General features: G+C 71.4%; 53 protein-coding genes, 1 rRNA gene and 1 pseudogene. 27 read left to right on the top strand and 28 right to left on the bottom strand.

Going from position 1 to position 51,817, the window contains the following annotated elements:
• Window positions 1–197: 197 nt before the first annotated feature.
• Window positions 198–1,448 carry a GNAT family N-acetyltransferase gene (locus AB0M18_RS33180; RefSeq protein ID WP_365764619.1) on the bottom strand — a complete coding sequence of 417 codons (1,251 nt, stop codon included), beginning with the start codon at window positions 1,446–1,448 and terminating at the stop codon, window positions 198–200.
• A gap of 143 nt (window positions 1,449–1,591) precedes the next feature.
• The gene (locus AB0M18_RS33175; protein WP_365764617.1) at window positions 1,592–2,248 is read right to left on the bottom strand and encodes an ABC transporter substrate-binding protein; all 657 of its coding nucleotides are present in this window, start codon (window positions 2,246–2,248) and stop codon (window positions 1,592–1,594) included.
• A gap of 141 nt (window positions 2,249–2,389) precedes the next feature.
• Between AB0M18_RS33175 and dtd the strand changes: the two genes are divergently transcribed.
• Window positions 2,390–2,815 (top strand): D-aminoacyl-tRNA deacylase, encoded by a 426-nt coding sequence (dtd, locus tag AB0M18_RS33170; RefSeq protein WP_365764615.1) that lies wholly within the window; start codon window positions 2,390–2,392, stop codon window positions 2,813–2,815.
• Between the two features lie 8 nt (window positions 2,816–2,823).
• Here the strand turns inward: dtd and AB0M18_RS33165 are convergent, their stop codons facing one another.
• From AB0M18_RS33165 to AB0M18_RS33130, 8 genes and pseudogenes are all read right to left on the bottom strand, one after another.
• Window positions 2,824–3,789 carry a folate-binding protein gene (locus AB0M18_RS33165; protein ID WP_365764613.1) on the bottom strand — a complete coding sequence of 322 codons (966 nt, stop codon included), beginning with the start codon at window positions 3,787–3,789 and terminating at the stop codon, window positions 2,824–2,826.
• Window positions 3,790–3,798: 9 nt separating this feature from the next.
• Window positions 3,799–4,236, bottom strand: a complete 438-nt coding sequence (locus AB0M18_RS33160; protein ID WP_365764611.1) for a transcriptional repressor — start codon at window positions 4,234–4,236, stop codon at window positions 3,799–3,801.
• Between the two features lie 47 nt (window positions 4,237–4,283).
• Complete coding sequence (locus AB0M18_RS33155; RefSeq protein ID WP_365764627.1) at window positions 4,284–4,478, bottom strand: hypothetical protein; 195 nt, start codon at window positions 4,476–4,478, stop codon at window positions 4,284–4,286.
• A gap of 98 nt (window positions 4,479–4,576) precedes the next feature.
• Window positions 4,577–5,548, bottom strand: a pseudogene (locus AB0M18_RS33150) (transposase); the annotation flags it as partial.
• A 296-nt stretch (window positions 5,549–5,844) separates the two neighbouring features.
• On the bottom strand, window positions 5,845–6,417 hold the full coding sequence (locus AB0M18_RS33145) for an FABP family protein (RefSeq protein WP_365764609.1): 573 nt from the start codon (window positions 6,415–6,417) through the stop codon (window positions 5,845–5,847).
• 293 nt (window positions 6,418–6,710) lie between these two features.
• Window positions 6,711–7,580 carry a hypothetical protein gene (locus AB0M18_RS33140; RefSeq protein ID WP_365764607.1) on the bottom strand — a complete coding sequence of 290 codons (870 nt, stop codon included), beginning with the start codon at window positions 7,578–7,580 and terminating at the stop codon, window positions 6,711–6,713.
• Complete coding sequence (locus AB0M18_RS33135) at window positions 7,577–8,413, bottom strand: hypothetical protein (RefSeq protein ID WP_365764605.1); 837 nt, start codon at window positions 8,411–8,413, stop codon at window positions 7,577–7,579. Before AB0M18_RS33135 ends, AB0M18_RS33140 begins: the two co-directional genes overlap by 4 nt.
• 17 nt (window positions 8,414–8,430) lie before the next feature.
• Window positions 8,431–9,177: a hypothetical protein gene (locus AB0M18_RS33130; RefSeq protein WP_365764603.1), complete on the bottom strand. Its 747-nt coding sequence runs from the start codon at window positions 9,175–9,177 to the stop codon at window positions 8,431–8,433.
• 204 nt (window positions 9,178–9,381) lie between these two features.
• Between AB0M18_RS33130 and AB0M18_RS33125 the strand changes: the two genes are divergently transcribed.
• On the top strand, window positions 9,382–9,744 hold the full coding sequence (locus AB0M18_RS33125) for a DsrE family protein (protein WP_365764601.1): 363 nt from the start codon (window positions 9,382–9,384) through the stop codon (window positions 9,742–9,744).
• Between the two features lie 58 nt (window positions 9,745–9,802).
• On the opposite strand, the gene AB0M18_RS33120 is transcribed toward AB0M18_RS33125, so the two are convergent.
• From AB0M18_RS33120 to AB0M18_RS33085, 8 genes are all read right to left on the bottom strand, one after another.
• Complete coding sequence (locus AB0M18_RS33120; RefSeq protein WP_365764625.1) at window positions 9,803–10,066, bottom strand: DUF3099 domain-containing protein; 264 nt, start codon at window positions 10,064–10,066, stop codon at window positions 9,803–9,805.
• Window positions 10,067–10,650: 584 nt separating this feature from the next.
• Window positions 10,651–10,938 carry a DUF1416 domain-containing protein gene (locus AB0M18_RS33115; RefSeq protein WP_265867432.1) on the bottom strand — a complete coding sequence of 96 codons (288 nt, stop codon included), beginning with the start codon at window positions 10,936–10,938 and terminating at the stop codon, window positions 10,651–10,653.
• Between the two features lie 52 nt (window positions 10,939–10,990).
• The gene (locus tag AB0M18_RS33110; RefSeq protein WP_365764598.1) at window positions 10,991–11,836 is read right to left on the bottom strand and encodes a sulfurtransferase; all 846 of its coding nucleotides are present in this window, start codon (window positions 11,834–11,836) and stop codon (window positions 10,991–10,993) included.
• Window positions 11,837–11,989: 153 nt separating this feature from the next.
• Window positions 11,990–12,070 carry an Ms5788A family Cys-rich leader peptide gene (locus AB0M18_RS33105; protein ID WP_352021666.1) on the bottom strand — a complete coding sequence of 27 codons (81 nt, stop codon included), beginning with the start codon at window positions 12,068–12,070 and terminating at the stop codon, window positions 11,990–11,992.
• Between the two features lie 205 nt (window positions 12,071–12,275).
• Window positions 12,276–12,968, bottom strand: coding sequence for a DUF2993 domain-containing protein (locus tag AB0M18_RS33100; RefSeq protein ID WP_365764596.1), 693 nt, complete (start codon window positions 12,966–12,968; stop codon window positions 12,276–12,278).
• Between the two features lie 128 nt (window positions 12,969–13,096).
• Window positions 13,097–14,281, bottom strand: a complete 1,185-nt coding sequence (locus AB0M18_RS33095) for a hypothetical protein (protein ID WP_365764594.1) — start codon at window positions 14,279–14,281, stop codon at window positions 13,097–13,099.
• A gap of 10 nt (window positions 14,282–14,291) precedes the next feature.
• Window positions 14,292–14,546: a MoaD/ThiS family protein gene (locus tag AB0M18_RS33090; protein ID WP_365764592.1), complete on the bottom strand. Its 255-nt coding sequence runs from the start codon at window positions 14,544–14,546 to the stop codon at window positions 14,292–14,294.
• 166 nt (window positions 14,547–14,712) lie between these two features.
• Window positions 14,713–15,573 (bottom strand): alpha/beta fold hydrolase, encoded by an 861-nt coding sequence (locus AB0M18_RS33085; protein WP_365764590.1) that lies wholly within the window; start codon window positions 15,571–15,573, stop codon window positions 14,713–14,715.
• Window positions 15,574–15,760: 187 nt separating this feature from the next.
• On the opposite strand from AB0M18_RS33085, the gene AB0M18_RS33080 reads away from it, so the two are divergent.
• The 5 genes from AB0M18_RS33080 to AB0M18_RS33060 all read left to right on the top strand — a co-directional run bounded on the left by AB0M18_RS33080 (window position 15,761) and on the right by AB0M18_RS33060 (window position 21,054).
• A complete protein-coding gene (locus AB0M18_RS33080; RefSeq protein WP_365764588.1) occupies window positions 15,761–16,594 on the top strand; it encodes a response regulator transcription factor in 834 nt (277 codons plus the stop codon).
• A 61-nt stretch (window positions 16,595–16,655) separates the two neighbouring features.
• Complete coding sequence (locus AB0M18_RS33075; protein WP_365764586.1) at window positions 16,656–17,681, top strand: LacI family DNA-binding transcriptional regulator; 1,026 nt, start codon at window positions 16,656–16,658, stop codon at window positions 17,679–17,681.
• Between the two features lie 123 nt (window positions 17,682–17,804).
• Window positions 17,805–18,830, top strand: coding sequence for a trypsin-like peptidase domain-containing protein (locus AB0M18_RS33070; protein WP_365764584.1), 1,026 nt, complete (start codon window positions 17,805–17,807; stop codon window positions 18,828–18,830).
• 32 nt (window positions 18,831–18,862) lie between these two features.
• Window positions 18,863–19,624, top strand: coding sequence for a response regulator transcription factor (locus AB0M18_RS33065; protein ID WP_365764582.1), 762 nt, complete (start codon window positions 18,863–18,865; stop codon window positions 19,622–19,624).
• Window positions 19,621–21,054 carry a HAMP domain-containing sensor histidine kinase gene (locus AB0M18_RS33060; protein ID WP_365764580.1) on the top strand — a complete coding sequence of 478 codons (1,434 nt, stop codon included), beginning with the start codon at window positions 19,621–19,623 and terminating at the stop codon, window positions 21,052–21,054. The genes AB0M18_RS33065 and AB0M18_RS33060 overlap by 4 nt, the downstream gene beginning before the upstream one ends.
• On the opposite strand, the gene AB0M18_RS33055 is transcribed toward AB0M18_RS33060, so the two are convergent.
• On the bottom strand, window positions 21,019–21,876 hold the full coding sequence (locus AB0M18_RS33055) for a phosphatidylinositol-specific phospholipase C (protein ID WP_365764578.1): 858 nt from the start codon (window positions 21,874–21,876) through the stop codon (window positions 21,019–21,021). The two genes, AB0M18_RS33060 and AB0M18_RS33055, sit on opposite strands and share 36 nt — an antisense overlap.
• Window positions 21,877–22,003: 127 nt before the next feature.
• A complete protein-coding gene (locus AB0M18_RS33050) occupies window positions 22,004–23,848 on the bottom strand; it encodes a bifunctional metallophosphatase/5'-nucleotidase (RefSeq protein WP_365764576.1) in 1,845 nt (614 codons plus the stop codon).
• A 199-nt stretch (window positions 23,849–24,047) separates the two neighbouring features.
• Here AB0M18_RS33050 and mshD point away from each other — a divergent pair, with 199 nt between their 5' ends.
• The 11 genes from mshD to pstB all read left to right on the top strand — a co-directional run bounded on the left by mshD (window position 24,048) and on the right by pstB (window position 35,726).
• Window positions 24,048–24,974 (top strand): mycothiol synthase, encoded by a 927-nt coding sequence (mshD, locus tag AB0M18_RS33045; RefSeq protein ID WP_365764573.1) that lies wholly within the window; start codon window positions 24,048–24,050, stop codon window positions 24,972–24,974.
• A 102-nt stretch (window positions 24,975–25,076) separates the two neighbouring features.
• Entirely contained in the window at window positions 25,077–25,475 is a 399-nt protein-coding gene (locus AB0M18_RS33040; protein ID WP_365764571.1) for a GntR family transcriptional regulator, read from the top strand.
• Window positions 25,472–26,326, top strand: a complete 855-nt coding sequence (locus AB0M18_RS33035) for an ABC transporter ATP-binding protein (RefSeq protein WP_365764569.1) — start codon at window positions 25,472–25,474, stop codon at window positions 26,324–26,326. Before AB0M18_RS33040 ends, AB0M18_RS33035 begins: the two co-directional genes overlap by 4 nt.
• Window positions 26,323–27,303 (top strand): ABC transporter permease, encoded by a 981-nt coding sequence (locus AB0M18_RS33030; protein ID WP_365764567.1) that lies wholly within the window; start codon window positions 26,323–26,325, stop codon window positions 27,301–27,303. The genes AB0M18_RS33035 and AB0M18_RS33030 overlap by 4 nt, the downstream gene beginning before the upstream one ends.
• Window positions 27,304–27,420: 117 nt before the next feature.
• Window positions 27,421–29,880: an RNA degradosome polyphosphate kinase gene (locus AB0M18_RS33025; RefSeq protein ID WP_365764565.1), complete on the top strand. Its 2,460-nt coding sequence runs from the start codon at window positions 27,421–27,423 to the stop codon at window positions 29,878–29,880.
• Between the two features lie 31 nt (window positions 29,881–29,911).
• Window positions 29,912–30,910, top strand: coding sequence for a CHAD domain-containing protein (locus AB0M18_RS33020; RefSeq protein WP_365764623.1), 999 nt, complete (start codon window positions 29,912–29,914; stop codon window positions 30,908–30,910).
• A complete protein-coding gene (locus tag AB0M18_RS33015) occupies window positions 30,907–31,305 on the top strand; it encodes an NUDIX hydrolase (RefSeq protein WP_365764563.1) in 399 nt (132 codons plus the stop codon). The genes AB0M18_RS33020 and AB0M18_RS33015 overlap by 4 nt, the downstream gene beginning before the upstream one ends.
• 292 nt (window positions 31,306–31,597) lie before the next feature.
• The gene (pstS, locus tag AB0M18_RS33010) at window positions 31,598–32,734 is read left to right on the top strand and encodes a phosphate ABC transporter substrate-binding protein PstS (RefSeq protein WP_365764561.1); all 1,137 of its coding nucleotides are present in this window, start codon (window positions 31,598–31,600) and stop codon (window positions 32,732–32,734) included.
• A 145-nt stretch (window positions 32,735–32,879) separates the two neighbouring features.
• Entirely contained in the window at window positions 32,880–33,860 is a 981-nt protein-coding gene (gene pstC, locus AB0M18_RS33005) for a phosphate ABC transporter permease subunit PstC (protein WP_365764559.1), read from the top strand.
• A complete protein-coding gene (gene pstA / locus AB0M18_RS33000) occupies window positions 33,857–34,927 on the top strand; it encodes a phosphate ABC transporter permease PstA (protein WP_365764557.1) in 1,071 nt (356 codons plus the stop codon). The genes pstC and pstA overlap by 4 nt, the downstream gene beginning before the upstream one ends.
• A 22-nt stretch (window positions 34,928–34,949) precedes the next feature.
• Window positions 34,950–35,726: a phosphate ABC transporter ATP-binding protein PstB gene (gene pstB, locus AB0M18_RS32995; protein WP_365764555.1), complete on the top strand. Its 777-nt coding sequence runs from the start codon at window positions 34,950–34,952 to the stop codon at window positions 35,724–35,726.
• Window positions 35,727–35,955: 229 nt separating this feature from the next.
• Here pstB and AB0M18_RS32990 read toward each other — a convergent pair whose 3' ends face one another.
• Both AB0M18_RS32990 and AB0M18_RS32985 read right to left on the bottom strand, forming a co-directional pair.
• The gene (locus tag AB0M18_RS32990) at window positions 35,956–36,954 is read right to left on the bottom strand and encodes an inorganic phosphate transporter (RefSeq protein ID WP_365764553.1); all 999 of its coding nucleotides are present in this window, start codon (window positions 36,952–36,954) and stop codon (window positions 35,956–35,958) included.
• A 6-nt stretch (window positions 36,955–36,960) separates the two neighbouring features.
• The gene (locus AB0M18_RS32985; protein WP_265867459.1) at window positions 36,961–37,581 is read right to left on the bottom strand and encodes a DUF47 family protein; all 621 of its coding nucleotides are present in this window, start codon (window positions 37,579–37,581) and stop codon (window positions 36,961–36,963) included.
• 192 nt (window positions 37,582–37,773) lie between these two features.
• Here AB0M18_RS32985 and AB0M18_RS32980 point away from each other — a divergent pair, with 192 nt between their 5' ends.
• Window positions 37,774–38,127, top strand: a complete 354-nt coding sequence (locus AB0M18_RS32980) for a metal-sensitive transcriptional regulator (RefSeq protein ID WP_365764551.1) — start codon at window positions 37,774–37,776, stop codon at window positions 38,125–38,127.
• A gap of 80 nt (window positions 38,128–38,207) precedes the next feature.
• Here the strand turns inward: AB0M18_RS32980 and AB0M18_RS32975 are convergent, their stop codons facing one another.
• From AB0M18_RS32975 to AB0M18_RS32960, 4 genes are all read right to left on the bottom strand, one after another.
• Window positions 38,208–38,378: a hypothetical protein gene (locus AB0M18_RS32975; protein WP_365764549.1), complete on the bottom strand. Its 171-nt coding sequence runs from the start codon at window positions 38,376–38,378 to the stop codon at window positions 38,208–38,210.
• Between the two features lie 118 nt (window positions 38,379–38,496).
• Window positions 38,497–39,309: a hypothetical protein gene (locus AB0M18_RS32970; RefSeq protein WP_365764547.1), complete on the bottom strand. Its 813-nt coding sequence runs from the start codon at window positions 39,307–39,309 to the stop codon at window positions 38,497–38,499.
• 334 nt (window positions 39,310–39,643) lie between these two features.
• The gene (locus AB0M18_RS32965; protein ID WP_365764545.1) at window positions 39,644–40,354 is read right to left on the bottom strand and encodes a phosphatase PAP2 family protein; all 711 of its coding nucleotides are present in this window, start codon (window positions 40,352–40,354) and stop codon (window positions 39,644–39,646) included.
• 185 nt (window positions 40,355–40,539) lie between these two features.
• Entirely contained in the window at window positions 40,540–41,565 is a 1,026-nt protein-coding gene (locus tag AB0M18_RS32960; RefSeq protein ID WP_365764543.1) for a bifunctional lytic transglycosylase/C40 family peptidase, read from the bottom strand.
• Between the two features lie 356 nt (window positions 41,566–41,921).
• Here AB0M18_RS32960 and AB0M18_RS32955 point away from each other — a divergent pair, with 356 nt between their 5' ends.
• The 6 genes from AB0M18_RS32955 to AB0M18_RS32930 all read left to right on the top strand — a co-directional run bounded on the left by AB0M18_RS32955 (window position 41,922) and on the right by AB0M18_RS32930 (window position 49,068).
• Window positions 41,922–42,230, top strand: coding sequence for a hypothetical protein (locus tag AB0M18_RS32955; protein ID WP_046908545.1), 309 nt, complete (start codon window positions 41,922–41,924; stop codon window positions 42,228–42,230).
• A 118-nt stretch (window positions 42,231–42,348) separates the two neighbouring features.
• Entirely contained in the window at window positions 42,349–43,164 is an 816-nt protein-coding gene (locus AB0M18_RS32950; RefSeq protein ID WP_365764541.1) for a hypothetical protein, read from the top strand.
• 67 nt (window positions 43,165–43,231) lie between these two features.
• Complete coding sequence (locus tag AB0M18_RS32945) at window positions 43,232–44,572, top strand: hypothetical protein (RefSeq protein ID WP_365764621.1); 1,341 nt, start codon at window positions 43,232–43,234, stop codon at window positions 44,570–44,572.
• Window positions 44,569–46,122 (top strand): SCO6880 family protein, encoded by a 1,554-nt coding sequence (locus AB0M18_RS32940; protein WP_365764539.1) that lies wholly within the window; start codon window positions 44,569–44,571, stop codon window positions 46,120–46,122. Before AB0M18_RS32945 ends, AB0M18_RS32940 begins: the two co-directional genes overlap by 4 nt.
• 20 nt (window positions 46,123–46,142) lie before the next feature.
• Window positions 46,143–47,549, top strand: a complete 1,407-nt coding sequence (locus tag AB0M18_RS32935; protein ID WP_365764537.1) for an ATP-binding protein — start codon at window positions 46,143–46,145, stop codon at window positions 47,547–47,549.
• Between the two features lies 1 nt (window position 47,550).
• Window positions 47,551–49,068: a type IV secretory system conjugative DNA transfer family protein gene (locus tag AB0M18_RS32930; protein WP_365764535.1), complete on the top strand. Its 1,518-nt coding sequence runs from the start codon at window positions 47,551–47,553 to the stop codon at window positions 49,066–49,068.
• Window positions 49,069–49,075: 7 nt separating this feature from the next.
• On the opposite strand, the gene AB0M18_RS32925 is transcribed toward AB0M18_RS32930, so the two are convergent.
• Window positions 49,076–49,639, bottom strand: coding sequence for a GNAT family N-acetyltransferase (locus AB0M18_RS32925; protein WP_365764533.1), 564 nt, complete (start codon window positions 49,637–49,639; stop codon window positions 49,076–49,078).
• Between the two features lie 94 nt (window positions 49,640–49,733).
• Here AB0M18_RS32925 and AB0M18_RS32920 point away from each other — a divergent pair, with 94 nt between their 5' ends.
• Both AB0M18_RS32920 and AB0M18_RS32915 read left to right on the top strand, forming a co-directional pair.
• Complete coding sequence (locus AB0M18_RS32920) at window positions 49,734–50,972, top strand: histidine kinase (protein WP_365764531.1); 1,239 nt, start codon at window positions 49,734–49,736, stop codon at window positions 50,970–50,972.
• Window positions 50,969–51,667, top strand: a complete 699-nt coding sequence (locus AB0M18_RS32915; protein WP_365764529.1) for a response regulator transcription factor — start codon at window positions 50,969–50,971, stop codon at window positions 51,665–51,667. The genes AB0M18_RS32920 and AB0M18_RS32915 overlap by 4 nt, the downstream gene beginning before the upstream one ends.
• A 59-nt stretch (window positions 51,668–51,726) precedes the next feature.
• Here the strand turns inward: AB0M18_RS32915 and rrf are convergent.
• Window positions 51,727–51,817 (bottom strand): 5S ribosomal RNA (gene rrf / locus AB0M18_RS32910); the annotation flags it as partial.

The following is a 51,817-nucleotide window of genomic DNA, read 5'->3' as shown; positions in this document are numbered from 1 at the left end:
CCATCGAGGGCAACCGCATGAAAGCCATACCCGGTGTCTCTGGGCCTCTGGACCTTACGACGGCCCGTCCAACCCACGAACAAGGTAGGACCGCATGAGCGCGGTCGGCAGCACCTCCCGGTGGACCACGTCGAGCCGGGACACCGCACGGGTCAGCACCACACGGTCACCCCTCACACGTCTTCACCCGTCCTCGGTCAGAAGATGTCCATGCTCCACGGTCGCCGCGAGGTGCGCAGCAGCAGGTCCGCCCGCGCCGCCGCGCCCGCCGCCGACTCCTCGATCCGGCCGAGCGCGGCCAGCCGTACCGCCGACTCGTCGCCGAGCGCCAGCGTCGCCAACTCGGCCACGTCCAGGACCAGATCGGGTGCGGCGCCGGTCGGGGCGCACGCGCCGCCCTCCGGAGAGGCGTCGAGCCGGAAGCGCCCGTTCGCGTAACCGGCCGCGTCCCTCACCTCCAGGACGAGGGAGCCCTCCGTCGCGTACGTCCGCGGCTCGAACACCTTCGGCACGTCCAGGATCCGCAGCCACAGCATGTCGGCGTGGGTGAGGACCTGCGCGGCGCGCGGGTCCGGGAGGAGCAGCGGAAGGACGTCGTCCGGCGCGCGGTGGCCCGTACGCACCTTGGTGATCCAGTCGACGGAGCAGACGAAGCGCCACAGGGCGCGCTCGGCGGCCGGCGTGACCGCGATCAGATCGCGCACGCTCGCCGTGTTGCCCGGCTGCTTCTGGTCGCTCCACTGGTCGTCGGAGGTGTACGCGACATAGCCCTCGACCTCGCCGGCGGCGGACCGGTAGATCGCGTAGAACGGCTCGGTCCACGGGTGCGCGTGGTACGCGTTACCGGTACCGACGTCCCAGCCGCGCGCCGTGCGGTCGGTGATCCCGGCGCGCTGCGCGGCGAGCCGGCGGTGCAGCTCCGGGCCCTCCTTGCGGATCTCGGCGCCGTCGGAGAGGTCGATGCGCCCGCCGCCGTCCTCCTCCCCCGGCCCGGACCAGCGGCCGTCGAGGCCGGAACGGGTCACGTCGACCAGCCACTCGGTGGTCCAGCTGGCGACGCCGTAGCCGAACCGTCCGTAGATCGGGTACTCGGCCGCGATCAGCGTCGCGCACGCGTCGCCCCGCTCCTTCGCGAGCGCCAGGTCGTCCGCCATCATCCGGCTGAGCAGGCCGCGCCTGCGGTGGGTCGGGGAGACGGTGACCCCGCTGACCGCGTTCGCGGCGAGGTCCGCGCCGCCGACCGTGGACAGCCGCTGATCGAAGGACAGGAAGGTGGCGACCATCCGGCCCCGGTCGAAGGCACCGTAGGTACGGGAGAGGTCGGTGTGCGGCAGCCGGTCGGCGACCTCCTCGTCCGCGACCACCGGCGGGTTGAGGAAGCCGACCCGCCTGGCCACCAGCCACGCGTGGAACTCGGAACCGTCGATCGCGCGCACCTCAAGGCTCATCCTTCGAGGCTATGCGGGCGCGCCCGACCGCCGCACGCGAGTTTCCGTACGCGAGAGTCCGCACGCGTGAGTCCGCACGCGGATTCCTGTACGCGAGTTCCCGTACGCGAGTTCCACGCGCGCGTGCGTCAGGGCAGCACGGCTCACGCCAGCAGGTCGTCGACCTGCGCCTCACCCTCCCGGTAGCGGCGGGCGATCTCCGCGCTGCAGTCGTCGGCGGTCCGCTGGAGCTGCTGCCGGCGGCGCGAGACCTGCTGCTCGTAGCCCGCGAGCCGCCCCATCGCCAGGTGCAGCTCCTCGTCCGTGCGCGCCGTGAGGTCCGACAGCTCGACCTCCGACAGCATCTCGGACGCCAGCCGCCGGTACTCCTCGCTGCGCGGCGTCGACAGCGTCACGTGCCGCGCCGAGCGCGCCACCGCCCCGGGCCGGGACGGCGTGTCCGCGAGGATCTCCGACAGCCGGTCGACGACCGGTGTCTCCGGGTCGGTACGCCGCGCAAGCTCCGCCCGCAAGATGTCGATCCGGCCTTGCAGCATCCGCCGTACGTAGCTGAGGTCGGCCTCGTCACCCTGCGCGTCGCGGCGCAGCGCGCGCAGCTCGGGCAGCCGAAGCCCCCCGAGATCCGGCTGCGGCCCGTCCGGCAGCTCCGGCTCGGCGGTCCGCTGCACGGGCGGTCGCCCGACGGCGCCACCCGGTCCAGGGCCGGGTCCGGGTCCGGTTCCGGGGCCGGAGATGCCTGAGCGGGTGGTGGTCAGCGGTACGGGACCGGACGGCGTGTGCCCGGTGCCAGGTGCACTCATGTGAATCGTCCCCTCGACCGGTGCGGTCGGCCGCACCGCCTGACACGCATGGTGCCACTGCGGACCGGGCGGACGCAGGCGCTCTGCACCCGTTCGGCCCTCCCCGTGTCGGCCGCCGGGCGGATCGGTAGGTTGGTCGGTATGCGAGCAGTGGTGCAGAGGGTCGACGGCGCGAGCGTCGTCGTCGCAGGGGAGACCGTCGGAGAGATCGTCGGCGAGGGGCTGTGCGTCCTGGTCGGGGTGACCCATGACGACACCCCCGAGAAGGCGGCGCAATTGGCCAGAAAACTCTGGTCCGTCCGGGTACTGGACGGCGAGAAGTCCTGCTCCGACGTGAACGCGCCGCTGCTCGTCATCTCGCAGTTCACCCTCTACGGGGACGCCCGCAAGGGTCGCCGCCCCACCTGGAACGCGGCCGCGCCCGGCCCGGTCGCCGAACCCCTCGTCGACGAGGTGGTGGCGCAGCTGCGGCAGCTGGGCGCGCACGTGGAGACGGGCCGGTTCGGAGCGGACATGCGCGTCTCGCTCACGAATCACGGCCCGTTCACGGTGCTGGTGGAGGTGTAGCCGTACGGCTACGGCTCGACGACCGTCTCCTGCGCGGCGGCCGTCGTCCCGGCGATCAGCTCGGCGTCCACCGGCACGTTCCGCTTCACCAGGGCGAGGGCGATCGGCCCGAGCTCGTGGTGCCGGGCCGAGCTGGTGACGAAGCCCAGCTGGCGGCCCTCCTCGCCGTCCGCGGCGAGCCGCACCGGCGTGCCGGGCCCGGGCAGCAGCACCTCGCTGCCGTCCAGGTGCAGGAAGACCAGGCGGCGCGGCGGCTTGCCCAGGTTCTGCACCCGGGCGACCGTCTCCTGGCCGCGGTAGCAGCCCTTCTGCAGGTGCACGGCGCTGCCGATCAGACCGATCTCGTGCGGGATGGTCCGATGGTCGGTCTCGAAGCCGAGCCGCGGCCGGTGCGCCTCGACCCGCAGCGCCTCGTACGCGAGGACACCGGCCGCCGGCCCGTGCGTACCGGCGAAGGCCTCCAGGTCTCCGCGCGGCAGGAACAGGTCGCGGCCGTACGCCGTCTCCCGTACGACCACGCCGTCCGGCACCTCGGCGATCGAACCGGCCGGGAGGTGGACGACGGCGAAGTCCTCGGTTCGGTCGGCGACCTCCACCCGGTAGTAGAACTTCATCGACTCCAGGTACGCGAGAAGCGCGTCCTGCGTGCCCGGCTCGACGTGCGCCCAGACCGTCTCGCCGTCGTCGACGAGGTACAGGGCGTGCTCGATGTGCCCGTTCGCGGAGAGGATCAGCGCCTCGGTGGCCTGACCGGCCGGCAGGTCGCTGACGTGCTGGGTGAGCAGCAGGTGCAGCCAGCCGAGCCGGTCGGAGCCGGTGACGGTGAGGACACCGCGGTGCGAGAGATCGACGAAACCGGTGCCGTCGGCGAGGGTCCGCTGCTCGCGGAACAGGTCGCCGTAGTGCGCGGCGACGCCTTCGTCACGGCCTTCGGCGGGGACGGCGCCGGGCAGGGACAGCAAGGGGCTCTTCATGGGAAAAGCCTACGACTCCGTGGCCGTGGCCTTCTGTACGCACTCCTGGCACCGGCCGAAGATCGCGAAGTGCTTCATGTCGGTCTCGAAACCGAAGGTCTCGCGGAGCTTGCCGGTGAACTCGGCGGCCACCTCCACATCCGCCTCGATGACCTCCGAGCAGTCCCGGCAGACGAGGTGGATGTGGTGGTGCCGGTCGGCGAGGTGGTAGGTCGGCGCGCCGTGCCCCAGATGGGCATGGCTGACGAGCCCGAGCTCCTCCAGGAGCTCCAGGGTCCGGTAGACGGTGGAGATGTTCACGCCGGACGCCGTCTTGCGGACCTCGACGAGGATCTCGTCCGGGGTCGCGTGCTCCAGCGTGTCCACGGCCTCCAGGACAAGCTGACGCTGAGGCGTCAGCCGGTAGCCGCGCTGCCGCAGATCGCTCTTCCAGTCGGTGCTCACCACGCCCCCAGTTTGACATCCTCCGCCCGTGCGCGGGACGGACTCCCTTCTCAGGCCGCGTGCGGCCTGAAGGGTGGTTGACGCTTCGCAGACCGGGTGTCCCCGAGGTCTCCACGTCCTGACACCGCCTGCCCGGCGGCGTGATCGATGTTGCGCCCTGCGTTGGTGTCCGCGTTGGCCTCGAACCCGCACCCGGGGTTCTTGCACACGAAGCGGGCCTGGGTCTCCCGGCTGCCCGGCGTGATGCAGCCGCAGGCCCAGCAGCGGCGGGAGGTGTTCGGGGCGGGGACCCCCTGACCACGACGCCACCACGTTCGGCGGCCTTGTACTCCAGCATCGTCACCGTCCTCCCCCAGGCTTCCGCAGTGATCGCCCGGTTGAGCCCTGCCTTCTGACGGACGTGGGTGCCAGGGGCTTCCACGGTTCCCCGGGCGGACTTGACCATGTGGAGGACGGCCAGGTCTTCCACCCCGATACGCGAGAAGCCCTCGGCGATGCCGGTAGTGGTCTTGTGCTGCCAGTCGACCGCTCGGCGCTTGGCTGTCGCACGGAGCTTGGCGATCTGGTCATACGCACGCGTCAGCCGACGCGAGTTCCGCTCACTGGATGTGCGGGCCCGGCGCCTGCGCTCCGTGGCCTTCTCCAGCCTGCGCAGCCTCTTGGCCTCACCCGCGGTGAGCCAGGGGCCGTGTTCGCGGAAAGTGCCGTCCGACAAAGCGAGGGGCCTGGCGATGCCGCGGTCGATGCCCACGGTCGGACCGCTGTGCGCGGCCGGTTCGGGTACCTCTCGCTGGACGCGGAAGACGACGTACCAGCCGTCGGCCTCCTTCACCAGCCGGGCCCCGGTGAGCCTGTCGCCCTTGCCTGCGTGCCTGCCGACGGGGAGGTCCTTGGTCCAGCGGAACAGTACGTGGCCGATCTTCGGCGCCCACATACGCCCCCAGCGCCTGTTCAACCTGACGACCTGGAGGTCACGGCCCTGCGGGATATCGATGGCCATGCGCGAGCGGAAACGGCCCTTGAAGGCAGGGGCCTTGGCACGGCCCGCCCAGCAGTTCCTCCATGCCTGGAAGTACGTCTTCAGCACGGCCTGCGCCGCCTGAGCAGGCAGGACGCCGAGCCAGGGAAGGTCCTTGCGTCCCTGCCGGATCACCGCATCGGCGGCGGCCAGGCTACGGCGTTCCTTGGAAAGCATCGTCCACCAGTCATGCACGAGATTCCACAGCGCACGGGCCGCATGCCCCTGCGCCTCGGCCGCCGATGCCTGAGCCGGGGTGAGGCAGAGCCGGGCCTTGTGACCACGCTGGCGCTTCATCACCCCTCCCGATCCCACCTTGTGCCCCATCCCGACGAATCGGCGACCGGGCATGCCCGGCTCAACCGCGCCGTGACACTATCCGCCGATTTGGATCGCGGAGCCTCGATGGCAGAGCTCTTCGCATACTGGCTGCAATGCGCATATTCATGCGCATTTCTGTCATCAGTTCGGCAACGAGTGATTGTCGAAACAGCGTTCCACCACCACAGGCGGGCGCATGGAGGGCTTCTCGTGCGGGTACGCCCGAGGGCCCGCCGGCAATGGCCGGCGGGCCCTCGGGAAGAGCGCTTGTCCTACTTGAAGAAGGCGATGCCGTCGTCGGGCATGTCGGGGAGGTTGCGCGCCATCTCGGCGACCTCCTCCGGGGTGACGACCTTCTTGAGCTGCGCCGACATGTAGGGGCGGAGCGGCACCTCGGGGGTGGCCTTCTCGCCGACCCACATCAGGTCGCCCTTGACGTAGCCGTACAGGCGCTTGCCACCGCTGTACGGGCCGGAGGCCGCGGTACGGGCGACGGCGTCGGTCGCGATGTCGATCTGCGGCTTCTGGTCGGCGAGCTCGCCGTACCAGACCTCGACGACGCCCTGGTCGCGGACCATGACGATCTCGACCTGGCGCTCCTTGTCGATGCGCCAGTAGCCGCTCTCGCTCTCCAGCGGGCGGACCTGCTTGCCTTCGGCGTCGAGCACCCAGGTGTGGGAGTGGTACTCGATGAAGTCCCGGCCGTCGTGGCTGAACGTCACGGTCTGGCCGAAGTTGCACTTCTCGGCGCCGGGGAAGTCGGAGACGCCCGCGCCCTCCCACGTGCCCAGCAGGAACGCGAGGGGGACGAGGTCCGGGTTGAGGTCGGACGGGATCTGGATCATGAGCAGCTCAGGCGATCTGTTCTCGTTCGGTTGTCTGCGCTCGGTTTTTTAGCGCTGGCCCTGGTACAGCTTCTTCACGGCGAGACCGGCGAAGGCGAGAACCGCGACGCAGACGAGCGCCAGCAGGGTTTCGAAGAAGACGATCACTTGGTGCTCCTCGGTGAGCGGTGAAGGCGGTACGGGCCGGCCCCCAGCTTAGTGGGCGGGGACCGGCCCCTCTCGGTGAGGTGGGTCTCGTACGCGATCGTTTACGGACCGTGTACGGGATCCCGCACGGGACCCCGTACGGGATCTCAGCCGAGGAGCTGGTTCTGCAGGGTCACCGTCTGCTGGAACGGTACGGCCAGGGCCTCGCCCTTACGGGACTGGACGACGAGCGCGAGCGTGTCGCCGGCCTGGATGTAGGCCCAGCGGGTCTGCTCGGGGCCGTAGGGCTTCTTCTCGGCCGTCGCGTACTGCACCGTGTCCGGCACCCGGGCGTCGTTCCCGAGCGCTTCGGTCCCGACGGACTGTATTCCTTCCAGGGGCGTGGTGGCGGTGGTACCGGCGTTCACCGCATCGTCCTTGAAGTGCTCCGAGAAGCCGACGGACTTGAAGCGCAGCAGGTAGACGGCGCTCTTCGTGCCGTCCGGCATGGTCCACGCCCGGGCGGTGATCTGCCGCAGCGCGGAGTCGTCGATCACCTGCTTCAGCTCGGGGCGCTCGTCCTTGGCATAGAGGGAGACGTACTGGTCGACGCTCACCCACGCGCCGTCGAGCTTCGGGTCGACGGTGGCCCCGGCCGGCGCGGGCAGCAGCAGGGCGCGCAGGTCGGCGTGGTGCACCTCGCCCTCGTTGCCGACGGTGAAGGGGCGCGGGGAGCCCTCGGGCAGCGGCGGCAGGCTCAGCTTCGGGTACGCCCAGCGGCCGTCGCTCTCGGTCGCCAGACCGGGGACGTCGGTGCGCTCCATCGAGGTGATCGCGGCGGCCGTCCCGGCCCCGAGCCCGCCGCACACGACGACGGCGGCGGCCCAGCGCAGCACGCTGCCGAGCACCTTGCGGGAGCGCTTCGGGGTCTCCTGGGCGGTTGCGGCGTCCTGTACGGGGGCGCTTTCCGGCGTGGCGTCCGGAGCGGCCTCCGGCGTGGCGTCCGGAGCGACGTCCGTCGGCTCGGTCACGGTCATACGTACTCCCCCGGGGACTTGATGTGGTCGAGCTGCTTCTTCACGAGCTCGGCGACGGCGGACTTGTCGAAGGGCCGGCTGCCGAAGGCCGTGACGGTCACCGAGTACTCGGAGTCGTACGCGGAACAGACCATCCCGTCGAGGCTCTCCTCCGCGTCCTCGCCCTTCGGCTTCGGCATCGCCCAGCAGACGGCGTTCTTGTGGTCGGCGATCTTCGGCCCCTTGGGGAACTTCAGGAACCCGGCGACCTCGCCGCGCATCTTGTGCATCTCGGCGCCGAACCGCTTGTCCTTCATCCGCACGACCTGCACCTCGACGACGAGGTTGGCGTCGTCGGAGGCGTAGGAGCGGACCGCGATGCCCTGGATGCCGAGCTTCTCGATCCGCTTGTCGAATTCGCGGCGCTTCTTGCCGGACAGGCCCTTGCCGGCCTGCTTGACCAGGGCGACGGCGTCCTTGGCGCTGACCTCGCCGTCGTTGCCGAACTCCTCGACGTCGGGGCCGAGGCCGTACCCCTGGGGCACGGGCAGGAGCAGCTTGCTCAGCGGGGTCGAGGCGCGCCCGTCGGCGGCGTTCGCGGCCGGGTCCTTGGGCGGGGCGGGCGGCTCCTCCCAGGCGATGGTGGGCGCGCTGCGGTCGGCGCCCGCGACGGTGACGCCGGTGAAGGTCGCGCCGGCGCCGACGCCGAGGACGAGGACGCCGGTGAGGACGTACGGGAAGAGGCGGCGCGGCGCGCGGGGCGCGGGCGTCTCCGCCGCAGGCTGGTCCTCCGGCACGGTCCGGGTCGCGGCCTCCGGCGCCTCTTCCGACGCGTTCTGGTTCTGCTGTTCCACGGTGGTGGTCTCCTCGCTCACAGGCGCCCCAGCTGCCGCTCGGCCAGCGAGGTGATCTCCTTCTGGCTGACCTTCTTGGTGTCCGTCACGAAGATCTGGACCATGACGTCGCCCCGGTGGAAGAGAGCGCGGGCCTCGTAGAGGTCGAGGTAGCCCTCCTCCTTCTCCACCGGGAGGAGGTAGGTGCGGCCCTCGGCGCTGCCCTTGATCGGCTGGCCGTAGCCGGAGTCCTCATCCATGTAATCCCGCTGCTCTGCCGCGTGGTCGGCGGCCCCCAGGCGGTCGTTGGAGCGGAACTGCACCAGGTTGATCTGGACGGTCTTGTACTCGCCGACCTGCCAGGCGGTGCTGGCGACCCGGCGGATGCCGCCGTCCATGAGGTACTCGAAGGCGCCGGCGGGCGAATCGAAGTCCCCCGCGTACGAGCTGACGCTCAGCCACCGGTCCTCGGGCGCGAACGGCACGTCCTTCGCGCCGGCCGGCTTGGGCAGCAGCAGCTTGCGCAGGTCGCCCTCGGTCTTGAGTCCGCGGTCGTCGGCGACGGCGAGCGCGGGCGGCTCCTGGCCCTTGGCGGCGGGCTTGGCCGGGTAGGCGAGGCCGACCTGGTTGAGCGGCGGCAGCGGGGTGGGCTCGCGCTCGGCCTGGACGCCGTAGCCGACGGCGACACCGCCGACGATGCCGAGTACGGCGGCGGCCGCGAGCAGAGCGAGCGTGCGCCCGCCGCGGCGGCGACGCGGCGGTGTGTCGTCGGCCGGAACCGGCACGATTGCGGGTTCTGCGGATGCGACGACCGGGCCGGGGGCAGGTGTCGGCTCGGCCTCCGGAGCGTTTCGAGCGGATTCCACCGCTTCTGTGGCTTCCAAAAGAGTCCCCCCACGAGACTAGAAGCGCGGGTTCCGTTACCCGTGCGCCTAGCTGACACGTGAGTGATGCATGAGGTTGCCGGGAACCGCATTACAGTTCGGTATATGGCGAAGAAGCTCGTGATCAAGGTGACCGCCGGGGCGGATGCCCCCGAACGCTGCTCCCAGGCCTTCACCGTGGCCGCCGTCGCCGTCGCGAGCGGCGTCGAGGTCTCCCTCTGGCTGACCGGTGAGTCCTCCTGGTTCGCCCTCCCGGGTCGTGCGGCCGAGTTCGAGCTCCCGCACGCGGCGCCGCTCCCCGACCTGATCGACTCGATCCTGGCGGCCGGCCGCATCACCCTCTGCACCCAGTGCGCCGCCCGCCGCGAGATCACCGAGGACGCCGTCCTGAAGGGCGTCCGCATCGCCGGCGCCCAGGTCTTCGTCCAGGAGGCGATGTCGGACGACACCCAGGCCCTCGTGTACTAGTTCTCGACGCGCCGGACTCCGTCCGCCGAGCGTGGTCGGCCGGGGCCGGACCGCCCCCTCACCGGCCCCGCTTGCCCTTGCCGTCGAGCTCGTCCCACCACTCATCGGACTGCTTGTCGCCCGTCGGGTCGTCCCACCAGCGGTCCTCCGGGCCGCGCCGGTTCGCGATCATCGCGGCGACCGGTGGGATGACCATGGCGACCACGCACATGGCGATGGCGGCGGGGACCGAAAAGAGCCGCACGACGGCCCAGGCGCCCACGAAAAGCACCAGGCAGACGCCCATCATCCAGAAGTAGACGCGCCGTCGCCGTGCGTACACACCTTCAGCGTACGACCGGGACCCGCCCCCGGACAGCGCGCGGCCGCTACTCCGGCGGCCGACGCCGAACTCCGCACACAGCTCGTCGAGGAGGTGCGCGCCCAATGGCCGGACCCCGGCGAAGACCTGGGCGAGCGCGGTGTCGAGCAGATGGTGGCGTTCCTCGCCACCAGCGCGCGTATGGCCGAGCCCCTGACCCCGTCGCTGCGGGTGGACGCGTTCTGGCATCGCTTCCTTCTGCACACCGTTCCGTACGCCAGGTTCTGTGGCGCCCTCGGCGTGACGTTCATCCACCACGGACCCGAGCCCGCCACGAAGGCGGACCCGGCGGGGGGCCGGGCGGCCATGGAGCGGACGAAGGCGGCCATCCGAGTGCTCCTGAGAGAGCCCGGGCGTCCCACGGCCCCGGGCCGACCACGTCGCCGGACGGAGTCCGGCGCAGCGCCTCGAAGCCCGTGAGGCGCCCCGGCGCCGAGCGGTGCGAGGGGCGCGTCGGGAAATGAGACCGAAGGGCCGTGCCTCAAGTCCCGGAAAGCGTCCAACCCCCAGGAGGCACGGCCCTTCGGCCGGTCAAGCGTGCGGCATCACACCGCGATGGCGACCTCGGCCAGGCCGCCGTGCTGGGCCACGACCTGGCGGTCGGCGGTGCCGCCGGGGACCAGGGCGCGGACGGTCCAGGTGCCCTCCGCCGCGTAGAAGCGGAACTGGCCGGTGGCGGAGGTCGGGACCTCGGCCGTGAACTCGCCGGTCGAGTCCAGGAGGCGGACGTAACCGGTGACGGGCTGGCCGTCCTTGGTCACGTAGCCCTGGATGGTGGTCTCACCGGGCTTGATGGTCGAGGCGTCGGGGCCGCCGGGCTGCGCTCCGCACATGTCAGGAATCCTTACGGTCGAAGAGGACGGGCCCTGGGGACCCGGGGAGGTCTTACTTGTTGGCGCCGAGCTCGATCGGCACGCCGACGAGGGAGCCGTACTCGGTCCAGGAGCCGTCGTAGTTCTTGACGTTCTCGACACCGAGCAGCTCGTGCAGGACGAACCAGGTGAGCGCGGAGCGCTCGCCGATGCGGCAGTAGGCGATGGAGTCCTTCGCCAGGTCGACCTGCTCGTCGGCGTAGAGGGCCTTCAGCTCCTCGTCCGACTTGAAGGTGCCGTCGTCGTTGGCGTTCTTCGACCACGGGATGTTGCGGGCGCTCGGCACGTGGCCCGGGCGCTGCGACTGCTCCTGCGGGAGGTGGGCCGGCGCGAGGAGCTTGCCGGAGAACTCGTCGGGCGAGCGCACGTCGACGAGGTTCTGGGTGCCGATCGCGGCCACGACGTCGTCGCGGAAGGCACGGATGGAGGTGTCCTGGGCCTGGGCCTTGTACTCGGTGGCCGGGCGGTTCGGGACCTCGGAGCCGTCGACCAGGTCGCGGGAGTCGAGCTCCCACTTCTTGCGGCCGCCGTCGAGGAGCTTCACGTCCTGGTGGCCGTACAGCTTGAAGTACCAGTAGGCGTACGAGGCGAACCAGTTGTTGTTGCCGCCGTAGAGGACGACGGTCGTGTCGTTGCCGATGCCCTTGGCCGAGAGGAGCTTCTCGAAGCCCTCCTGGTCGATGAAGTCACGGCGGACCGGGTCCTGGAGGTCCTTCGTCCAGTCGATCCGGATGGCGTTCTTGATGTGGTTCTTCTCGTAGGCGGACGTGTCCTCGTCCACCTCGACGAGGGCGACCTGCGGGTTGTCGAGGTTGGCCTCGACCCAGTCGGCATCGACCAGGACGTCGCTGCGAGCCATGCTGTTTCTCCTCCGGGGCAGTGTGCGGCGGTTCGTGCAGGGTGGTGCGGGTACGCGTCGGCTCGCGGTGCGGACGACGGCGTACGGCTGCGCAGGGGTGGCCCCGACATCACGTCGTGGGGCCTGAGGGAAAACGGGAGATGTGCGTCCCGCTCAGACTGAGCGACAGAGCATGGCGGCGACGCGGCACAGGTCTACTGCCCGCCGCTTCGTGAGTTCCGCCTGTCGCTTCATGCCCTCGATCGTAGGGACGGACGGGCGGCCGTGTCACCGGTGTGTCGTATTCTGAGACGCGATCATCCGGAATGCGAGATCCGGAGCGGGTGCGGATCATCCCCGGACGCCCGCCGAGCGCCCGCGCCCCTTCACTTTCTACGGATCGGACGCCGTCGTCTCAGAATGTGATCAGGAGGTGTCCAGCGAGCCAAGAACGAGGGGCTCAGCCGGCGCCGAGCGACACGTCCCGGCCGGTCACCGTCACCACGAGACCGTTCTCCCGGGCCTCGACCCTCGTCAGGCGCATGCCCTTCGGCAGGCCCTCGATCCGGCGGTCGAAGTCGGTGCGGGACCGCACCATGCCCTCCAGGCCCGGGATGCCCTCGCCGGGCACCTCGTCCGCGCGCACCCGGATGGTGTCGCCGTTCACCAGGGTCACCGTGGACAGCACGCTCCTGGTCAGCGTCCGGCCGAGGATCCGCACCCCGCCCGTCACCTTCAGCTTGCCGTCGCCGCCGTACGCCACCTCCGCGTCCCGGCCCGAGGCCGCGGCCAGGTCGGGGTAGGCGATCAGCGCGGTGCCGTCGGCGCTGCCCGCCCGCTCGATCGCGTAGGCGTCGGTCAGCGTCACGTCGTGCAGCGTGGCGGTCATCTCGCCGATCCGCACCGGACGGCCCCCGGCCATCACCTGGACGCCGGTGAAGCGCACGTCGACCTCGTCGAAGCCGCGGCCGGCGGCCTGCGTGAGGAACGGGAAGCCCTTGATGTCGACGTCCGCGGACTCGGGGCGCACCGCGCCGACCCGCACCGCGCCGGCGGCCTCGGACTCCGCGTAGGAGGCGGCGATCCGGTCGGCCCCGACCAGGAGCCCGGCGAGCACCACGGCCACGATCAGCACCATCCGCAGTGCCCGCATGCGTTCCAGCCCCCTGTACGTACCGCCTGAACCGACCTGACCGAACGAGTCCGGCCCCCCGACACAAGATCGACGTGTCGGGGGGCCGGACGGTTCCCCGGAGTCTCGGACTCCGGCCGGTGCGGACGTTACGCGAGCGCCCTGCCGAGCAGATAGACCGCGGGCACGGCGGCGGTCAGCGGCAGCGCCACACCGGCCGTCATGTGCACGAACCGCGAGGGGTAGTCGTAGCTCGCCACCCGCAGTCCGACCAGCGCGCAGACACCGGCGCCCAGGCCGAGCAGCGCGCCGGAGCCGCCGAGACCGGTCAGCCCGCCGGCGGCGATGCCGCCGCCCGCCGCCGCGAGCAGCGCGACGACCACGGAGGCCGGGCCGGGCAGCGGGAGGGCGCGGGCCAGGACGGTGGCGGCCACGGCGACCGCGCCGACGACCACCGCGTCCGGCTCGGCGCCGAGCTGTCCGGCGGCCAGGATCGCCAGGGCCGCCGAGGCGACCGTCGCCATCAGGCCGTACATCCGCTCGTCCGGGTCGGCGTGGCTGCGCAGCTGGAGCACCAGCGTGAGCAGTACCCACACGCCGAGCGTGCCGATGACGGCGGCCGGGGCGTTCTCCCGGCCGGTGATCAGCAGCACCGCGTCGGCGACGATCCCGCCGAGGAAGGCGAGCGCGATGCCCTGCCGGGCCGGCCACATGCCGTTGAGCCGGAACCAGCCGGCCGCGGTGAGGCCCTGGAGCAGCAGCAGCGGGACAAGGAGCGCGTACGGGCCGACGGCCGCGCCGACCGCGAGCAGCACGCCGAGACCGGCGGTGAGCGCGGCCGGCTGCATGCCGGGCTCGATGATCGGCGACCGGCCCTCGGCGCGGGCGCGCTGGGCGTCGGTGATCCGGGAGTTCCCGGAGAGGGTCGGCGGGGAGTAGGCGGGGCCCGGCTCCTCGACCGCCACGGGTGCCTCGGAGGCCGGTGCCGGTGCCTCGTACGACACCGAGGCCTGGGCCTGGGCCGCAGCCTGAGCCTGGGCCGGGGCCTGGCTCTCGTACCCGTACGGCATCTCCGGGGGCAGCGGGTGGCCGCCCGTGGCGGACTGCTGCCCGTACCCCTGCGGCGGGAAATACGGCGTCTCGTACGACACAGACGCCTGAGGCTGGTGCTGGTGCTGGGGCTGGGGCTGGGGCTGGGCCTGCGGCTGCACCACCGGCTGGTACTGCGTGTCCCAGGTCTGGCCCTCCCACGTCTGGGTCACGCTCGGGTCGTACGGTTGACCGCCCTGCGGAGTCCCCTGCGGGTCGTACGGGTACTGCTGATCACTGCTCATGGTGTGCGGTTCACCCTCCTGCGAACGGGGGGAGCACCTCGACCGTGCCGCCCTCGGCCAGCCGTACGGTCTCATGCGCGCGGGTCCCGACCGGGTCGCCGTCGATGAGGAACGAGCAGCGCTGGAGGACCCGGGTCAGCTCGCCGGGGTGCCGCTCGCGGGCGCCGTCCAGCGCCTCCGCGAGGGTCTCGGCGGCGTACGGCTCCTCGGCGACCCCCGCGGCCGCCTTCGCCGCGGCCCAGTAGCGGATGGTTCCCGCTGCCATCACTCTCCTCCAGATTTACTGGTAGCTTGCCATCGCCCCTGCGGGGGTCGGTTCGGGCTGGACCGCAACCTTCGGGTTGGAAGCCCACCACTTCGGCGGTAGGCGGAGTCACAGCGGCACTCCCTTCGTGTGAGTGTGCCGTCGTCCATGATGGGCCATACGCGCGTCAACTTGTGGCGCGCGTTAGCCACTCCCCCAGGCGGTCGAGCAGCTCGTCGCCCGCCGCGTTCTCGGCGTGGCCCATGCCCCGCTCCAGCCACAGTTCGGCCGGGCTGCCGGCCGCCTCGGCGGCCTCGGCGAGCATCCGGGGGTGGTCGAGCGGGAAGTACGGGTCGCGGTCGCCGTGCACGACGAGCAGCGGGGTCGGCGCGATCAGCGGCACCGCCTCGAACGGCGCGAGCGGCACCGGGTCCCACTCCCTGCGGTCGATCCGCGTCCCGAGGCCGTAGCGCCCGACCAGCCGGCCCACCGGCCGGGTGACCACCCAGTGGACGCGCCGCATCGACGGCGTCCCCCGGTAGTACCAGCGGGCCGGGGCACTCACGGCGGCGACCGCGTCCGTGTGCGCGCTGGTGCCGCGCTCCAGTGCGGCGTGCCGCAGCACGACCGAGCCGCCCATGGAGAAGCCGACCGTCGCCACGCGCGCGTGGCCGAGCTCGCGTGCCCAGCGGACGGCGGCGGACAGGTCCAGGACCTCGCGGTCGCCGACGGTGGAACGGCCGCCGGAGCGCCCGTGACCGCGGAAGGAGAACGAGACGACGGCGGCGTGCCGGCGGAAGGCCTGCGCGGCGCGCCTGACCGCGGGCCGGTCGGCCGAGCCGGTGAACCCGTGTGCGACGACGACGGCCGTGCCGCCCCGCGTTACAACCTCCGTATCGGTGACACTGGCGGTGGAGGGTTCGTAAACCGCCTCGATCCGGACACCGTCATCCGTACGCAACACCGTCCGCACGGTGGCGCGGCGAGGGACGGAAGTGAGCGAGGAAACATCCACCATGTGAAATCGGCCCTCTGCCTCGGAACTCATGTGAGCTATTGTGCTTGGCAGAGGATCCGGGCAATGCAGCCCCCGGGTCCTTTTGTGTTTTCCGACCGTTGTTACGGACAGGTGAACAAAAGCTCTCGGGGCGCGAGGGCCGAGGAGGAACCGACGTCATGGACGATCGACCACGTACGAAGCACAACCGACCGACGAACCTGGTAGGTGGCGCGCGATGAGTTCTCTGCTGCTCCTCACCAACGCCCTGCAGCCGTCGACCGAAGTGCTGCCCGCTCTCGGCCTGCTGCTCCACAACGTGCGGGTGGCTCCCGCCGAGGGCCCGGCGCTGGTGGACACCCCCGGTGCCGACGTGATCCTCGTGGACGGGCGCCGCGACCTGCCGCAGGTGCGCTCGCTCTGTCAGCTGCTGCGCTCCACGGGGCCCGGCTGTCCGCTGATCCTGGTCGTCACGGAGGGCGGTCTCGCAGCCGTCACCGCCGACTGGGGCATCGACGACGTGCTGCTCGACACCGCCGGTCCGGCCGAGGTCGAGGCGCGGCTGCGCCTGGCCATGGGCCGGCAGCAGATCGGCGTGGACGACTCCCCCATGGAGATCCGCAACGGCGACCTGTCGGTCGACGAGGCCACCTACAGCGCCAAGCTGAAGGGCCGGGTCCTGGACCTGACCTTCAAGGAGTTCGAGCTCCTGAAGTACCTCGCCCAGCATCCGGGGCGGGTCTTCACCCGGGCGCAGCTCCTCCAGGAGGTGTGGGGGTACGACTACTTCGGCGGCACCCGAACGGTCGATGTGCACGTACGGCGTCTGCGGGCGAAGCTCGGCCCCGAGCACGAGTCGCTGATCGGCACCGTCCGCAACGTCGGCTACCGCTTCGTGACCCCCGAGAAGGCCGACCGTTCGGCGGACCGTCCGGCGGACCGTCCGGCCGACCGTTCGGCGGACCGTCCGGAGGGGCGGCCGGAGGGGCGGCCCGAAGGGCGTGCGGAAGGGCGTGCGGAGGCGCGCGTCAAGGCGGACACGCGGGAACTCACTCCGGTGGAGGACCGTTAACGTGGCGTATGCCACAGGGTGACCTGCCGGTAGGTAGGTCACCCCGCGTAGACTTCCGCGCGTGGCCAAGGTGACGCGGGATGACGTTGCGCGACTTGCGGGTACTTCTACCGCGGTCGTGAGTTACGTGATCAACAACGGACCCCGGCCGGTCGCCCCGGCCACGCGCGAGCGTGTCCTCGCCGCCATCAAGGAACTGGGCTACCGGCCAGACCGGGTGGCCCAGGCCATGGCCTCCCGGCGCACCGACCTCATAGGCATGATCGTGCCGGACGCCCGGCAGCCCTTCTTCGGCGAGATGGCGCACGCGGTCGAGCAGGCCGCCGCCGAGCGCGGAAAGATGGTCCTGGTCGGCAACTCCGACTACCGGACCGAGCGCGAGATCCACTATCTGCGGGCCTTCCTGGGCATGCGGGTGTCCGGTCTGATCCTGGTCAGCCAGGGCATGAGCGAGCAGGCCGCGAGCGAGATCGAGGCCTGGGACGCGAAGGTCGTGCTGCTGCACGAGCGGCCCGAGGCGATCGACGACGTCGCCGTCGTCACCGACGACATCGGCGGCGCGCAGCTCGCCACCCGGCACCTCCTGGAGCACGGGCACCCGTACGTGGCGTGCATGGGCGGCGTGCCGAACACCCCGGCCGTCGGCGACCCGGTCGCCGACCACGTCGAGGGCTGGCGGCGGGCCATGCTGGAGGCCGGCCGCTCGGTCGAGGGCCGGCTCTTCGAGGCCCCGTACAACCGCTACGACGCCTACAAGATCGCACTGGAGATCCTGGCCGGCCCGCAGCGGCCGCCGGCGATCTTCTGCTCGACCGACGACCAGGCGCTCGGCGTGCTGCGGGCCGCCCGCGAGCTGCGCATCGACGTGCCGGGGGAGCTGGCGGTGGCCGGCTTCGACGACGTGAAGGAGGCGGCGCTCGCGGATCCGCCGCTGACCACCGTCTACTCCGACCGCCCGGCGATGGCCCGCGCGGCGGTGGATCTGGTGCTCGACGACTCGCTGCGGGTCGCGGGCTCGCGGCGGGAGCGGGTGAAGCAGTTCCCGTCGGCGCTGATCGTGCGCCGCTCCTGCGGCTGCGAGCACTGACGCGTAGGCCCGGCCGTATCCGACCCGTACGCGCCGAGTCTTTATTTCGGGCATACAGGGTTCTGTCGGGCTTCTCACCCCGTCCTCAGACGGTTCTCATGTACGGCTTCGAGAGTCGTAGCCATGACGGACGACACGCAGCCCCAGCCCCAGCCGCAGCCGCAGCCCCAGCAGTCGTACTACCCGCCGCGGCCCCCGTACGAGCCGTACCCGCCGCACGCGACGTACACCCAGGCCCAGGCCCCCGCCCCCACCGCGCACCGCCGGGCCAGGCGCGGGGTCGGTCTCATGGCGGCCGTGGCCATCGCCGCGGCGGCGGTCGGCGGCGGGACGGCGACCCTGGTCGAGCGCTGGACGGCCGACGCGTCCACCACCGCGTCCGGCGCCGTCAGCGGCACCAACGTCTCGGCGAGCAGCAAGGGGACCGTCGCCGGTGTCGCCCAGGCGGTGTCCCCGTCCATCGTGGAGATCTCGGCGAGCTCGAACTCCGGCAAGTCGACCGGCTCGGGCGTGATCATCACCTCCGACGGCGAGATCGTCACCAACAACCACGTCATCTCCGGCGCCTCGCAGATCAGCGTGCAGCTCAGCGACGGCAAGTCCTACGACGCGAAGGTCGTCGGCACCGACCCCGACAAGGACCTCGCGCTGATCAAGCTGGAGGGCGCCTCCGGACTGAAGGCCGCCACGCTCGGCGACTCGTCCAAGGTGCGGGTCGGCGACGAGGTCGTGGCCATCGGCTCCCCCGAGGGTCTGACCGGCACCGTCACCAGCGGCATCGTCTCGGCGCTCGACCGCGATGTGACGGTCGCCAAGGAGGACGGCGGCCGGGGCGACGGTCAGGGGCAGCAGCAGTACGACCCGCGCCAGGGCTGGCCGTTCGAGTTCGGCGGGCAGCAGTTCAACGGCGACACCGGCTCCTCGAAGACCACGTACAAGGCGCTGCAGACCGACGCCTCGCTCAATCCCGGGAATTCCGGCGGCGCGCTGATCAATATGAACGGCGAGATCATCGGCATCAATTCGGCCATGTATTCGCCCAGCTCTTCGACCGGTTCGACGGCCGGCAGCGTCGGTCTCGGATTCGCGATCCCGGTGAACACGGTCAAGGCCGACCTGGACGCCCTGCGCTCGGGCGGCGACAGCTGAACAGCACCCCGGCCGCATGCGACGCTGACCCCATGACCGGCCAGCAGAACGAAGCACGGAACGATGGACGGAACGACGTCGAACGCATCCTCGTCGTCGACGACGAGCCCGCCGTCCGCGAGGCCCTGCGCCGCAGCCTCGCCTTCGAGGGGTACGGGACCGAGGACGCCGTCGACGGGCTCGACGCGCTCGCCAAACTGGAGTCGTACGACCCCGACCTCGTCGTCCTCGACGTCCAGATGCCCCGCATGGACGGGCTCACGGCCGCCCGCCGGATCCGCGCGTCGGGCTCGACCGTGCCGATCCTGATGCTCACCGCCCGCGACACCGTCGGCGACCGGGTCACCGGCCTCGACGCGGGCGCCGACGACTACCTGGTGAAGCCGTTCGAGCTGGACGAGCTGTTCGCCCGGATCCGCGCCCTGCTGCGGCGCAGCTCGTACGCGGCGCAGCAGGCGGCGGCGTCCACCGGCGCCGTGGCCGAGGACGTGCTCGCCTTCGAGGACCTGCGGATGGACCTGGCCACCCGCGAGGTGACCCGGGGCGGGCGGCCGGTGGAGCTGACCCGTACCGAGTTCACCCTCCTGGAGATGTTCCTGGCGCACCCGCGGCAGGTGCTCACCCGCGAGCAGATCCTCAAGACCGTGTGGGGCTTCGACTTCGAGCCCAGCTCCAACTCCCTGGACGTGTACGTGATGTATCTGCGGCGCAAGACCGAGGCGGGCGGCGAGCCGCGCCTCGTGCACACCGTGCGGGGCGTCGGCTACGTCCTGCGCGGCGGAGGCGCCGAATGACCACCCCCCTCGCCTGGTTCCGGGCCCGGCCGCTGCGCTCCCGGCTCGCGCTGCTCACCGCGCTCGCGGTGGCGGTCGCGGTCGCCGCGGTGTCGCTGGCCTGCTGGTTCGTGACCCGGGCGCAGCTGGAGAACGAGCTGGACTCGGGGCTGCGCGGCACCAAGGTGGACAGCAGCTATCTGACGATGGTGCTCGCCGGCTGCCGGACCGGGCGCCAGGCGCCGCCGCTGCCGCCGTACACGGTGCAGGCGATCCTCGCCGACGGCACGGTGTGCACCTCGGGCAAGGCGCCGATCCCAGCGCAGGCCTCGGACGTGGCGGTGGCGCGCCGGCTGCTCGACGACGCCCTGCACACGACGAAGGACGGCGACGGGCGCGAGATGCGCGTCTACACCTACGCGGACCCGACACGGCCGGACATGGCGGTGTCGCTGGCCCGCCCGCTGTCCGAGATCGACAACTCGATGTCCACGCTGGCCTGGGTGCTGCTCCTGGTCTCCGGGATCGGCGTGGTCGGCGCGGGCGCGGCCGGGCTGTGGGTGGCGCGCACCGGTCTCGCGCCGGTGGACCGGCTGACCGGGGCGGTCGAGCACGTGGCCGCGACCGAGGACCTGACCGTGCGGATCCCGGTGGAGGGCGAGGACGAGATCGCCCGCCTCTCGCGCTCGTTCAACGCGATGACCGCGGCGCTCGCGACCTCCCGGGACCGGCAGGCGCAGCTGATCGCGGACGCCGGGCACGAGCTGCGCACGCCGCTGACCTCGCTCCGTACGAACATCGAGTTGCTCGCGCGCAGCGAGGAGACGGGGCGCGCGCTGCCGCCGGACGACCGGCGGGCCCTGATGGCCTCGGTGAAGGCGCAGATGACGGAGCTGGCGGCGCTGATCGGCGACCTCCAGGAGCTGTCCCGGCCGGAGGCGGCGGCGCTCGGCCCCCTGGAGGTCGTACCGCTGCACACCGTGCTGCGCTCGGCGCTCGACCGGGCCCGGCTGCGTGGTCCGGAGCTGCGCTTCGAGACGGATCTGGCGCCCTGGTACGTACGGGCGGAGCCGGCGGCCTTGGAGCGCGCCCTGGTGAACGTCCTGGACAACGCGGTGAAGTTCTCGCCGCCGCGCGGCACGGTCGAGGTGCGTCTGATGCGCGGCGAGCTGACCGTGCGCGACCACGGCCCCGGCATCCCGCCCGAGGAACTCCCCCACGTCTTCGACCGCTTCTGGCGCTCGCCGTCGGCCCGCAGCCTGCCGGGCTCCGGTCTGGGTCTGTCCATCGTGGCCCGTACGGTCGGGCAGGCGGGCGGCTCGGTCGCGCTGGCCCCGGCGGCCGACGGGGGCGGCGGGACGGTGGCGACGGTGCGGCTGCCGGGGGCGCCGACACCGCCGCCGACGGCTGGGGACTCAGTTGTGGCGGATGAGGGACTCGACGAGGCCTGAGCGGGTGTTGGGGTAGTCCATCGGGACGATCCCGAGGCCCTTCCAGGCGGCGCCCTCGCCGTCGATGAGGGAGTGCACCTGCGGGTTGAGCCGGTCGGCGTTCCAGCGGGGCGGGAGGCCGGCGGCGGTGGAGACGAAGTTGACGTAGAAGGGCCCGGGCCGGGCGGCCGCCTCGCGGAACTGGTCACGGATCTCGGGCCACTTGGCGAAGGGCTCGGCCTGGTAGTCGTCCTGCACGTCGAAGTACCGGCCGTCGGCCCAGCGCAGCCCGGGCAGGCCCGCGTTGTCGGCGAGCAGCACGACCCGGCCGCGGGCCTCGCCGAGGGTGGGCACGCCGTCGCCGATGCGGAACAGCGGGCGCCAGCCGCGGTTGTCGAGGTAGTCGTCGAAGATGGCCCGGAAGGTGGCGTCGGAGTCGGTCGAGTACTCCTGCTTGACCCGCATCAGGACGGTCTCGGAGGGGTGCGCGGCGAGGAAGTTCCAGCAGGCCACGAGCACGTCGCCGAACATCATGTTCTGGTAGAAGGCCCCGTGGTGGATGGCGAACGACCCGCCGGTGACCCGGCAGCGGATGTCCAGGAAGCGGATGCCGCTGTCCAGCTGCTGGGCGATGGTGGTGTTCTGGCACTCGGTCCACAGCCCGCCGTAGCGGGCGCCGGAGTCGTGCGTTCCAGGGATCGTGAGCCGCTGGAGCGGGGTGGGGTCGCCGTGGCCGGCCATCCAGTCCTGGGTCGAGACGGCGGCCGCCCGTGCGGACGGGGCGCCGATCAGGACGGTGGCGGATGCTGCCGCGGCTCCCGCGAGGAAGCGTCGTCGGTCCATGCGCGGAGTATGACGCGTACGCGACAAGAACGACCATAGGCGTGCGGGAACGGAGTCACACACGAAAGGGGCGGCGGACCGGTCGCACCGGCCGCCGCCCCTTCGCTCGAAGCGCCTTACCCGAGGGTCACTTGATGATCGTGATCCGGCCGAGGGCCGGCGGCGCCAGCGGGGCGCTCGCCGAGGAGTGGGCGCCCATGTAGGCGACGAACGCGTCCAGGTCGGAGGCGCCGACCAGCTTGTTCTTGTGCTCCTTCAGCACGGGGAAGCCGTCGCTGCCGGCCGCCAGGAACTCGTTCATCGCGACCCGGTAGGTCTTCGCCGGGTCGATCGCCTCGCCGTTCAGCCTCACCGAGTCGACCACGATCCGGTCCGCGCCGGTCTTGGTCGTGTCCAGGGTGTACGTGAAGCCCTTCGACACCTGCAGGTACTTCGGGGTGGCCAGGTTCACGCCGCTGACCTGCTGCTGCAGCGTGGTGATCAGCTGGGCGCCGGTCAGGTCGACCGCCGTCATCATGTTGGTGAACGGCTGGACGGCGTACGCCTCGGCGTAGGTCACCACGCCGTCACCCTCGCCGCCGGACTGCGCGTAGGTCAGCGGCATGCGGACGCCGCCCGGGTTCATCAGCGCGAGCTGCGCGCCGCCCTTGTCCGCCGGGGCCATGGCCTCCAGCTGCGCGTCGGCGATCAGGTAGCCGGCCGGCCTCTCGATGTCCGTGAACGGCTTCTTGGGGTCCGGGAGCGGGTTCTCGATGTCGGCCGAGATGTGACCCACCGCGCGGTTCGCGACCGGCGCGGACAGCTTCTTGTAGCGGCCGATCAGGTCGGTCATGTCCTTCGCCGGGGTCACGTCACGGGTGACGACGTGGTTCGCGGAGGCCACGGCGGTGCGGACGATGTCCTTCGTACGACGGTCGTAGGTCAGCGTCGTGTCGGTGTAGAGCCGGCCGAAGGAGGCCGCCGAGGTGACGGTGCGCGGCTTGCCGGACGGGTCCGGGATGCTGCACGCGTACGCCTGGTGGGTGTGGCCGGTGACCAGGGCGTCGACCTGCGGGGTGACGTTCTTGGCGATGTCCACGATCGGGCCGGAGATGCCGGCGCCCGCGCCCGGGGTGTCGCAGTCGTAGTTGTACGCGCCGGAGGCCGGCATGCCGCCCTCGTGGAGCAGGGCCACGATCGACTTCACGCCCTTGCGCTCCAGCACCTTGGCGTACTTGTTGATCGTCTCGACCTCGTCGCGGAACTTCAGGCCCTTGACGCCGTCGGCGTTCACGATGTTCGCCGTGTTCTCCAGCGTCACACCGATGAAGCCGATCTTGATGCCGTCGCGCTCCCAGACGAAGTACGGGTCGAGCATCGGACGGCCGGTCTTCTCGTCCGTCACGTTCGCCGCGAGGTACGGGAAGTCCGCGCCGGAGAAGCTCCGGCCCTCCTCGTAGCAGCCCTCGACCGGGTGGCAGCCGCCGTTCTGCAGACGGGCGAGCTCGCGCGCGCCCTCGTCGAACTCGTGGTTGCCGACGGAGGTGACGTCGAGCTTCAGCTTGTTCAGCGCCTCGACGGTCGGCTCGTCGTGGAAGAGGCCGGAGACCAGCGGCGAGGCGCCGATCATGTCACCGGCGGCCGCGGTGATGGAGTAACGATTCCCCTCGCGGGCCTGACGCAGGTGCGTGGCAAGGTACTCGACGCCGCCGACGCCCTCGATGGTCTTGGTGGTGCCGTCCTCGTTCAGGTGCGTGAGGCGGCCGGAGGAGCCGGTCGGCGGCTCCAGATTGCCGTGCAGATCGTTGAAGGACAGGAGCTGTACGTCGACCATCCGCCCCCAGCCCTTGCCGTTGCCGTACCCGGCGTCCTCGGCGCGGTCCTCCGAGGCTCCGGCCGGCATCGCCGCCACGAGCGCGCCGACGGTGGCGAGTCCCGCCCCGAGGGCGAGGATCCGCCGCCCCGCCCTGTTCTTCTTCCGTGTCGCTGCCATTTCTCCCCAGTTCCCTGAACGACTCCGGTCTTGCCCGCGCAGCCTAGGGTCAACGCGCGTAGCGCAACAGGGGGTCACGGGTTACGAGCTGGTTGACTTTGCTCACTCTGCGGGCGAGGGACGGGCCGGGTGCGCCCCACCTGACAGTCTCCGGGTGATCTCCCACGGGGTCGCGGGGCACAGCCGTAGGCTCGGAGGCATGACTTCCGACGCGGCGCCGGCCCTCGAACCCGGACGGCAGATCAAGAGTTACGAAGAGCTGAGCCCCGAGCAGATCAGTGACGTCCTCGACCTCCTCGAGGCCGCCGACCACGCCGACGGCGTGCACGCCGTGTCGGAGCAGGGGCGGCTGTATCTGCGGCACGGGCGGCGGGAGGGCGTGCGGCACTTCCTGCTTACGGTCGGCCCGCATCTGTACGGCTACGCCCAACTGGAGGAGACCGACCCGGTGGAGGCGCCGGCGGCGGAGCTGGTGGTGCACCCGGCGCACCGGGGCCGCGGCCACGGCCGGGCCCTCGGCACCGCGCTGCTCGACGCGTCCGGGAAGCGGCTGCGGGTCTGGGCGCACGGCGGCAAGTCGGCGGCCCGGCACCTGGCGCAGGTGCTCGGGCTGACCCTGTTCCGCGAACTGCGCCAGCTGCGCCGCGCCTTGGTGCCGCTGGAGATTCCGGAGCCGGTGCTGCCCGAGGGCGTGACGGTGCGCACCTTCGTGCCGGGCCAGGACGACACGGCCTGGCTGGCGGTGAACGCGGCCGCGTTCGCGCACCACCCGGAGCAGGGTTCGCTGACCCAGCGGGACCTGGACGACCGGATCGCGGAGCCGTGGTTCGACCCGAAGGGCTTCTTCCTGGCCGAGCGGGAGGGGAAGCTCGTCGGCTTCCACTGGACCAAGGTGCACGCCGAGGAGCAGCTGGGCGAGGTGTACGTGGTGGGCGTGCTGCCGGACGCGCAGGGCGGCGGCCTGGGCAAGGCGCTGACGGCGATCGGCCTGCGGCACCTGGCGGCGGAGACGCTGCCGACGGCGATGCTGTACGTGGACGCGGACAACACGGCGGCGGTGCGGGTGTACGAGGGGCTGGGCTTCCGGACCCACGAGGTGGACCTGATGTACCGCACGGAGTCGTAGGACGCCGTCCGAACACGCCTGAAAGAAGGGGGCGGTTGACACCGCCCCCTTCTTTGCACCACCCTTTCACTACTTGATTAGTGAAAGGGTGGTGGAGCGCACGTGCTCGCCTACCGCATCGACCGCCGCAGCGGGGTCGCCACCTATCTCCAGATCGTCCAGCAGACCAAACAGGCCCTCCGGATGGGCCTGCTCGAACCCGGCGACCGGCTGCCGACCGCCCGCGAGGTCGTCGAGGCCACCGCCGTGAACCCGAACACGGTCCTCAAGGCCTACCGCGAGCTGGAGCGCGAGGGCCTGGTCGAGGCCCGCCGCGGCCTCGGCACCTTCGTCCGCGCCACCCTCGGCGCCCTCGCCGCCGGCCCCGGCGACTCGCCGCTGCGCGGCGAACTCGCCGCGTGGGCGCGACGGGCGCGCGAGGCGGGCCTGGAGCGGGACGACGTGGCCGCGCTCTTCACATCCGTACTGAACGAATTCTTCGAGGGGGACGACGACCGATGACGAAGGACACCGCCCTGGAGGCGGACCTCCTGGGCATGCGATACGGGGGAAGGGGACGAGGCGGGCGCGGCGGCTGGGCGCTGCGGGAGTGCGACTTCGCCCTCCCCGCCGGCCGCGTCTGCGCCCTGGTCGGCCCCAACGGCGCCGGCAAGTCCACCCTCCTCGCCCTCGCCGCCGGCCTGCTCCGCCCCACCGAGGGCACGATCACGGCGCCGCCCCGCGAGCAGCTGGCGTACGTGGCGCAGGACAAGCCGCTGCACCCCCGGCTCTCCGTCGCCGACACCCTGCGGATGGGCCGCGAGCTGAACCCGGGGCGCTGGGACGACGGCGTCGCCCGCCGGGTCGTCGACGGCGGCGGCTTCTCCTCCGACACCCTCGTACGCGCCCTGTCCGGCGGCCAGCGCACCCGCGTCGCCCTCGCCCTCGCCCTCGGCAAGCGCCCCGAACTCCTGCTGCTCGACGAGCCGATGGCGGACCTGGACCCGCTGGCCCGGCACCAGCTGATGGGCCTGCTGATGGCCGACGCCGCCGAACACGGCACCACCGTCGTCATGTCCTCGCACATCCTCACCGAGCTGGAGGGCGCCTGCGACCACCTCCTCCTGCTCCAGGGCGGGCGGATCCGCCTCGACGGCGCCGTCGACGAACTCCTCGCCGCCCACACCCTGCTCACCGGCCCCGTGGCCGACCTCGCCCCGCACACGGTCGTCGAGTCCCGCACCACGGGCCGCCAGCTCACCGCCCTGGTACGCCACGAGGGCCCCGTCGAGGGCCCCTGGGAGACCACGGAACCCTCCCTGGAGGACCTCCTCCTCGCCCACCTCCGCACCACCGAAGGAGCCGCCGCGTGAGCGCTCTCGCCCTCAAGGGCCCGTACTGGGTGACGGTCCGCCAGTACCGGCGGACGCTGTGGCTGACCGGCGCCCTCGTGGTCGTGATCCTCGCCGCGATCTCCGGGCTGCGCGCCTGGGACGCCTCGATCCCGGACTCACTCACGACGGAGGGCATCTGGGTCCCCGCGAACGACAGCGGCTACCGCGCCCTGGTCTGGGCCATGGAGTACGCGAACGTGGGCATGGTCCTCCTGCCGCTGCTCGTCGGCGCCTTCGTCGCGGGCCCGCTCGTCGCCCGCGAATTCGAGTCGGGGACGTACAAGCTCTCCCTCACCCAGTCGGTGAGCCCGGCGGCCTGGCTCCGCGCCAAGCTGACGGTCACGAGCGCCGCGGCCCTCCTGACCACGCTCGCCCTGACGGGCGTCTACCTGATCGGCTGGAACCGCGTCTCGGGCCGGGCCGAGCTCCAGTGGGCCGACCGGGGCCCGTACGAGGCGACCGGCACCGCCCTCGTCGCGTCCGTCCTCGCCGCCGTGGCCGTCGGCGCCCTCGTCGGCCTGCTGGTCCGGCGCACCCTCGTCGCCATGTCGGCCACCGGCCTGGTCATGGGCGTGGTCCTGCAGGTCCTGGGCGCGTACCGCTGGTCCTTCCTGCCGGTGAAAACGATCACCGGCCCCCACGGCCCCACGCTGTGGACGCCGGAGAACGGCCTGGTGATGGACCAGGGGCTGCTCACCTCCTCCGGCGCCCGCTTCGACGAGTCGGGCTGCTGGGACGAGCTGAACGGGACCCCCGGCCTCGACGCCATGCCGGACGGCGGAATGAAGATCTTCGAGAGCTGCCTCACCCGGCACGGCGCCACCACCCAGTACATCGACTACCACCCCCAGTCCCACTTCTGGCCCACCCAGCTCATCGAGACCGGCATCCTCCTGGCCCTCGCCGCCCTCGCGGCCTTCGCCGCCTTCCGGGTCCTGCGCGCCCGGCTTCCGTAACCTTCCGTAGCAGACGCGCGAACACCGGGGGCGGGGCCCCGACCCGGCCCCGCCCCCGATTCCCTCACGTCACGTCCTCGTTACCAACCATTCAGACGCGCTTGCGACGCTCACGCAATGAAGCGCTCCGTGCCCGCCCATCCGAGGGGCAGACTTCCCAAAGGGAGACTCCCCTCCCCCACGGCCCGCTCCGACGCGCCCGACCAGCCCTTCGCGCGGAAGAATGGGGCCATGAGCCAGCAGCCCGCCGAGGTCCCGGTCCAGTCGTCCGCCAAGACGTCCTCGAAGACGTCGACCAAGACGCCCGCGAAGACGTCCGCGAAGACGCCTGCGAAGGCGTCGACCAAGACGCCCGCCACGACGCCCGACAAGGCGGCGAAGCCCGACGTCCAGCCCTCCCTCGGTTCCATAGCCGCACACCGGCCGCACGCCGTGAACGGCGCCGCCGTGAGCGATCTCGAACCCGAACTGGACACCGACCTCGACGCGTACGAGGAGGACGGCGCCGGCGGCGAGCTGCCGCAGGGGCGGTTCCTCGACCGGGAGCGCAGCTGGCTCGCGTTCAACGAGCGCGTCCTGGAGCTCGCCGAGGACCCGAGCACGCCGCTCCTGGAGCGGGCGAACTTCCTCGCGATCTTCGCGTCGAACCTCGACGAGTTCTTCATGGTCCGGGTCGCCGGCCTCAAGCGCCGCATCGCCACCGGCGTCGCCACCCGCTCCGCCTCCGGCCTGCAGCCCCGCGAGGTGCTCGACCTCATCTGGACCCGCTCGCGCGAGCTCATGGCCCGGCACGCCGCCTGCTACCAGCAGGACGTCGCCCCGGCCCTCGCCGACGAGGGCATCCACCTGATCCGCTGGCCCGAGCTCACCGAGAAGGAGCAGGCGCGCCTCTTCACGCTCTTCCGCCAGCAGATCTTCCCGGTCCTCACCCCGCTGGCCGTGGACCCGGCGCACCCCTTCCCGTACATCTCCGGACTCTCCCTCAATCTCGCCGTCGTCGTGCGCAACCCGGTCAGCGGGCACCGCCACTTCGCCCGCGTCAAGGTGCCGCCGCTGCTCTCCCGCTTCCTGGAGGCCTCCCCCGAGCGCTACGTCCCGCTTGAGGACGTCATCGCCGCGCACCTGGAGGAGCTGTTCCCGGGCATGGAGGTGCTCGCCCACCACATGTTCCGGGTGACCCGGAACGAGGACCTGGAGGTCGAGGAGGACGACGCCGAGAACCTGCTCCAGGCCCTTGAGAAGGAGCTCATGCGGCGCCGCTTCGGCCCGCCGGTGCGCCTGGAGGTCGAGGAGTCCATCGACCCGTACGTGCTCGACCTGCTGGTCCGCGAGCTGAAGATCTCCGACGCCGAGGTCTATCCGCTGCCCGGCCCGCTCGACCTCACCGGCCTCTTCGGCATCGCCTCGCTCGACCGGCCCGAGCTGAAGTACCCGAAGTTCGTCGCCGGCACCCACCGCGACCTCGCCGAGGTCGAGTCGGCGTCCGCGCCCGACATCTTCGCGGCGGTGCGCGAGCGCGACGTGCTGCTCCACCACCCGTACGACTCCTTCTCCACCTCCGTCCAGGCCTTCCTGGAGCAGGCGGCGGCCGACCCGGACGTCCTCGCGATCAAGCAGACGCTGTACCGGACCTCCGGCGACTCGCCGATAGTGGACGCCCTCATCGACGCCGCCGAGTCCGGCAAGCAGGTCCTCGTCCTGGTCGAGATCAAGGCCCGCTTCGACGAGCAGGCCAACATCAAGTGGGCGCGCAAGCTGGAGGAGGCCGGCTGCCACGTCGTCTACGGCCTGGTCGGCCTGAAGACGCACTGCAAGCTCTCCCTGGTGGTACGCCAGGAGGGCGAGACGCTGCGCCGCTACAGCCACGTCGGCACCGGCAACTACCACCCCAAGACCGCCCGCCTCTACGAGGACCTCGGGCTGCTCACCGCCGACCCGCAGGTCGGCGCGGACCTCTCCGACCTCTTCAACCGGCTCTCCGGCTACTCCCGCCGCGAGACCTACCGGCGCCTGCTGACCGCGCCCAAGTCGCTCCGCGACGGACTGGTCTCGCGGATCAACAAGGAGGTCGCCCACCACCGGGCCGGCCGGCCCGCGTACGTGAAGATCAAGGTCAACTCGATGGTCGACGAGGCCGTCATCGACGCCTGCTACCGCGCCTCCCAGGCCGGTGTGCCGGTCGACGTCTGGGTCCGCGGCATCTGCGCCGTGCGCCCCGGCGTCCAGGGCCTGTCCGAGAACATCCGGGTCCGTTCGATCCTCGGCCGTTTCCTGGAGCACTCCCGGGTCTTCGCCTTCGGCAACGGCGGCGAGCCCGAGGTGTGGATCGGCAGCGCCGACATGATGCACCGCAACCTCGACCGCCGTATCGAGGCCCTGGTCCGGGTCACCGACCCCGCCCACCGGGCCGCCCTCACCCGGCTCCTGGAGACCGGGATGTCCGACACCACCTCCTCCTGGCACCTGGGCGCCGACGGGAACTGGACGCGGCACGCGACCGACCCCGAGGGCCAGCCGCTCCGGCACGTCCAGGAGATGCTCATCGACGCGCGGAGGCGCCGGCGTGCACAACCCTGACATCACCTCGGCGATCGCCCGGGACACCGCCGTGTCCGGGTCCGCGGCCCCGCCCGAGGTCTTCGCGGGCGAGGTCTCCGCGGGCGAGGTGCTCGCCCCCTATCTGCACGGGCGGGCCGCGGACTTCCTCCGCGGCCTGCGGCTGCACACCGAGAGCGGCGCCGACTCGGCCGGCGCCGAGGAGGCCGCCCGCACCCTGCGGGCGGCGGCCCGCCGGATCAGCGGCACCCTCCACACCTTCCGGCCGCTGCTCGACGCCGGCTGGGCCGACCAGCTCCGCGCCGAGCTGGCCTGGCTCTCCGGCACCCTCGCCCTGGAGCACGCCTGCACCGCCCGGCTCGTCCGCCTGGTGGAGGCGCTGTCCCGGCTGTCGAACAACGGGCCCGTGCCCGCGCCGCGCGCCGCGGACAGCGCCGCCCGCGGCCTGACCGTCGGCGCCGCCCGGGCCGGCGCCCTGCTCGAACGGCAGCTCACCCTCGCCCGGACCCGCGCCCACTCCGCCGCGCTCCAGGCCCTCGGCTCCTCCCGTTTCCACGCCGTCGCCGACGCCGTCGCCCTGCTCGCCTCCGAGGTGCCCTTCGGCCCGGCCGGCTCCGCCCGCGCCGACGAGGTGCTCGAAGCGCCCGCGATCGTCGTCGAGCACCGGCTGCTCGACGCGGTCGGCGCCCTGCCGCTGGCCCGTGCCGCCCACCCGTACAACGCGGAGGCCCTCGCGCTGGCGGCCGGCGAGGCCCAGGACACCCCCTGGCACCAGACCCGCAGCCTGCTGCGGCTGCACCGCTACGCCGGCGAGGTGCTGCGCGGCACCGAACCCGACCCGGTGCTCTACGAGGCGGCCCGCGCCCTGGACCGGCACAGGGACGCCGCCGAGGCCGCCGCCGCCGCGGCCGCCGCCGCCCGCACCCCGCGGATCGCCCCGGCCACCGCGTACGCCCTCGGGGTCCTCCACGCCGACCAGCGCCACGAGGTCGAGGCCGCCCGCTTCGCCTTCCAGCGCGCCTGGACCCGCGCCACGGCGGCGGTCCCGTGATCCTGGCGGCGGGCTGCGTCCTGTGGCGCCCCGCTCCGAAGGGCGAGGGCATCGAGATCGCGCTCGTCCACCGGCCGAAGTACGACGACTGGTCGCACCCGAAGGGCAAGCTCAAGCGCGACGAGACCCTCGCGGCCTGCGCGCTGCGCGAGGTCGAGGAGGAGACCGGCCAGTCCTGCGAGCTGGGCGCCCGGCTGCCCTCCGTGCAGTACCTGGCGCAGGGCCGGCCCAAGGAGGTCCACTACTGGGCGGCCCGCGCCCTCGGCGGCGCCTTCACGCCCGGCCGTGAGGTCGACGCCCTGCTCTGGCTGCCGCCGGCCGCGGCCCGCGCCCGGCTCACCCAGCCCCGGGACCGCGAGCTCCTGGACGCCCTCCTCGCGACGACCGTCCGCTAGCCCGTACGGGGCCCGCCCCCGGCCTTCACCAGCCCTTGCACCGGCCCGCGCCGCCCCCTCCGCGAGCCCGGAAGGTGACCCCTCCGTTACCTGAACGACACCGCACCCGGGCTTACGGCATGGTTCACCTCCCGTTCACTCTCCTCGGTCGACCGCTTCACCTGTTCTGCCTAATTTCGGTCGTACACGGTGCGGAACCCAGTGATGCACCGACCACCCCGACACGCGCCGCCGTACAACGTTCAGGACAGCAAGGTCCGCGGCAGGCGACTTCTGGAAGGAACAGCCGAAAGTGAAGCTTTCGCGTAAGAACGGGCTTCGCGCCTCCGCGATCGGTGCCCTCGTCGTCTCCGGCGCGCTCGTCCTCTCGGCGTGTGGTTCGGACAACAACAACGAGCCCACCAAGGACGGCGGCAAGACCTCGGCCGCCGCGTCGAACATCAAGTGCGACGGTGCGAAGGGCCAGCTGCTCGCCGCCGGTTCCAGCGCGCAGAAGAACGCCATGGACCTGTGGGTGAAGAACTTCCAGGCCGCCTGCTCCGGCGTCGAGATCAACTACCAGCCGATCGGTTCCGGCGGTGGCATCACCAAGTTCAACCAGGGCCAGGTCGCCATGGCCGGTTCCGACTCCGCCCTGAAGGAGGAGGAGGTCGCCGAGTCCGCGAAGATCTGCAAGGGCGGCAAGGGCATCAACCTCCCGATGGTCGGCGGCCCGATCGCCATCGGTTACAAGCTGGACGGCGTGGACAACCTGGTCCTCGACGCCCCCACCCTGGCCAAGATCTTCGACAACAAGATCACCAAGTGGAACGACGCGGCGATCGCCAAGCTGAACCCGGGCGCCAAGCTTCCCGACTCCACCATCCAGGCCTTCCACCGCTCCGACGAGTCGGGCACCACCCAGAACCTGGGCAAGTACCTGTCCGCCACCGCCGCGGCCGACTGGAAGTACGACCCGAAGACCAAGTCGTGGCCGGCCCAGGGTGGCCAGGCCGCCAACGGCTCCTCCGGTGTCGCCACCGCGGTCAAGGACGCCGAGGGCTCCATCGGCTACTTCGAGCTCTCCTACGCGACCGCCAACAAGATCTCCACGGTCAGCATCAACACCGGCGCCTCCGCCCCGGTCGCCGCCACCGCCGAGAACGCCTCCAAGGCCATCGGCGCCGCGAAGATCAAGGGCACCGGCAGCGACCTGGCGCTGTCCCTCGACTACGCCACCAAGGCCGAGGGCGCCTACCCGCTCACCCTGGTCACCTACGAGATCGCCTGCGACAAGGGCAACAAGGCCGAGACCCTCGCGACCCTGAAGGCGTTCCTCAACTACACCGTCAGCGAGGAGGGCCAGAAGGTCCTGCCCGCCGCCGGCTACGCCCCGCTCCCGGCCGAGATCGCGACCAAGGTCCGCGAGATCGTCCCCACCCTGTCCTGACCCCGACCGGGGACGGCCCCTCTCCTCCCGTAGGGGGGCCGTCCCCGGCATCCGGTGCACCGCCGCCAGGGGACCGGACCGTACGTACGCCGCAGCACCACGCGCGCGCCGCCCGTACCGGCCCCCGCAGACCGGAGAAACCCAGATGGCTTCCACGACACCAGACATACAAAGGCCACGCTCCGCCGAGACCAGGAGCGCGACCCGCCCCGGGGACCGCGTCTTCAGCGGTCTGTCCCGCGGTTCCGGCATCACGCTGCTCGTGATCATGGCCGCGATCGCGATCTTCCTCACCTACCGTGCCGTCCTCGCGATCTCGGACGACAGCACGAACTTCTTCACCACCTTCGAGTGGAACCCGGCGGGCAACCCGCCGGTCTTCGGCATCGCCGTCCTCGCCTTCGGCACGATCGTCTCCTCGATCATCGCGATGCTCATCGCCGTGCCCGTCGCGATCGGCATCGCGCTGTTCATCTCGCACTACGCCCCGCGCAAGCTGGCCAAGCCGCTCGCGTACGTGGTCGACCTGCTCGCCGCCGTGCCCAGCATCATCTACGGCCTCTGGGGCGCGATCTTCCTCGTGCCCTACCTGGGCGGCCTGAACCAGTGGCTCGACCAGTACCTCGGCTGGACGTACATCTTCGACAAGTCCAGCGACGGCGTCGCCCGCAACATGTTCACCGTCGGCATCCTGCTGGCGATCATGATCCTCCCGATCATCACCAACGTGACCCGCGAGGTCTTCCTCCAGGTCCCGCGGATGCACGAGGAGGCCGCGCTGGCCCTCGGCGCCACCCGCTGGGAGGTCATCCGCATGTCGGTGCTGCCCTTCGGCCGCTCCGGCATCATCTCCGCCTCGATGCTCGGCCTCGGCCGCGCCCTCGGCGAGACGATGGCCGTCGCCGTCGTCCTCTCGCCCAGCTTCCTGCTGTCGGGCCACCTGCTCGACCCGGGCGGCGGCACCTTCGCGCAGAACATCGCCGCGAAGTTCAACGAGGCCAACGAGTTCGGCCGCGACGCCCTGATCGCCTCCGGTCTCGTCCTCTTCGTCATCACCCTGCTGGTCAACGGCGCCGCCCGCATGATCATCGCGCGCCGCAAGGAGTACTCGGGGGCGAACGCATGAGCCACGCCATACAGGACCGTCCGGTGGCCGTGAGCCCGCGCCGCCCGCTCTCCCACGCCCACCTCCCGCGCTGGACCCCCGCCGCGATCGCCGTCGGCTCGATCGCCGCCGGTGTCGGCATCGGCCTCGCCGCCGGCTGGCACAGCAAGGTCCAGTGGGGCCTGGTCTCCGCGCTGGTCTTCGTCCTCGCCACGTACGCCATCACCACCAAGGTCGAGGGCGCCCGCCAGGCCAAGGACCGGGTCGCGACCAGCCTCGTCTGGGTCTGCTTCGTCCTCGCCGTCGTCCCGCTGCTCTCCCTCGCCTGGGTCACGATCAGCAAGGGCATCGAGGTCCTCGACCCGTACTTCCTGAGCCACTCCATGAACGGCGTCCTCGACGCCGAGGCCGGCGGCGGTGTCTACCACGCACTGCTCGGCACGATCGAACAGGTCGGCATCGCGACCCTGATCGCCGCCCCGATCGGCCTCCTGACCGCGGTCTACCTCGTCGAGTACGGCGGCGGGAAGCTCGCCTCCGCCGTCACCTTCTTCGTCGACGTCATGACGGGCATCCCGTCGATCGTCGCGGGCCTCTTCGTCCTCGCCACCTGGAACCTGATCCTGGGCTTCGGCCCCTCCGGTTTCGCCGGCGCGATGGCCCTCGCGATCCTGATGATGCCGGTCGTGGTCCGCTCCACCGAGGAGATGCTCAAGCTCGTCCCCAACGAGCTGCGCGAGGCCTCCCTCGCCCTCGGCATCCCCAAGTGGCGCACGATCCTGAAGGTGGTCCTGCCCACCGCGATCGGCGGCATCACCACGGGCGTCATGCTCGCGGTCGCCCGCATCACCGGTGAGACGGCCCCCGTACTCCTCCTCGTGTTCGGTACGAAGCTCATCAACCCGAACCCCTTCGAAGGCGCCCAGTCCTCCCTGCCGCTCTACGTGTACGAGCAGTACGCGGTCGGCACCGACGCCGCCGTGGCCCGCGCCTGGGCCGCAGCGCTCGTCCTGATCGCCTTCGTCATGATCCTCAACCTGGTGGCCCGCGGCATCGCCCGCTGGAAGGCCCCGAAGACCGGCCGCTGAGCCGAACGGAAGTGAATTAGTTATGGCCAAGCGAATCGACGTCAGCGGCCTCTCCGCCTACTACGGCAACCACAAGGCGATCGACGACATCTCCATGACCGTCGAGCCCCGCTCCGTGACCGCCTTCATCGGCCCGTCCGGCTGCGGCAAGTCCACCTTCCTGCGCACCCTGAACCGCATGCACGAGGTCACCCCCGGCGGCCGCGTCGAGGGCAAGGTGATGCTGGACGACGAGAACCTGTACGGCTCCGGGGTCGACCCGGTCGCGGTGCGCCGCACCGTCGGCATGGTCTTCCAGCGCCCGAACCCCTTCCCCACCATGTCGATCTTCGACAACGTGGCGGCGGGTCTGCGCCTCAACGGCTCGTACAAGAAGTCCCAGCTCAACGACATCGTCGAGCGCTCCCTCAAGGGCGCCAACCTCTGGAACGAGGTCAAGGACCGCCTGAACAAGCCGGGCTCCGGCCTCTCCGGCGGTCAGCAGCAGCGCCTGTGCATCGCCCGCGCCATCGCGGTCGAGCCGGACGTCCTGCTGATGGACGAGCCCTGCTCGGCCCTCGACCCGATCTCGACGCTGGCGATCGAGGACCTCATCGGCGAACTGAAGGAGCGCTTCACGATCGTCATCGTGACGCACAACATGCAGCAGGCCGCCCGCGTCTCGGACCGCACCGCCTTCTTCAACCTGGCGGCGGTCGGCCAGCCCGGCAAGCTGATCGAGCTGGACGACACCGAGCGCATCTTCTCCAACCCGAGCGTCCAGGCGACCGAGGACTACATCTCCGGCCGCTTCGGATAAACACGTCGTACGGCGCTGCATGGCGGTGCCGCCGTACGACAACGAGAGGGCCCGGCTCCCCCACAGGGGAGCCGGGCCCAACCATTTGCCTGGCCGGCTGCTCTAGCCGAAGAACAGCGCCACCACGTAGTAGCTCAGCGCGGCCACGATCGCCGCGGCCGGCATCGTAATACCGCATCCCCCGGGGGATAACCCCCGGACCCCCAGCAAGGCCGGGTGGCACCGCCCCTCAGCCGAAGAACAGCGCCACCACGTAGTAGCTCAGCGCGGCAACGATCGCCGCGGCCGGCATCGTAATGAACCAGCCCAGGATGATGTTCTTGGCGACGCCCCAGCGGACCGCGTTGACCCGCTTGGTCGCGCCCACGCCCATGATCGCCGAGGTGATGACATGGGTCGTGGAGATCGGCGCGTGGAAGAGGAACGCCGAGCCGAACATGATCGAGGCGCCGGTGGTCTCGGCCGCGAAGCCCTGCGGCGGGTCCAGCTCGATGATCTTGCGGCCGAGGGTCCGCATGATCCGCCAGCCGCCCGCGTACGTACCGAGCGAGAGCATCACGGCACAGACGATCTTCACCCACACCGGGATCGCGTCGCCCGACTCCTGCACATCGGCGATGACCAGGGCCATCACCACGATGCCCATCGTCTTCTGCGCGTCCTGCAGACCGTGGCCGAGGGCCATGCCGGCCGCCGAGACGGTCTGCGCGATACGGAAGCCGCGCTTGGCCTTGTGCGGGTTGGTCTTGCGGAACATCCACAGGATCGCGCACATGACGAGGTAGCCGACCACGAGGCCGACCACCGGGGAGACGAACATCGGGATGACGACCTTGTCGAGCACGCCCGACCAGATGACCTCCGTGCCGCCCGCGAGCGCCGCGCCCACCATGCCGCCGAACAGCGCGTGCGAGGAGGACGAGGGAAGACCGAAGTACCAGGTGACGAGGTTCCAGAGGATCGCGCCGACGAGCGCGGCGAAGAGGATGCCCATCCCCTTGTCGCCCTGTGGGGTCTCGATCAGACCCTCACTCACCGTCTTGGCGACGCCGCTGCCGAGGAAGGCACCGGCGAGGTTCATGACCGCGGCCATCGCGAGCGCCGCCCGCGGGGTCAGCGCGCGGGTCGACACCGAGGTGGCGATGGCGTTCGCCGAGTCGTGGAATCCGTTCGTATACGTGAAGCCGAGCGCGACACCGATGGTCACGATCAGAGCGAAGGTGTCCACGAAGCCTCAGGACTCCTTGACCGCGATGGTCTCCACCGTGTTGGCCACGTGCTCGAAGGCGTCGGCCGCCTCTTCCAGCACATCCACGACCTGCTTGAGCTTCAGCACCTCGATGGCGTCGTACTTGCCGTTGAAGAGATGGGCGAGCAGCTTGCGGTGGATCTGGTCGGCCTGGTTCTCGAGCCGGTTGACCTCGATCCAGTACTCGGTGAGGTTGGCCATGGTCCGCAGGTTCGGCATCGCCTCGGCGGTCAGCTCCGCCGCCCGGGCCAGTACCTCGATCTGCTGCTCGACGCCCTTGGGCAGTTCCTCGATGTTGTAGAGGACGACCAGGTCGACGGCCTCCTCCATGAAGTCCATGATGTCGTCGAGGGACGAGGCGAGGGAGTAGATGTCCTCGCGGTCGAACGGCGTGATGAAGGAGGAGTTCAGCTGGTGGAAGATGGCGTGGGTCGCGTCGTCGCCGGCGTGCTCCGCTGCCCGCATCCGTTCCGCGATCTCGGCCCGGGCGGAGGAGTCCGCTCCGAGCAGTTCCATCAGGAGCTTGGCGCCCGTGACGATGTTGTCCGCGGACGCGGCGAACATGTCATAGAAGCTCGTCTCCCTGGGGGTCAGACGAAATCGCACGTGGGGTCCTCGGGGTGCTGGAATCGGTCAGGCTGATGCTAGGCGCATCATCCGGCCACGGCTAACCGGCGTCCCTTCAGTGTCGCCCATCAGGCACAGTGATCTGCACGGGCCCCCGCCCCGATTCGCGGGGATCGGTACCATATACCCACGAGGGGTATAGACACCCTTTATGGACAACGGGAGGACGCGATGACGACCACCGAGGCGGCGGCCGAGGTCACCCCCGAGACCACGCAGCCGGCGACGGACCACGACCACGGGGTGCACGGCTACCACAAGCAGAAGGACGAGCACCTGAAGCGGCTGCGCCGTATCGAGGGGCAGATCCGCGGGCTCCAGCGGATGGTCGACGAGGACGTCTACTGCATCGACATCCTCACCCAGGTCTCCGCCTCCACGAAGGCCCTGCAGTCCTTCGCGCTCCAGCTCCTCGAGGAGCACCTGCGGCACTGCGTCGCCGACGCGGCCACCAAGGGCGGCGACGAGATCGAGTCGAAGGTCGAGGAGGCCACGAAGGCCATCGCGCGGATGCTGCGCACCTGAGGGGTCAGCGGGGTCCGACGGCGCGGTGCCGGGCGTCGGGAGCCCGGCAGGATCCGTAGGACACGGGGCCGGGACACGGCCTAGGGCAGGCCGCCGACCCGGAGGACCTCGTCGATGCGGTCGGCGCTCAGCCGCTCCTCGTCGACGGCGGAGGCCGCGATGATCAGCTCACCGCACAGTTCGATTTCGGCCAGGGCCACGCACTCGGGGTCCCCGAGCGCGACGGTCGCTGTACCGGGCGGCGGAGCCATGTGCCTTCACCTCTTCCTGCCGGCGTCGGTCTCCCAGCGTAGGGAGGGCCCTACGGACCGCACATGACACGACTGGACCATTTGCCCATGGCCCGCGCCCCGACCCCGGGGCGGGCGGTCAGGCCTTGATCTTCCCGGCGTAGATGTCCTTCCGCGCCGGCAGCTCGACCGAGACCCGCGCCCCGAACCCGTACAGGAGAGTGGTCGACGCGACCGCGACCGTACGGCCCTGGTTGCTGAAGCTGAAGCGGTGGCGCACCTTGCGCAGCCGGCCCTCCTCGTCCAGATACGCGTCGAAGGGCACCGTGTCCGTGGTGAACCCTTTCGCCGCCGCGGCGAGCGCCCCGCGCACCTGGGGCGAGGCGAGCCGCGCGGCCTCGCCGATGTCCGCCGTCCCCTTGTAGTGCCGCACCTTCACGCCGGCGAGCTCGGTCTCCCCCACGTACGTCACGCCGCGCGCGCCGCGCAGCAGCTCGGCCGCGGCGGCCGGGTCGGTGGCTCCGCCGGTGACGAGGTTCCCGTCGTCGAGGGTCGTGGTGTCGACCCGCACCCACTTGTCGGCGGGGACGCCCGCGCCCCGGTTCTTCATGTACAGCGCGCCCGGCGCGAGCAGCTCGGTGATGGGCCGGTGCGCGCTCTCCCCGGCGGCGTCCTTGGGCAGCACCACCTGGAGGGCGCCGGTGCGGCGCCGGAAGTCGTAGCTGCCCTCGCCGCGGATGGTGACCCGGGTGCCGCCGGAGGCCATCTCCATCGACGTGCTCGCCCGCGAGGACCCGGCCCGGGTCAGCCCCTCGGCCGCCGCGCGCACGGTCCCCGTCGGGTCGTCCCCGCCCGGGGCGGCGTCGTCGTCACCGGCCGACGCGCAGCCGCCGACCAGCAGCGCCGCGGCGACGGCCCACGCCCCGCCCGTGTGTCCCTTCCGCACCACCATCGCCTGCCAACCCCCAACAACCTGCCGCCGCTGTCCGGATCCCGCCCATCGGATAACGACGGTCCGGACGCCCCGTCACGCGCAGTACGGTGTTGACGTGCATGAGCAGGCGCCGCATCACACGGAGACCACGGAACACGGTTCGTTCGCCTTCGCCCGCTGCTCCTGCGGCTGGCGCGGCCCGGCACGCAGATCCCGGGACCGGGCGCGTACGGACGCGGCGGAGCACCGGGCGTCGACGGGAGCCTGAAGCACGAGGCCCTGAAAGAGGCCCTGAAACACACGACACCCCCGCCGAGTGGCGGGGGTGTTCGTTCGGGGCCGGGCGCCGGGCTCAGGCGGCGAGGTCGCTCTGGCCCGCGTCGAGGCGGGGCTCGGGGATGACGGGCGTCTCGGCGACGGCGAGGCGTTCGGCGGTGCGGCGGGAACGGACCAGGCGGGCGCCCCGCGGGGAGCGGGCGACGGCGGAGAGCAGCGGCGTCAGCAGGGCGAGCGCGAGCGGCGCGAGGAGCAGGGCGACGGCGGTGCCGAGGGCGAGGCCGCCGACCACGTCGGTGGGATAGTGGACGCCCATGTAGACCCGGCAGAAGGCCTCGGCGAGGGCGAGGCCGATGGCGAGCAGTCCGAAGCGCCGGTGGGCGATGAAGACGCCGACGGCGACGGCCATCGTCAGGGTGGCGTGGTCGCTGACGAACGAGAAGTCCGTCTTCCCGGGGACGAGGACCTCCAGGCCCTGGTGGTCCTTGAACGGCCGGGGCCGTTCGACGAAGCCCCGGATCGGGATGTTGACGAGCAGCGCGATGCCGGCCGCCAGCGGCGCCCACACCAGTCCGGCGACGCCGGCGACGGAGTCACCGGTCGCGGCCCGCCTGCGCACGCTCCACCAGCAGCCGAGCACCACGAGGACGAGGCCGAGCACGATGCCGTACTCGCCGATGAACTCCATGACGCGGTCGAACCACGGCGGGGCGGCCTTCGCCAGCCCGTTGATGTCGTAGAGCAGGCTGACATCGGGGTTCGAACCGTCCGATGCGAGTCCAGCCATCTGCTGCGGCCCCTTGCTTCCGTGTTGGTGGTGTCCAACCCCCGTGGTCAGAGTGGTCGGATCGGAAAACGATCCGCCCGAGGGCAGCGTTCCGCTCTCCGCCCAAGATCACTACGACGTTATCGAAAGGTGACGGGCCGTCGCAGCTCAGGGCCGGAGCCTCACGGAGAGTCCCCGGCCGTGCCTCACTGCTGCGGCAGGTGGGTGGGCAGCGCCGCGGCGCCGTCCTCGGTGACGCGGGTCGCCCCGAAGTAGTCCGGGGTGTCGATCCGGTCGAAGCGGATCACCGCGCCGGTGCGCGGCGCGTCGATCATGTACCCGCCGCCGACGTAGATGCCGACGTGCCGGATGGCCCGCGAGTTCGTCAGATCGTCGGAGAAGAAGACCAGGTCGCCGGGGAGCAGTTCGTCCCGGCCGGGGTGCGGCCCGGCGTTGTACTGGTCGTTGGCGACGCGCGGCAGCGTGATCCCCACCGACTCGTACGCCGCCTGGGTGAGCCCCGAGCAGTCGAACCGCCCGTTCTGCGCGGCCGTGCCCGTACCGCCCCACAGATACGGCGTGCCGAGCTTCTGCTGCGCGTAGTAGATCGCCCCGGCGGCCTGCCTGGACGGGTCGACCCGGCCGACGGGCCGGGCGAAGCTCTTCTCCAGGGAGCGGATGATCCGCACGTAGTTCTGCGTCTCGCTGATCCGGGGCACCCCGCCGGACCGGATCACGCGGTAGGCCCCGGCGTTGTACGCGGCCAGCATGTTGTTCGTCGGGTCGCCGGGCACGTCCTTCACGTATCCGGCCAGCTCGCAGTCGTACGAGGCGGCCGACGGAATCGCGTCCTTCGGGTCCCACACGTCCCGGTCCCCGTCGCCGTCCCCGTCGATGCCGTGGGTGGCCCAGGTGCCGGGGATGAACTGCGCGATGCCGCGGGCGTCCGCGGGCGAGACGATGGTCGGGTTCCAGCCGCTCTCCTGGTAGAGCTGCGCGGCGAGCAGCGCGGGGTTGATCGCGGGGCACAGGTTCCCCCACTGCTGCACCAGCCCCTGATACGCCGCCGGCACGGCGCCCTTCGCCAGCGCGACGGCCCCACCCTTCCCGTTGGCACCGCCGAGGATCCCGGCCGCCGCGGAGTACGTCCCGACGACGAGCAGCGCGACGAAGCTGAGGCAGACCCCGACCGCCCCACCCGCCACGAGCCAGGCCCCGCGCGCCTTACGCACCGTCAACCACCCCTCGGTCCCTGCCAGTACGCCCGGTCGTCCAGTCTAGGCGGGCAGCCGTCCGACGGGGCGTGGACGAACCGGACGGAACGGAAAGACGCCGCCCCAAAGGTGCCACAACGACAATCATTGCCCGGAGTCACTCTCCGTGATACACAGAGTGACCATACGCGTCTTCGCATGGAAACCGGCCACACCACCGCAGGTCAAGACGGTCGGATCGGTCAAGTGTGCGGGGATCGGGTAAAGAGAGCCGTCAAGCCGTCACACGCGAGCGGTTTCATCAGCGAAGATAGGTCGACGACCCATGCCATCGGGCAGGGGCGACGAACTACCCAACAGGGGCGGTGAGTTACATGTACCTGGCGGCCGAGAAGGGCGACATCACCACCATCATCGGTGGAATCGCCCCGAACTGGGGGCCTTTCGGGAGCCTCGGCGCCGAAGCCAAGGTGATGATCGAGGTCGTGATGGCCGTGGCCATTCTGCTCTGTCTCGGCATCGCCATCTGGGGCGCGGCCAAGCAGCGTATCGGGGCAACCGCCCTGCGCGACACCTTCAGCGCCGAACAGGGCAAGGGCCTGATCGTGGCCGGCCTGACCGGAGTCTTCATCATCGGCTCCCTGGGGACGCTCTTCACCATCGTGTACGGGATGGCCGTCTAACCCGTTTCTCACCACCGAGGTCGCGTTCCCTGATGTCCAGTCACCACGCCGCGCCCGCGCGGAAACCAGCACGGCTCCCGTCGTCGTACCCGCGAAGGGCCGAGGGGGCGTACCCGGCATGAGCTTCGGCGACGAGCACGACGGCCAGACCCGTACCCGCCTCCCCGAATCCGCGCCCGGCACCACCCGGCCCCCCGCCCGGAGCTCCCGCTCCCTCGTCGCGGTGGTCGGCGTGGTGGTCCTCCTGGTCGCGGCGATCGCCCTCGCCAACCGCGGCGACGGCGCCTCCCCCGACTCCGCCGGCCGGTCCGGCGGCCCCGGCCCGAACGCCCCCACCCAGTCCACCGCCCCGACCTCCGCGACGGGCGTCCGCCCCGTCACGGGCAAGAACGGCCAGATCCCGACGGGCTTCGCGCACGACGAGCAGGGGGCGCAGAGCGCGGCGGCGAATTACGCGGTGGCGCTGGGATCGGTGGACATGTTCCAGCCCGGTCCGCGCGAGGCCCTCGTCCGCGCCATCCACGACCCGGCCGTCGCCGACACCCTCGTCAGGAGTCTGAACGACTCCTACTCGGCCGGCTTCCTGGCCAACGTGGGCCTGCAGCCCGACGGCACCGCCCCGAACGGCCTGACCTTCGTGTCCCGGACCATCCCCGTCGGCACCAAGGTGAAGGACTACACGGGCGACACCGCCACGGCGGAGGTGTGGTGCACAGGTCTGGTCGGCCTCGCCGGTGAGGGCTCCACCAAGCCGGTCACGTCCACCTGGTTCACCATCACCGAGAAGCTGAAGTGGGTCGGCGGCGACTGGAAGGTCGTCAGCTCGGAGCAGGCCGAGGGCCCGACCCCCGTCAACGGCGACAACCGCGCCTCGGTCGCGGACGACATCGCCAAGGCCGTCGAGGGTTACGGAGGCTTCACCTATGCCCGCTAGCCGACGCGCCCCGCTCCGTACCCGACTCCCCAGCCCACTGCGTGCCCTGACGGCAGGCGTGGCGGCTCTGCCCGCCACGCTCGTGCTGCTCGCCTCGCGCGCCTACGCGGCGCCCACGCCCACCCCCGGCGGCACGCCGCCCCCCGGTGGCACGCCGTCGCCCGGCACCCCGTCGCCGAGCGCGAGCAACAACCCCTGCGACCTGATCGTGGGCCAGGCCCGCGAATACTGCGAGAACGGTCAGAAGACCGGCGGCTCCACCCCCGCCCTCACCGACCCCACCACCACCCCCGACCCCCTCGCCTCCCTCGCCGACGGCTGCGCCAAGGCCGCCGCCTGGGTCGTCGACACCCTCTCCTCCGCCGTGAAGTCGACCGCGACGGTCGACTTCACCAACATGGAGTTCCTCGGCCGCTACGCCATCGTCTTCGCCGCCGCCACCTTCCTCACCCTCCTCCTCTGGCTGCTCGCCGTCGCCAAGCGCGCCATCCGCGGCGTCCCGCTCACCACCGCCATCTCCGAGGCCGTCGGTTTCCTCTGGCTGACCGTCCTCGCGTCCGCCTTCACGCCGCTGATCCTCTACACCGTCGTGAACGCCACCGACGCCATCACCGACGTCATCGCCTCCGGCACCGGCCAGCAGACCGACGTCTTCTTCGGCAGCTTCAAGCAGGCCCTGGAGAAGGGCGACAGCATCGGCGGCGGGCCGATCATGCTGATCATCGTGTCGCTCGTCACCGTGCTCGCCGCCGGCGTGCTCTACCTGGAGCTCGTGCTGCGCGCCGTGCTGCTCTACGTCGGCGCCCTGCTCGGCGTCGTCGTCTACTCCGGGCTCGTCGACAAGAACATGTGGGGCCACGTCCGCCGCTGGGCGGGCATCATGATCGCGGTGATCCTGGTCAAGCCGGTCATCGTCATCGTCCTCGGCCTCGCCGGGGCGCTCTCCTCTGGCACCGGGCCCGACGCCTTCTCCGCCGTCGTCTCCGGCCTCGCGATCATCCTGCTCGCGATCTTCGCCTCCGCGATGATCTACCGCTTCGTGCCCGGCTTCGGCGACGAGATCATCGCCTCCCGCAACAACCGCCTGCACCGCGCCGGCGAGAACACCGCGGCCGCCGTCATCTCCTCCCCCGCCTCCCTCGTCTCCCAGGGCATCAAGACCCACAGCACCCGCGGCGACGGCGGAGGCGGCGCCCAGGGCGGCTCCGGCGGCACCCCCCGCCCCGCCAACCCCCTCTCCGGCGGCGTCGCCGCCCACAGCAGCCGCTCCGGAGACAGCCGCGGCGGGGCGGGCGCCGCGCCCGCGCCCCGTAACAGCAGCCCCACCGCAGGCACCCCGCACACCAGCCGCAGCGGCAGTGGCGGCACCATCGGCAAGAACACAGGAGCAGGAGGTGCAGGGCGTTGACGACCCAGTCCCAGCCGGTCTCGCCCCGCCGCACGTATCTCATCGGCCGCGCCCGGCCGAACGCGATCGTCGGCAAGAACCGCGAGACCGGCGAGATCGCGCTCATCATCGCCGGCGCGTTCCTCGGCATGATGAGCGGACTGATCGTCCAGGTCCTCGCCCTGCGCATCGCCCTGCTCGCGGGCCTGCCGATGCTCGCGCTCGCCGCCGTCTACGTCCCGTACAAGCAGCGCACCTTCTACAAGTGGTTCGAGATCAACCGCAGCTACAAGCGCATGCTCAAGCGCGGCACCGCCTACCGCTCCTCGGCCGTCGAGGCCGGCACCCGCCTCGACGGCCGCGAGGTCGAGATCGGCCCGCCCCCCGGCATCGGCGGCGTCACCTGGCTCTCCGCCCCCTTCGGCCCCGACGAGATCGCGGTCCTCCTGCACGCCGACCGCCGCACCGTCACCGCCGCCATCGAGATCGAGGGCCCCGGCGTCGGCCTGCGCGACTCCGAGGACCAGGAAGCCCTCGTCGACCGCTTCGGCACCCTCCTCAAGCACGTCGCCAACGGGGACGGCTTCGTCACCCGCCTCCAGATGCTCGCCCGCACCCTCCCCGCCGACCCCGACGCCCACGCCAAGGACGTCGCCCAGCGCGGCGACCACCAGGCCCCGGCCTGGCTCCAGGAGTCGTACGACCAGCTCCAGTCCATGGTGTCGACCTCCAGCGAGCAGCACCGCGCCTACCTCGTCGCGTGCATGCACTACACCCGCGAACTCGCCGCCGAGGCCAACGCCATGGCCCGCGCCGCCCGCCACGCCTCCGGCGCCCGCAAGCTCGACCGCGACGCCGGCCTCGCCGTCGTCATGGCCCGCGAGCTCACCGACATCTGCGCCCGCCTGGCGGAAGCGGATATTCGCGTACGGCAGCCCCTCGGGCAGTCCCGGCTCGCCTCCCTCGTCCACTCCATGTACGACCCGGACCACCCCATCGACCACATCCAGGCCATGTCGAAGCGCAACGCCTGGCCGGCCGAACTCGACGCGATGGAACCGACGTACCTCCAGGCCAAGACCCGCGAGTCCGCCACCCGCGCCCCCTGGTGTCACGCCACCGCCTGGATCAAGGAGTGGCCGATGACCCCGGTCGGCGTGAACTTCCTCGCCCCGCTCCTCGTCCACACCCCCGACGTCATCCGCACCGTGGCCGTCACCATGGACCTCGAACCCACCGAGGTCGCCATCGAGCGCATGCTCACCGAGAAGACCAACGACGAGGCCGACGCCAGCCGCGCCGCCAAGATGAACCGCACCGTCGACCCGCGCGACATCGCCGCCCACGGCCGGCTCGACCAGCGGGGTGAAGATCTCGCCAGCGGCGCCGCCGGGGTCAACCTCGTCGGGTACATCACAGTGTCGTCGCGCTCGCCCGAGGCCCTGGCCCGGGACAAGCGCACGATCAGGGCCTCCGCCGGAAAGTCGTACCTGAAGCTGGAGTGGTGCGACCGCGAGCACCACCGGGCCTTTGTGAACACCTTGCCGTTCGCGACCGGCATCCGCCGCTAGGGCCGAAGGGGCACAGACCGATGCGAGATCCGCTGTCCGTCCTCACCGAAGCCTTCACCTCCTTCCTCTTCGGCAAGGTCGAGACGACCCGCCTGCCCGTGCGCACCTCCACGGGCCAGGCCCAGGCCGTCTACCTGCCGACCGCGGCCCCCGGCCTCGGCGACTCCGGCGTGATCATCGGCCGCGAGGTCTACAGCGGCAAGGGGTACATCTACGACCCCTTCCAGCTGTACGGGCAGCAGCTCCCGGCCCCCCACTGGCTGGTCCTCGGCGAGTCCGGCAACGGCAAGTCGGCGCTCGAGAAGACCTACGTGCTGCGCCAGCTCCGCTTCCGCGACCGCCAGGTCGTCGTCCTCGACGCCCAGGGCGAGGACGGCGTCGGCGAATGGAACCTCATCGCGCAGGAGCTGGGGATAACTCCCATCCGGCTCGACCCGATGGTCGCCAACGACGACGGCATCCGCCTCAACCCGCTCGACCCGTCCATCACCACCACCGGCCAGCTGGCGCTGCTCCGCACCATCATCGAGGTGGCGATGGGCCACGGCCTCGACGAGCGCTCCGGCTTCGCGCTCAAGGTCGCCCACGCCTACGTCAACGAGCACATCACCGACCGCCAGCCGATCCTCACCGACATCGTCGAGCAACTCCGCCACCCGGAGGCGGAGTCCGCCGAGGCCATGAACGTCGACATAGACGACGTACGGGCCTGGGGCCTCGACGTGGCCCTGGTGCTCGACCGGCTGGTCGACGGTGACCTGCGTGGCATGTTCGACGGCCCGACGACGGTCGGCATCGACCTCGACGCCCCGCTCATCGTCTTCGACCTCTCCCACATCGACCGCAACTCCATCGCCATGCCGATCCTCATGGCGATCGTCGGCGTGTGGCTGGAACACACCTGGATCCGCCCCGACCGGAAGAAGCGCATCTTCCTGGTCGAGGAGGCCTGGCACATCATCAACAGCCCGTTCGTGGCCCAGCTGTTCCAGCGCCTGCTCAAGTTCGGCCGCCGGCTTGGTCTGTCCTTCGTCGCCGTCGTCCACCACCTGTCCGACGTCGTGGACGGAGCGGCGGCCAAGGAGGCCGCGGCGATCCTCAAGATGGCGTCCACACGCACGATTTATGCGCAGAAGGCCGACGAGGCACGCAACACCGGCCGCGTCCTCGGCCTGCCCCGCTGGGCCGTCGAGATCATCCCGACCCTCACGCCCGGCATCGCGGTGTGGGACGTCAACGGCAATGTCCAGGTCGTCAAACACCTCATCACCGAGAAGGAACGCCCGCTCGTCTACACCGACCGCGCCATGACCGAGTCCTCCCCGACGGACCCCGAACTGGAATGGGAGACGGAACAGCGGGCGATCCTCATCGAGCAGCAGATGAACGCCCAGATGGACGACTCGTCCCAGTCGACGGTGGCATGACGTGACGAGGGAGCACGAGGCACAGCGGCAGGGCGGCGGCATCCCCGACGGATTCGTCGTAGGGCTGCTCGCCCTCCTGCTCGGTCTCGCCGTCCTGGTCTGGACGGCGACCGGCCTGGCGGGCCTGTTCTCCCACGGCGCCTGGCCCCCGAGCGTCACCTTCACCCGTACGCCGATCGCCCTGCGCTCCCTGATGGGCGCCCCGACGGACCTCGCCGCCGCCTGGCCGGACACCCCGGCCGGCTCCCTCTCCGGCTACGGCCTGTTCTGGGGCCTGGTCATCGGCGAGGCCATGGTGCTCGTCGTCCTCACGGTCTTCGTCCTCGGTACGGTCGCCCGCTGGCGCGCGGTCCGAGCGAACCGGAAGGCGGGGAGGAGAGGCAGGTACGCGGAGCGCGCCGCCCGTACGGAGCAGGCCGAGGCCGTCGCACCTCCGACCGCCGCCAAGGCCCCGACCCCGCGCCGCCCCGTCGAGGACGCGGCCACGAAGACGCTCACGGCCGCGGAGCCCGTGGAGCCCGTGGAATCCCTGGAGCCCGCGGAATCCGCCGTCCCAGCCGGCCCGGCCACCCCGGCGGTCCCGGCCCCCGCGTCCGAACCCCGGATCGTCTACGCCCCCGCCGCCACCCGCCGCCCCACCGCCGCGCAGGCGGTACGGGACGCCGAGGGCGCCGTGCTCGTCGTGACCTCCGACCCGACGCTCTGGGCCGACACCAAGGACGCCCGCGGCAAGCTCGGCCCGGTCATGGTCTACGACCCCGGCCACCTCTGCGACACCCCCGCCCGGCTCCACTGGAACCCGGCCGAGGGATGCGAGGACCCGCAGGAGGCCCGCGACCGGGCGGCGGCGCTGCTCGCGCCCGTGCGCCCGCAGTCCCGGCTCGACGCGGCCGTGGCCGACACCGCCGAAACGCTCCTGCGCTGCTGGCTGCACGCCGCCGCCATAGACGGCCGGCCCTTCAAGCTGGTGCACCGCTGGGCCCAGGGCACCGACGCCCACGAGCCGGTACGGATCCTCCGTACCCACCCCAAGGCCGCCGCCGGCCACGCCGGACTGCTCGAATCCGCGCTCACCGCGCACCCCGAACGCCGCGCCACCGCCCAGGAGCTGACGTCCCGGGCGCTCTCCTCGCTCTCCTCGATCCACATCAGGCAGGCCTGCACCGCGAATCGAACGGATTCGCTCACGCTCGCATCGTTCGTCGCCGAGCAGGGCACCCTTTACGTGGTGGGTGAACCGATCGAGGACCCGCGCACCCACCCGGGCGCGATGCCCCTGCTGACCGCGCTCGCCGCAAGCGTGGTCGAGCACGGCCGCCGCATGGCCGCACGGTCATCCGACGGTCGGCTCGACCCACCACTGACGCTCGTCCTCGACGACGTCGCGGCCGTCGCGCCGATCCCCCGCCTCCCCGAACTCGTCGCCGGCGGCCGGGAGCTCGGCCTGCCGACCCTCGCCCTGATGCGCTCCCAGGAGCAGGCCCGCGCCCGCTGGCCCGAGCCCCTCCCGTACCCCTGAACGCTCCCTAACGACTTCTGGGCAGCTCGTACTCGAGGTCGTCACCGGGCGCGACGCCGGGCGCCGGTATCCGCTCGCCCGTCGGCACGAAGCCGAAGCGCCGGTAGAAGGCGCCGGCCCGGGCGTTGTCCTCGTGGACGTACAGGCGTACCCGCTCGATCGCGGGCTCGGGCAGCGTCCAGGACCACTCCACGGCGGTACGGAACAGGGCGTCGATCACGCCCCCGCCGCGCGCCTCGGGCCGCACGTACACACCCACCAGCTGCGTCTGGTCGACCTTCGCCGGCTCCCCGAACAGCGGCTCCGTGTCCGAGGGCCGCTCCACGAGCACCGTGGTCGAGCCGATCCAGCGCCCGTCCGGCGCCTCCGCGACGAACTGCCGCACCCGCCCCTCACCGGCCTCGGAACCGTTCGCCGTCCGCCCCTGCCAGAAGGAGTCGGGCTGCGCGACGGCGGACTCGTACGTCTCCACGAAGGCGAGGTGCGCGACCGGGTCCTGCAAGGCGGTGAGCCGCAGTTCGCGCACCTTCTCCCACTCGTCGGCGCGGACGGGGCGAATCGAATAGTCCATGGCCCGATCCTCACCGCCCGCACCCACCCTGACAAGGGAATTTGTCGTACCGGGGTACGACGACCTCGCCCCCGGACCGTACGAGGATGGGCGGGTGACCACGGAAACGACGACAGGGACGACAGGGACACCCGGCACGACAGGCACTACAGGCACGACGGCACCGAGCCGCTACGTACGACAACTGCTCGCCCGGGTGCAGGCCTTCGACGCCCATCGCCCCTGGGTCTGGGACGCCCTGGTGACCGCCGTCCTCCTGATCACCGCGCTCGTCGACGCCTCCAGCGGCTGGCGCAACACCGCCCGAGACCCGTCCGTCCCCACCTGGCTGGTGGTCACGGTCAGCACCGCCGTCGTCCTCCCCGTCCACTGGCGCCGCCGGTCCCCCCTCGCCGTCCTCGCCGTCATGGCGGCCCCGGTCCTCGTCAGCGAGGCCTCCGGTGCCTTCCTGCAGGCCGGCTACCTCCAGGCCCTCCCCCTCTTCCACATCGCGCTTCGCCGCCCGCCCCGTGCCCTCCTCTGGGCCGCCGCCCTGCTCCTCGCACCCCTGCTGACCGGGGCGCTCCGCTTCCAGGCCGAGACCTGGGACCTGCACGTCATCCCCGCCGTCTGGGGCTACCTGCTCGTCGCCCTCCTCGGCATCACGGTCCGTTCCCGCCGCGAGGAACGAGAGCAGGAGGTCCGCCTGGCGGCGGCCGCCGAACGCGCCCGTATCGCCCGCGAGATGCACGACATCATCGGCCACAACCTGTCCGTCATCACCGGCCTCGCCGACGGCGGCCGCTACGCGGCGGCCAAGAACCCCGAGCGGGCGGCCCAGGCCCTCGACGCCATCGGCACCACCAGCCGGCAGGCCCTCGCCGAACTCCGGCGTCTGCTGGGCGTCCTGCGGGAGGAGGAGACCGGCTCGGCGGTACGGAACCCCCAGCCCGGCCTCGCGGACCTACCGGACCTGATCGAGGGCGTACGGAGGGCAGGCCTCCCGGTCGAGGCCACCCTCCCCGCCCCTTCCTCCCTCGCCCATCCCCTCTCGCCCGGGGCCGAACTGACGCTCTATCGCGCGGTCCAGGAGGCCCTGACCAACACGCTGAAGCACGCGGGCGAGGGCGCGAGGGCCGAGGTGTCGCTGGCGTACGAGCGGGAGGAGACCGTCCTCCTCGTCACCGACACCGGCGGCCCCACCGCCGAACCGCGGGGCGGCCGGGGGCAGGGCCTGGCGGGAATGCGCGAGCGCGCGGCCCTCTACGACGGCACACTCGACTCCGGCCCCCTGCCCAGTGGCGCCGGCTGGCACGTACGGCTCCGACTTCCCCGGGAGGACTTCCCCTCGTGACCACCGTCCTGATCGCCGACGACCAGCCGATGCAGCGCTTCGGCTTCCGCATGCTGCTGGAGAGCCAGGACGACATGACGGTCGTCGACGAGGCCGGCAACGGCACGGAGGCCGTCCGCCTGGCCGACCGCCACCACCCGGACGTGGTCCTGATGGACATCCGCATGCCCGGCCTCGACGGCATCGAGGCCACCCGCCGCATCGCCGCCACCGGCTCCCGCACCCGGGTCCTGATCGTCACCACCTTCGACCTCGACGAGTACGCGTACGAGGGCCTGCGCGCCGGCGCGAGCGGCTTCCTGGTCAAGGACGCCCAGCCCGAGGAACTCCTCGCCGGCATCCGCGCGGTCGCGAGCGGCGACGCGGTGGTGGCCCCCAGCCTCACCCGCCGTCTCCTCGACGCCTACATCCACCATCTCCCCGCGCCCACGGCGCCATCTGCGACCCGTGCGCCGAAGCCGCAGAAGCAGCCGCAGGCCGACCCGCGCCTCGCCGCCCTGACGGAACGCGAGTTGGAGATCCTCACGGTCGTCGGCCAGGGCTGGACGAACACGGAGATCGCCACCCGCCTCCACCTCGCCGAGTCCACGGTGAAGACCCACATCACCCGCGTCCTCGCCAAGACCTCCTCCCGCGACCGCATCCAGGCGGTGATCCTGGCCTACGACACGGGCCTGGTCGCGCCGGCGTCCTGAGGCCTCTCTAAACGCAGAAAAGCCCCGCACCAGAGGTGCGGGGCTTTCCCACAATGATTGTTCGGCGGCGTCCTACTCTCCCACAGGGTCCCCCCTGCAGTACCATCGGCGCTGAAAGGCTTAGCTTCCGGGTTCGGAATGTAACCGGGC

Origin of the sequence: Streptomyces sp. NPDC051909 (genome assembly GCF_040681095.1) — a bacterium.
Classification (GTDB): domain Bacteria; phylum Actinomycetota; class Actinomycetes; order Streptomycetales; family Streptomycetaceae; genus Streptomyces.
The sequence above is the reverse complement of the archived record's forward strand: the minus strand, read 5'-3'. Positions and strand labels throughout refer to the sequence as shown.

What these genes read in the sequence shown, in the direction of transcription:
- AB0M18_RS33090 (WP_365764592.1), bottom strand. Translation starts at nt 14,546, where the DNA reads ATGGCAGCGGGAACCATCCGCTACTGGGCCGCGGCGAAGGCGGCCGCG.
- AB0M18_RS32975 (WP_365764549.1), bottom strand. Translation starts at nt 38,378, where the DNA reads ATGGCTCCGCCGCCCGGTACAGCGACCGTCGCGCTCGGGGACCCCGAG.
- AB0M18_RS32980 (WP_365764551.1), top strand. Translation starts at nt 37,774, where the DNA reads ATGACGACCACCGAGGCGGCGGCCGAGGTCACCCCCGAGACCACGCAG.
- AB0M18_RS33145 (WP_365764609.1), bottom strand. Translation starts at nt 6,417, where the DNA reads ATGATCCAGATCCCGTCCGACCTCAACCCGGACCTCGTCCCCCTCGCG.
- AB0M18_RS32965 (WP_365764545.1), bottom strand. Translation starts at nt 40,354, where the DNA reads ATGGCTGGACTCGCATCGGACGGTTCGAACCCCGATGTCAGCCTGCTC.
- AB0M18_RS33140 (WP_365764607.1), bottom strand. Translation starts at nt 7,580, where the DNA reads ATGACCGTGACCGAGCCGACGGACGTCGCTCCGGACGCCACGCCGGAG.
- AB0M18_RS32950 (WP_365764541.1), top strand. Translation starts at nt 42,349, where the DNA reads ATGAGCTTCGGCGACGAGCACGACGGCCAGACCCGTACCCGCCTCCCC.
- AB0M18_RS33065 (WP_365764582.1), top strand. Translation starts at nt 18,863, where the DNA reads ATGACCGGCCAGCAGAACGAAGCACGGAACGATGGACGGAACGACGTC.
- AB0M18_RS33105 (WP_352021666.1), bottom strand. Translation starts at nt 12,070, where the DNA reads ATGAAGCGACAGGCGGAACTCACGAAGCGGCGGGCAGTAGACCTGTGC.
- AB0M18_RS33115 (WP_265867432.1), bottom strand. Translation starts at nt 10,938, where the DNA reads ATGTGCGGAGCGCAGCCCGGCGGCCCCGACGCCTCGACCATCAAGCCC.
- AB0M18_RS32955 (WP_046908545.1), top strand. Translation starts at nt 41,922, where the DNA reads ATGTACCTGGCGGCCGAGAAGGGCGACATCACCACCATCATCGGTGGA.
- pstA (WP_365764557.1), top strand. Translation starts at nt 33,857, where the DNA reads ATGAGCCACGCCATACAGGACCGTCCGGTGGCCGTGAGCCCGCGCCGC.
- AB0M18_RS33100 (WP_365764596.1), bottom strand. Translation starts at nt 12,968, where the DNA reads ATGCGGGCACTGCGGATGGTGCTGATCGTGGCCGTGGTGCTCGCCGGG.
- pstC (WP_365764559.1), top strand. Translation starts at nt 32,880, where the DNA reads ATGGCTTCCACGACACCAGACATACAAAGGCCACGCTCCGCCGAGACC.
- AB0M18_RS33050 (WP_365764576.1), bottom strand. Translation starts at nt 23,848, where the DNA reads ATGGCAGCGACACGGAAGAAGAACAGGGCGGGGCGGCGGATCCTCGCC.
- AB0M18_RS32935 (WP_365764537.1), top strand. Translation starts at nt 46,143, where the DNA reads ATGCGAGATCCGCTGTCCGTCCTCACCGAAGCCTTCACCTCCTTCCTC.
- AB0M18_RS33095 (WP_365764594.1), bottom strand. Translation starts at nt 14,281, where the DNA reads ATGAGCAGTGATCAGCAGTACCCGTACGACCCGCAGGGGACTCCGCAG.
- AB0M18_RS33085 (WP_365764590.1), bottom strand. Translation starts at nt 15,573, where the DNA reads ATGAGTTCCGAGGCAGAGGGCCGATTTCACATGGTGGATGTTTCCTCG.
- AB0M18_RS33070 (WP_365764584.1), top strand. Translation starts at nt 17,805, where the DNA reads ATGACGGACGACACGCAGCCCCAGCCCCAGCCGCAGCCGCAGCCCCAG.
- AB0M18_RS32970 (WP_365764547.1), bottom strand. Translation starts at nt 39,309, where the DNA reads ATGGTGGTGCGGAAGGGACACACGGGCGGGGCGTGGGCCGTCGCCGCG.
- AB0M18_RS33025 (WP_365764565.1), top strand. Translation starts at nt 27,421, where the DNA reads ATGAAGCGCTCCGTGCCCGCCCATCCGAGGGGCAGACTTCCCAAAGGG.
- AB0M18_RS33060 (WP_365764580.1), top strand. Translation starts at nt 19,621, where the DNA reads ATGACCACCCCCCTCGCCTGGTTCCGGGCCCGGCCGCTGCGCTCCCGG.
- AB0M18_RS33035 (WP_365764569.1), top strand. Translation starts at nt 25,472, where the DNA reads ATGACGAAGGACACCGCCCTGGAGGCGGACCTCCTGGGCATGCGATAC.
- AB0M18_RS33110 (WP_365764598.1), bottom strand. Translation starts at nt 11,836, where the DNA reads ATGGCTCGCAGCGACGTCCTGGTCGATGCCGACTGGGTCGAGGCCAAC.
- AB0M18_RS33180 (WP_365764619.1), bottom strand. Translation starts at nt 1,448, where the DNA reads ATGAGCCTTGAGGTGCGCGCGATCGACGGTTCCGAGTTCCACGCGTGG.
- AB0M18_RS33125 (WP_365764601.1), top strand. Translation starts at nt 9,382, where the DNA reads ATGGCGAAGAAGCTCGTGATCAAGGTGACCGCCGGGGCGGATGCCCCC.
- AB0M18_RS33055 (WP_365764578.1), bottom strand. Translation starts at nt 21,876, where the DNA reads ATGGACCGACGACGCTTCCTCGCGGGAGCCGCGGCAGCATCCGCCACC.
- mshD (WP_365764573.1), top strand. Translation starts at nt 24,048, where the DNA reads ATGACTTCCGACGCGGCGCCGGCCCTCGAACCCGGACGGCAGATCAAG.
- dtd (WP_365764615.1), top strand. Translation starts at nt 2,390, where the DNA reads ATGCGAGCAGTGGTGCAGAGGGTCGACGGCGCGAGCGTCGTCGTCGCA.
- pstB (WP_365764555.1), top strand. Translation starts at nt 34,950, where the DNA reads ATGGCCAAGCGAATCGACGTCAGCGGCCTCTCCGCCTACTACGGCAAC.
- AB0M18_RS33165 (WP_365764613.1), bottom strand. Translation starts at nt 3,789, where the DNA reads ATGAAGAGCCCCTTGCTGTCCCTGCCCGGCGCCGTCCCCGCCGAAGGC.
- AB0M18_RS32925 (WP_365764533.1), bottom strand. Translation starts at nt 49,639, where the DNA reads ATGGACTATTCGATTCGCCCCGTCCGCGCCGACGAGTGGGAGAAGGTG.
- AB0M18_RS33080 (WP_365764588.1), top strand. Translation starts at nt 15,761, where the DNA reads ATGAGTTCTCTGCTGCTCCTCACCAACGCCCTGCAGCCGTCGACCGAA.
- AB0M18_RS33175 (WP_365764617.1), bottom strand. Translation starts at nt 2,248, where the DNA reads ATGAGTGCACCTGGCACCGGGCACACGCCGTCCGGTCCCGTACCGCTG.